This is a genomic window from Pseudomonas sp. SCA2728.1_7, assembly GCF_018138145.1.
GTDB classification, from domain to species: domain Bacteria; phylum Pseudomonadota; class Gammaproteobacteria; order Pseudomonadales; family Pseudomonadaceae; genus Aquipseudomonas; species Aquipseudomonas koreensis_A.
This window is the reverse complement of record NZ_CP073104.1, coordinates 6,710,654-6,767,495: the sequence shown is the minus strand read 5'-3', so window position 1 is coordinate 6,767,495 and position 56,842 is coordinate 6,710,654. Positions and strand designations below refer to the sequence as shown.

The window sequence follows — 56,842 nt, the reverse complement described above, 5'->3', positions numbered from 1 at the left end:
TATATCAGGCCGCCTTCGCGAGCAGGCTCGCTCCCACACTTGAAATGCATTCCCCTGTGGGAGCGAGCTTGCTCGCGAAGAGGCCCGAACAATCGATACAAATCCTGGTTGATCGACCAAAGCAATCACCACATCAGAACAAGCGATTGGACGCACTTTTAACGCCCCCGTAGCCTGAACACTCTTCAGCGCCTCGGGACTTTCAAGATGCTCTGCCAAGTCGAAACCATCACAGAATCCACCAGCGAACCCAACGCCCCCGCCCCACAACCAGCGCAGGTGGCGTTTCGCGAATACCTGCCCGACACCGCCATCTCCCACGCCGCACTAGCATCGGAAATCGCTCTCGCCATTAGCTACAACGGCCTGAGCCAGGCAGTGATGATGGTCTCGCCCGGCAACCTCGAAGACTTCATTCGTGGCTTCAGTTTGAGCAACGCGATCATCGACAGCGTCGACGAGATCTACGACATCCGCCTCACGCATTTCGATCAGGCCTGTCAGGCCGAGGTGCAGATTTCCAGCCGGGCGTTCTGGGCCTTGAAAGATCATCGTCGGCAAATGACCGGCACCAGTGGCTGCGGCATCTGTGGCGTCGAAGCGCTGGAGCAGGCACTGCCGCAACTGCAGATCCTGCAACCTTCAGCACTGCCGCCGGCCGAGCATTTCGACGGCATTCGCCAACGTATCGAAGCCGCTCAACAACTGGCGCGCAGCAGCGGTGCTCTGCACGCCGCACTGTACTTCGACGTCGACGGTGAAGCGCTGCTGTGCCGCGAAGACATCGGCCGCCACAACGCCCTCGACAAGCTGATCGGCGCGATGCAACTCGATGCCATCGACGCCGCTGCAGGCTTCGTCGTGGTCACCAGCCGTTGCAGCCTCGAACTGATCCACAAAGCCGTGCGCGCCCGCCTCGGCACCCTCGTCAGCCTGTCCGCGCCGACCGCTTTGACTGTGCGGTGGGCACTCAAGCATCGACTCAATCTGATCCATGTGCCGCACCGCAACGCCCCGCGAATTTACAGCCCGATCCAGGAGTATTCCGCATGAGCCACACCCTCACCCACCTCGACGATCAGGGCCGCGCCAACATGGTCGACGTCAGCGATAAAGCCGCGACCCGCCGCGAAGCCAGCGCGCAAGCCTGGGTGCAGATGCGCCCGCAAACCCTGCAGATGATTCAGGCCAACGGTCATCCGAAAGGCGATGTCTTCGCGGTGGCGCGGATCGCCGGAATTCAAGCGGCCAAGCGCACTCATGAACTGATCCCGCTGTGCCATGCGCTGTTGCTCAGTTCGATTCACGTCGAACTCAAGGCCTGCGAACCGGATCGCGTGCAGATCACCAGCACCTGCCGCCTGACCGGCCAGACCGGTGTCGAACTCGAAGCGTTGACCGCCGCCAGCGTCGCCGCGCTGACCATTTACGACATGTGCAAAGCGGTGGATCGGGCAATGGTGATTGGCGACATCCGCCTGCTGAGCAAACAGGGTGGGCGCTCGGGGCACTTTCAATGGGAGGATGCGCAATGATCCTGATCAACTACTTCGCCAGCTACCGTGACCGGCTCAATCTGGGTGGTGAAAAAATCCCGCTGACTGAGGCTTTGGGCTGTGTTGAAGATGTGCGGCAGATGCTGATGCAGCGCGATGCTCTGTGGCGCGAAGTGCTCGGTGCCGGGAATCTGATGTGCGCCGTGAATCAGGAGTTGTGTCAGCCGAGTCAGGTGATTGAGGATTTCGATGAAATCGCGTTTTTCCCGCCGGTCACCGGGGGTTGATGATGACGATTCGAGTCCAGCACAAAAGCTTCGATGTCGGCCAGTTGACTGCTGATCTGCACGCGCGCAATCCACGGGTGGGCGCGGTGGTGAATTTCATTGGTTATGTGCGTGATCTGAATATTGGCCAGAGCGTGAATGAACTGTATCTTGAGCACTATCCGGGGATGACCGAAAAAGCCCTCAAGCAGATCGCCGAAGAAGCCCGTGAGCGCTGGCCGCTGTTGGGGGTGGAGATTGTGCATCGGGTCGGCGCGTTATCGGTGTGCGAGCCGATCGTGTTTGTCGGGGTCAGCAGCAAGCACCGGCATATGGCGTTCGAGGCCTGCGCGTTCATCATGGACGTGCTCAAGACCCGTGCGCCGTTCTGGAAGCGTGAGAGTACGCCTGAGGGTTCTCACTGGGTCGAGGGCCGTGAGAGTGATCGGGATGCGGCGTTGCGCTGGAGTCTGGCGCACGCCTGAAAAGCAAAAGCCCCTCACCCTAGCCCTCTCCCGGAGGGAGAGGGGACTGATTGGGGGATATTGCAGAAGTACGCCGACGTGAAGGAGTTGTGGTGAATCCATAATCGATGGGATCTTTCAGGTCGATGGATAACACAAGACACCTCGGTCGGCCCCTTCGGGTGACCATCAAATCCATAATCGACTCGATCTTTCAGGTCGATGGATAACGCAAGACACCTCGGTCGGCCCCCTCTCCCTCTGGGAGAGGGCTGGGGTGAGGGTTGAAAGTCTGATTAGATAGCCACTCCGCCAGGACCCAACTCCGGAGTCTCGCTTGAGCACAGCGCCGAACAACCTGCCCCGCCCCGATCCCGTCACCCTGCGCCAGGCCTGGCGCTTTTGGCTGAAACTCGGCTGCATCGGTTTCGGCGGGCCGGCCGGGCAGATCGCGATCATGCATCAGGAACTGGTCGAGCGCCGGCGCTGGATTTCCGAAAAGCGTTTCCTGCACGCACTCAACTACTGCATGTTGCTGCCCGGCCCCGAGGCTCAGCAATTAGCGACGTACATCGGCTGGCTGCTGCATCGCACCTGGGGCGGAGTCATCGCCGGTGCGCTGTTTGTGTTGCCGTCGTTGTTCATTCTGATTGGATTGTCGTGGCTGTACATCGCCTTCGGTGACGTGCCGACGGTGGCCGGGGTGTTTTACGGGATCAAACCGGCGATCACCGCGATTGTGTTACACGCCGCGCATCGCATCGGCGCGCGTGCATTGAAGAATGCCTGGCTGTGGGCGATTGCCGGGGCATCGTTCGTGGCGATTTTCGCCTTCAATGTGCCCTTCCCCTTGATCGTCCTCGGGGCTGCATTGATCGGCTATCTGGGCGGGCGATTCGCCCCTCAGCGGTTCAGCAACGCGGGTGCGCGCAACAGCGAGAAATCCTTCGGCGCGGCGTTGATCGACGACGATACGCCGGCGCCCGAACATGCCCGTTTCAGCCTGCCGAAGCTGCTGCGCCTGGGGTTGATCGGCGCAGTGCTCTGGTGTTTGCCGATGGCGTTATTGACAGCATTGTTCGGCTGGGACGGCACCTTCACGCAAATGGCCTGGTTCTTCACCAAAGCCGCGCTGCTTACCTTTGGTGGCGCTTACGCGGTGCTGCCTTACGTCTATCAGGGCGCCGTCGGGCATTACGGCTGGTTGACGCCAACGCAGATGATCGACGGCCTCGCCCTCGGTGAAACCACCCCCGGCCCGCTGATCATGGTGGTGGCGTTCGTCGGTTTCGTCGGCGCCTACGTGCAACCGGCGTTCGGCCCCGAACATGCCTTTGCCACCGGGGCGCTGGCGGCAACGTTGGTGACCTGGTTCACCTTCCTGCCCTCGTTTCTGTTCATCCTCGCCGGTGGGCCGTTGGTGGAATCGACGCACAACGAACTGAAGTTCACCGCACCGCTGACGGCGATCACCGCTGCTGTGGTCGGGGTGATCCTGAACCTGGCGTGTTTTTTCGCTTATCACGTGTTCTGGCCGAACGGTTTTGCCGGGGCGCTGGATCTGTTTTCGCTGATGCTGGCGGTTGCGGCGGCGTTGGCGCTGTTCGTTTTCAAGCGCGGCGTGATCAGTGTGTTGATCGTTTGCGCCCTCGCCGGGCTGGGCTTTCACCTGATGCGTTGAACCCTGGCCTGCGAATCTCCCGTTTACACGCCCGCGAATTCCCCCTTACTATCCGGGCACACCGGTCGGCGGCTCAGCCCGCCACCGACGTTTTCCGCCAACGGAAACACGCGTTATGAGTACGTCACCACAACAACGAAAATCGTTGAACGTCTCTACCCTGCGCGCCCTCTCTCACAGGGGCGGCGTATGAATCGTATCGTCAATCTCCCCATGGCCCTGCGCCGTTCCAAGCTGCGTCACTCCGCGCGCCCGCCGGATATCGCCCGGTCTGTCTGATCGCGTCCGTTAAAGAACCGCGACAGTCCCCTGCTTCTTGATATCCCTGCCAGGACCGCCACGCCTATTGCCGCGTCGTGTCCGGCCCGAATCTGCGCGCCCGTGCGGCGCCATCGTGAGTGATTGATTATGAAATTCGCAGCCATCGAAGACGCACGCCTGTTCCTTGAACAGAACCCCGATATCGACATGATCGAACTGTTCATCCTCGACGCCAACGGCGTGCCGCGCGGCAAGCTGTTGCACCGTGAAGAACTGCTCGCTGTGTACGAAAGCGGCCGGCCGCTACCGAGCACTATTCTCGGTCTGACCGTGCAGGGTGAAGACGTCGAAAACTCCGGTCTGGTCTGGGACGTCGGCGATATCGACTGCCGCGCCTACCCGCTGGAAGGCAGCCTGGTGCGCCTGCCGTGGCGGCAGATTCCGACCGCCGCCGTGCAGGTCAGCATGCACCCGACCGAGGGCATGCCAGCCAGCATCGCTGACCCACGCCACCTGCTGATCAAGGTCATCGACGGCCTCAAATCCGAGGGTTATTACCCGGTGATGGCGTGTGAACTGGAGTTCTATCTGCTCGACGCCAAACGCGATCACAACGGCCGCCCGCAACCGGCACTGGACGCTGACGGTGGTCGACCGCGACACACCCAGGTTTACGGTTTGCGTGAGCTGGAACAGATCGAACCGTTCCTCGCCGACCTCTACAGCGCCTGCAAACTGCACGGCATTCCGGCGCGCACGGCGATCTCCGAGTACGCGCCGGGCCAGGTGGAAATCACCCTCGAACATGGCGACGCGCTGGAGGCGATGGACCAGGCTGTGCGCTACAAACGTCTGGTCAAAGCCATCGCCCACAAGCACGGCATGCAGGCAACGTTCATGGCCAAGCCGTTCGATGATCTGGCGGGCACTGGCATGCACATGCACGTGAGTCTGGCCGATGGCGAGGGACGTAACCTCTTTGCCTCGGAAGACCCGGCCGGCACGCCGCTGCTGCGCACAGCGATTGGCGGCATGCTCGCCTCCTTGCTGGATTCATTGCTGCTGTTCTGTCCGAACGCCAACTCGTACCGGCGCTTTCAGGCCAACAGCTACGCGCCGCTCGCGCCGACCTGGGGCGTCGACAACCGCACCGTAAGCCTGCGCGTTCCGGGCGGCCCGGCCAACACTCGGCACATCGAACACCGCATCTGCGGCGCCGACGCCAACCCCTATCTGGCAGCGGCGGCGATCCTTGCCGGGATTCATCGTGGTATTCGTGAAGACCTTGATCCGGGTGCGCCGGTTGAAGGCAATGGTTATGCGCAGGCGAAGGAATTGCTGCCGACTGATTGGCTGACCTCGCTGCAAGCGCTGGAGAATTCGGTATGGGCGCGGGATGCCTTGGGGCAGGAATTTCTCGGGGTGTATCTGGCGGTGAAGCGTGCCGAGTATCGGCAGTTCATGGCCGAGGTGGGTGAGCAGGATTGGCGCTGGTATCTCACCGAGGCCTGAAGACTCACCCCTACCCCCTGTAGGAGTGAGCCTGCTCGCGATGAGGCCATGTCAGTCAAACCATCTGTGAATAACACACCGCTATCGCGAGCAGGCTCACTCCTACAAGGGACCGCGTACAACCTAAGAATTCGTGTGGACACTGACATGACCGAACGCTGCAATTCCTACTACACCGCCACCCTCAACCAGGACACCGACTACCCGACCCTGCAAGGCCGGCACAAGGTCGACGTGGTGATCATCGGCGGCGGCTTCACCGGCGTCGCCACCGCCGTCGAACTCGCTGAAAAAGGCCTGAAAGTCGCCATCGTCGAAAGCCAGAAGATCGGCTGGGGCGCCACCGGCCGCAATGGCGGCCAAGTCACCGGCAGCCTTTCCGGCGACGGCGCAATGCGCAAACAGATGCGTCCGAAACTCGGCGACGAGGTCGATGATTTCATCTGGCACCTGCGCTGGCGCGGACACGAAATCATCCAGCAACGCGTCGAGAAATACGCCATTCAGTGCGACCTCAAACATGGCCATTTACACGCGGCGTACAAGCCCAGTCACATGACTGACTTGCGCAAGGATTACGAAGAAGCAGTGCGCCGTGGACTGGGCGATGAGGTCAGTCTGCTCGACCGCAGCCAAGTGCGTGACCTGCTGCAAAGCGATCTCTACCACGGCGCAATCAAGAACACCCGCAACATGCATCTGCACCCGCTCAACCTGTGCATCGGTGAAGCGCGGGCGGCGGATAGTCTGGGGGCGCTGATCTTCGAAAACAGCGAAGTGCTGGAGATTATTCACGGCGCTACGCCGGGCGTACGCACGGCTCACGGCCAGATCGATGCCAATCAGGTGATGCTCGCCGGCGACGTCTATCACAAGCTCGAACCGGGGCAGCTCAAGGGCAAGATTTTCCCGGCCATGGGCGGCATTGTCACCACCGCGCCGCTCGGCGATCTGGCCAAGCAGATCAACCCGGAAGATCTGGCGGTGTACGATTGCCGCTTCGTCCTCGACTACTACCGCCTCACTGCCGACGGCCGCTTGCTGTTCGGTGGCGGCGCCAACTACAGCGGCAAGGATTCACGGGACATCGCCGCCGAACTGCGCCCGTGCATCGAGCAGACCTTCCCGGCGCTCAAAGGCGTGCAGATCGATTACCAGTGGAGCTGCGCGATGGGCATCGTCATCAACCGCATCCCGCAACTGGGCAAGCTCTCGGACAACGTCTGGTATTGCCAGGGCTACTCGGGGCACGGCATCGCAACGACGCACATCATGGGCGAAATCATGAGCCGGGCGATCACCGGGCAAATGGAGCAGTTCGATACGTTTGCCGCGTGTCAGCACATTCGTGTGCCGATGGGGGATTTGCTCGGCAATCCGTTACTGGCTGCCGGGATGTGGTACTACCAGATGCTCGAAAAGTTGCGGTGATTGCATTGGCCCTATCGCGAGCAGGCTCACTCCTACATTTTGGAATGCGATCCCCTGTAGGAGTGAGCCTGCTCGCGAAGAGGCCCTCAAATCCAGCAAAAATTCAATCCGGGAGTTGCTCCACCACAATCCCCAACCGCCGATAATCCTCGACACTCCCCGACGCCACGTGCCGCTCGGTAATCAGCGTATGCAGGCGCGTACACGGCGCCACCACAAACGGCTCCACCGCTCCCAACTTGTCCGCCGAAGTCACCGCAATCACCCGCGTTGCGCCCTCCAGCATCGCCTGCTTAACCGGCACTTCATCAAAATGCAGCGAAGTAATCCCCACTTCCGGATGAATCGCACACACCCCGGTAATCGCCAGATCCGCCCTGATCCCGGCCAGCAACCGCAGCGCCTCATGCCCACCCGCCGCCATCGTTCGCGGGTTCAACTGGCCGCCAGCGAGAATCACTTTCACACCCTTGAATTCAGACAAGGCAATCGCCGTCATCGGTGAAGCGGTCACCGCCGTGATGCTGATACCTGCACGCAACGAGCGCGCGACCTGCAACGTGGTTGAGCCGGAATCGAACAGCACAATCTGCCCGTCATCAATCTCCTGCGCCGCCCGCTGCGCCAGGCGAATTTTCACCTCATCCGTCTCGTCCAGCCGCGTGAAGTAATCCTTGCCGGAGTCCTTCGGACGCGGCAGCGCGCCGCCGTGCACGCGTTGCACCAACCCGGCAGCGTCCAGTTCGGCGAGGTCGCGGCGAATGGTGTCTTCGGACACTGCGAAGTGCTGGCTCAACTCGGACGCCATGACTTTGCCGTCGCGTTCGAGGAGCAAAAGGATTTTCTGTCGACGCAGGGATGGCAGTTCTGCCGCTGAGTGATCGTGCATGGTCATGCCTGTTTATGCTTGTAATTGCAGGTTTTTGCGAGAGTAGCGAAAGCCTTGAACAAACACAAACTGGCGAGGTATCAATTGTTTCGATCATTGGAATCAACAAGGCGAATTTTTTCTTTGCTTTCAACCTGTTCAGAATGGCCGCACTTCTAAAAGGCTCAGGATGAACACCTCATGAATCTCAATTTTGCGTTCGCGTGCATGATCGTTGTGTCGTTCGCGATTGCCCTCGGCCACGCCTGACAGCGCCTCAGACCGACGCCAGCAATTGCTCGCGCAGCCATTTGTGCGCCGGATCACGATGCGAACGTTCGCCCCAGAACATCGCCATCTCGTAACCCGGCACTTCCAGCGGCGCGTCGACCACTTGCAACGCCGGGTTGCCGCGCACCAGGCGTGACGGCAGCATCGCCACCAGATCGGTGCTGGCCAACACCGACATCGCCATCAGAAAGTGCGGCACCGACAACACCACTTTGCGCATCAGCCCAACATCGGCCAACGCCCGGTCGGTCACCCCGAAAAAGCCCCCGCCCTCGCGCGACACCATCACGTGCTCCAGCGCGCAGAACTGTTTGCGCGTGGGCGCAGACTTCAGCCCCGGATGGCCGACTCGACCGGCCAGCACATAACGTTCGGTAAACAGCGGACGTCGATGCAGCTCCGGCGGCGCATCTTCGCTGATGTGCAGCGCCAGATCGAACACGCCCTGCTCGGCCTGCTTGACCAGATGCGCCGGCGTCAGATCGATCACCGCCAGACGCGTGCCCGGCGCCTGTTCGCGCAAACTGCTCAGCGCCGGCAACACCACCGTCGACTCGCCGTAATCGGTCGCGGCGATCTTCCAGGTGTGGGTCGCCAGCGCCGGGTCGAACGCACTGGCTGGCGCCACCGCCCTTTCCAACGCCTCCAACGCTTCGCGCAATGGCTCGCGCAATTCATCGGCGCGTGCCGTCGGGCGCATGCCACGCGGCCCGGGCAACAGCAGCGGATCACCAAAGATGTCGCGCAACTTGGCCAGATGCACACTCACCGAAGGCTGCGACAGGTTCAGGCGCTGCGCCGCGCGGGTGACGTTGTGCTCCGACAGCAACACATCGAGGGTCAGCAGCAGATTGATATCCAGTCGTCTCAAATTATTCATGGCTATACCAGACATATCAGACATTCATTTCCAATATACCGGTTGAACGCCGATCCTGCAGTCACTCAGCTAACGGAGCTTCAACATGAAAGTTTTACTGGTTTACGCCCACCCTGAACCGACGTCCCTCAATGGCTCGCTGCGCGACTTCAGCGTCCAGCGCCTGCAAGCCGCCGGCCACACTGTGCAGGTCTCCGACCTCTACGCAATGAACTGGAAAGCCAGCCTCGACGCCGACGACGCCCCTGAGCGCGATGCGACGAAACCGTTCCACGCCTCGCTCGACTCGAAAGTCGCGTACGCCGAAGGCACTCAGGCTGCCGACATCGCCCGTGAGCAGGAGAAACTGCTGTGGGCTGACGCGCTGATTCTGCAGTTTCCGCTGTGGTGGTTCACCATGCCGGCGATTCTCAAAGGCTGGGTTGATCGTGTGTATGCCTATGGCTTTGCCTACGGCGTCGGCGAACACTCCGACAGCCGTTGGGGCGAGCGTTATGGCGAAGGGAAAATGAAAGGCAAACGGGCGATGTTGATGGTCACCACTGGTGGCTGGGAATCGCACTATGCGCCGCGTGGGATTAATGGGCCGATGGATGATTTGCTGTTCCCGATTCAGCACGGGATTTTGTATTACCCCGGTTTTGAAGTGGTGCCACCGTTTGTGGTGTATCGGACCAGTCGGATGGATGCGGCGCGGTATGCGGAGACTTGTGATGAGTTGGGGCGGCGGCTGGATGAGTTGTGGAGTGCGCGGCCGATCGGGTTTCGGCAGCAGAATGCGGGGGAATATGAGATCCCTGCTTTGACGTTGAAGAGCGATATCGCGCCGGATAGCGAAGGCTTCGACGCACACATCCGCTAGCGCCGCATCGACCACGTAGAGCAAAAGCCCTCACCCTAACCCTCTCCCAGAGGGAGAGGGGACTGACCGAGTTGTTTTTTCGAGCTACACCGACCTGGTATATCGAGCCGAACTCAAGTTTTGAACAGCCCACAATCGGCTCCCTTCCCCCTCGCCCCCTTGGGGGAGAGGGCTGGGGTGAGGGGGACGGATCTAACTGACACACCGCAACATGCAGGCATCAGTGGCTCCGGTCAGGCCTCTTCGCGCGCCCGCCGCACCTGAACCAACAACGCCGGCGCAAAATGCAGCAACACCATCCGGCTCAAATGATGCGTCAGGATAAACACCACATTCAGCCCCCCACCAAACGCGACAATCGCAATCGTCTCAATCGCCCCCGGCATGTACGCCAGCCATAACGAAAGCGGATCACTGCCCAACCAGCGCGCCGCGACTTCAGCAAATACTGCGGCAACCACAATCATCAAACCGACCGAGACCAACGCCGTGCGCCCGTGCCGTCCCAGCTCCGCGACGCCAAGCCCCTGAAACCTTGAGCCGATCCGCACGCCGAGAATCAGCGCCGCCAGATTCAAACTCCAATCCGGCATATGAAAACCGTGCAGCCATCCCGCTTTCACAAACACCGCCGTGATGATGATCGCCGTAAGCATGAACGGCGCCGGTACGCCAATTACCAACAGCAAGCGCCCAAGCAGCACGCTCAGCGCGATCACCGAACACGCGGTCAGCGCCATGCCCGTCGTCAAAGGATCGCCATCGGCAACCGCGATGGCCGCTTGGCCGGGGATCAGGAAACTCACCAGCACGGTGATCAACAGCAACCGCATCAGGTGCACGATGATGACCTTGCTCGACGCCTTTTCCGACTCCAGCAAATCGAACACCGCTGCCAGTGCGCCGGGATAAACCGCCAACAGCGCATCGGTGCGATTCCAGCCTGCGCCGCGCGTCAGCCACCATCCGGCCAACGCGATCTGCACTGCCAGACAAATCAGCAACACACCGAGGCTCGGCAACATCGTCGAAGCCGTCTCGCTGTCCCACGCTTCGAACATCAGCCCGGTGGCGATGCCCAGCGTGATCTGGATGTAGCCCAGTCCATAAGGAGTTGCCGGGGCGATACCGGTTTTACTGGCAAACAATGCGGTGACGACAATCGAGCCCAACAGTAAACCGTGGGGCACACCTTCGAACTGCAACAGCGCACCGAAACCGGCAGCAATCAACAAACACAGAATAGATTTCATCAATCCTCCATCGACTTGAAAGTGTGACTTACGTCGTCTGAACCAATGAGTCAGGATGTACTTTCATGGCGCGTGATCGATGGTTTCTTCGGTGTTTGCGCAACTAGTATTCTGGGGGTGTGCTGTTCCTGTGACTGAACCAGCTTCTCGCCCTTGATAATCTTCAGGCATTCAAGCAACGAGCTGACACCAAAGAAACCCGCGACCGGCACGGTGATACCCATCCAAAAGGCGAATTTCGGTTCAAGCCCCATTGGCTGGATCAACAGGAGTGGAGACATCGCAATAGCGGACCACACGATATACAGGGTGAAACTCCAGGCTTTTCTCCAGATCCTGGAAAAACGCTTTCTATACTTCGGGCAGAAATCAATCCTGTGGCGCTCGACATCAAGCTCAACGTACTTTCTGGAAAGCACATAGTCCCTGAGGTTTCTGGCCGGATTAACGAGGGAAATCAGATACGCGACATCGGCGGGATTGATCGTCGAAGTACCCGCGATAGCCAGGTAGCCGCGCTCCCTGACCAAAAGAGGTAAATCAGGGTTTTGCTCAATATCCTTCAACACCTCTTTCGCGACCCGGTACTCCTCCGCAAGCCGGCTTTTGCCCATAAACGATAATTCGCGAATCACCTTTGTCGCAGCAGCGACGACTCCGATTACCGTCAGTAGCTGAACGATCGTTGCAAACTCCATCCTTGGTTCCTCCCTCTGTGCCTTGCATGGCAGTAAATCGATCGGGAAATGACCTGAGCGGGCAATCCCCTGTTAACCGCGCAACCGTCCAATTGCCCGGCGGTATTTTTCGACCCGTTCCAGATCCTCCCAACTCGGCGAAGCAATCCGCGACAGGTCGCTGTTCTCTTCCAGATCCGCCAGCTTCACCACCCGACCGATCGGGTTCTGTGCCGCGCGGTCGACGAAGTCTTCATAGGATTCGCCCTGCACTTTGGTCACCGACTCAATCGCCGTCAGCACTTCTTCGCTGAAACCTTCATTACGCAAGTCATCGAGGCTGACACCGCAATCCTCAACCACGTCATGCAGCACGGCGACAATGCGTTCTTCCAGCGTGCTCACGCGTAACATGACTTTCAGCGGATGCAGAATGTACGGCGCACCGCCCTTGTCGACCTGCCCGGCATGAGCCGTGGCGGCGATGGCGATAGCGCGTTCGAGGGTCTGGGTCATGGGAGTCTCCGTGGGTTAAACGCCGTAGCGGCCGCCGACGTGGATGTTGCGTTTGAGCCAGTTGCCGATCGCTTTAAGCCGCCCGGTTGGCTTCGCTGGCCCGGAATGACGCTGAAGAATCAGCGTCACCAATGTGGCCTGATCGGCTTTTGGATGGGCATCGATCAACTCGGCAACCCACGCGCAATCAGCCTTTTTCAGATGCTCACGCCACTCACCGGGCCAGGCGTCCAGCTCATCCAGCGCCAACCACCGGGCACCGCCATGCTCCATATGCCCGCCGGACATCGACTGCTCGAAGCAGAAAGGCGTGGATGGCTTTTCAGGGTCAATGTGAAACAGGTAGATGTCGTGAAATGGATGCTGCGAGGGGGGCGCATTGTTGCGGCTGCCGATTTCGATCATGGGCAATATTCCATTCCTTGGGCGCTGATGTTTCCGATTGTTTCGCAGTGTACGCCACGGGAGCAAATCAAAAACCCGATGGAACCTCCCTCCTCCACGCCATCTCGAAACTATAAAGCGCCAACATCATCGATCAGACACGGCGCCCTTGAAGAGGAAATCCCGATGAACATTCGCTTCCTGCTTCTGCTCGCCACCTTCGCCGTCATCCCCACCTGCGTCATGGCCGAAGGCTGCGACGTGCAGACCCAATCCTCCAGCGCCTCGGTGCCAGCGGTGGAAACCCACAGTTGCTATGAATACGAAGGCATGCCGGTCAACTCCATCGACTGGTCGTGCAGCAATGAAAGCAAAGACATGCTCAACAGCACGAAAACCAAGGTTGAACATTGCGCCGATCACTATCAGGCCACATGCATCGCCACGATTACCCAGGAATCTCTGGCCAACCCCCACTCCACCAGCAAAGACAAAAACGCCAAAGCGCTGAACATCCCCGACAACGCGCAAGTGACCACGTATTACTACGACGTGGAGCATTTGGCGCAGGCGCGGATTGATTGTGAGAATGGCGGCGGGCATTGGAAAACCAAGTAAACGTTTGATATCCGCGCTTGCGACAGACAAAGAAAAGCCCGGCATAAAAAACCGGGCTTCTTAGGGCGCGATATCCATTAACCACCGCCATTACCACCACTGCTGCTACCGGACGGTTGACCCGCAGGGCTGGGCTTGGAGGCAGAAGGCACCGGCCCATTGTCGGTCTTGCCACCATCACCACCCTTGGGCAGCGAATTGGCATCCGGGTCAGCATTGGTGGCCGGAGACGCCGGTTCACGCGCCTGGCTATTGCCGTCGTTCGCCGTCGGGGTCGGCGTTTCGCCGGCCGCGATCGCGTATAGCGAACTGCCGGACAGCAACGCCGCGAGGGTTAACACCGCGATTTTATGGTTCAGCATGTTGGCTCTTCCTTTGTGTGGGGAGTTACAGCATTGGAAGAAGGTAGGCGGCGAACGTGCGGTGCAGCGGACCAATGGTTATCGCCCAAAAGGCTCGCGCAATTTCGACGTCTGAAAACTTCGTAGGAAAACACCCCATGTGGCGAGAGAGCTTGCTCCCGCTGGGTTGCGAAGCAGTCCCAAAACCGGATAGTCCATTTCTCCCAGACATACCGCACGCCCCGAATTACGACGGATGTGTCGCCGAGCGGGAGCAAGCGCGCTTGCCACGGGTACGGATTTCACGTCCTACAGGTCGGTTGTGGCTGGTGAAATTGATGCCTAGAGTGAGTCCGTCGCTGACCACAGTCAGCGATGGGTTTCGCAGCCCTCAGAAGTGACACACACCGCCAAATGACAACTGTGGCAAAATCCGCCACCGCTTCATTTTATGGCGGCTGTGTGTGGGAGACCTTCGGGTCTGCCGGTTTGACTCTTCTCCGGTCTGCGAACCCGCATACAGCTGCCACCCATTTGTTTCGCAGCAGAAGGTGGCACTTCCTGACACATTGAAGAGTGCAACCTATGACGATCAAAACACCGCTCCACCACTACGCCCACATGTCCCACCCCGCCACCGACCACCCCGTCCTCATCATCGACACCAACGCCCCACTACGCGATCTCCACGCCTGCGCTGCCGAACGCCTCAATGCCGTCCTCAATACCTCGACCTCATGGCCTGCACGCGCCTCCAGGACCACTCGGAACACGACATCAACACCGTTACCAATATCGCCAGAATTATGGTGCAGGATGTGAGTGACGTGTTTCGGATAATTGAACTGCGAGGATTCGAGTCGAGCACTTGAAATAACGGACATTATAAAATAAACGAAAAACCGCAGAAAAGCGGTTTTTCTCGAAAACCCTAAGACCCGAAATTTAAAAAAATACTACAACTTAAAACAAGCTTATGCACCATGGCATCTCTTGAATTTCTTTCCACTTTGACAGGGGCATGACTCATTTCTATCAATCGATCCAAATCTCTTCACAAACTCCTCCATCTTACTCTTCCGATCAAACAATCTTATCTTTTCATCGATTGTAGTTTTCAGCACATCATCTAAAAACAACGAAGGCCGCCACCCTCCAACTAGCTTATCAACCAAATAACTATCGAGCACAGAAGCCCCAAGCCCGACAAAAGGATTTAAAACACCAATTACATTTGGATAAATCAATCGAATAAATCTAGATGCTGCGCTTTGCTTGACAGGAGTTAACAAAGCAGACATAAGCAACTGTCCATCAAATTCCGCATTCGAATACCACTTCCTAAAAACACTCCCATTGAAAGACTCTCTACAGACCAATATGTCATCCAAGGAAACGACACCCTTTGAATACAAATAATAAATATCAGGTATTCCCTTGGCGCCGATTACTTTTTCAAATCCCTCAATTGGATCGGAACCGACGACATTCCGGAACGCCCCAAGCTTAGCGTTAGCATAATCTTTAACGTATGCATCCTGACATATAGAATCAATACTTAGTTTGTTCTGAATAATTAAAGACTGAGCACATTCTGAAACCCTTAAAATTCTGTACCCATCATGAGGATCAACTTGAGTCACCCTAGATGTCTTAAAATCAAGTTGACTCCTAAAATCCTGCCGACTAAAATCACCATTCAACTCGGATAATGCAACTTCAGTAAATCCATCAGCTCTTACCGAAGAGTTATCAACATATTGAACAATCCTAGAGCGAAGTGTAGGATGCAAACGTTCCGGCAAACGTTCCTCAAAACCTTCGAGCTCCGCCCAGTCAAACTTCATAAAAGACAACTCTAACGCAGCCTTACCACTTTTCACAACAAAGTCATCGACTCCAAATACTACTTTTACTATTTTTCTATCGAGTAATTTTAGTGTATTTTCAGCCCCAAGCGTCGACAACACTACACCAAGATCACCAGGCTTTAGATATATGTCATCATGGGTCACCAATGACATAAAAAATGCAGAAACAAACCCCCGCACTACAGCATCAACTTCCTCCCCCTTATCTAAAAAACCATAAAAAAACTCAACCTCTTCTTCATCACTTAAAGATTTAGCTTTAACTCTACATTTATTCGCAACCTTGTTAGTAATTAAAATACTACTCACGACTCCCCCTTACAAAGATTACGCTAGGTAAATGCCAAAATTAGAACCACCAACACTCAGATTGAAAAAGTGCATTTACCTCACGCTTCGCGAAGCAAACAACCTTTATTTTGCTAATTTTTAAAAATTCGCTGGCGTATTCGCACTAATAATCTCAGCCTCATCCGCCCCTATATTCCGAAACTTATGCGGCAGCGTCGTCGGAAAATAATACCCATCCCCCGCATTCAACACGCTCACCGCCCCATCCACGGTCAACTCCACCGTGCCACGCGTCACCAACCCACACTCCTCGCCCTCAGCATGCACAATCGGCTCTTCCCCGGAACTCGCACCCGGTGCGTATTGCTCGCGCAGCAGGCGCATCTGGCGACTTGGCACGGAGGCGCCGATCAGCAGCAGGCGCAGGCCGTGGCGGCCGAGGTCGGGTTGTTCGTTGGCGCGGAAGACGTATTGGTGTTCGCGCGGGGGTTGGTCGAAGGTGAAGAAGTCGGCCAGGGACATCGGTATGCCTTCGAGCAGCTTTTTCAGTGAGCTGACGGAGGGGCTGACGCGATTCTGTTCGATCAGGGAGATGGTGGCATTGGTCACGCCGCTACGCCGGGCCAGCTCGCGCTGGGAGAGTTTGTAGCTTTCGCGTACTAGTTTGAGTCGAGAACCCGTATCCATGACTGCCTTATGTGAGAACGACTTAAGGGCGATGGGGGTGGGTGGCGGGTGACGCGCCGAGGGCGCGGATCACGTTGCTCCCGTGTCCCGGAACCGTGAAAGGCGGCTATTAAATCACGTTTGCCGGTGTTGCTCAGCAGGTTCGATGGACGGTGCGGCAAAAGTCCTTCTGGCCTTGGTAATGCGGACCTGTAGGAGTGAGCCTGCTCGCGATTCGGTAGCACATCCAACATCAATTTGCCTGGATGACCGCCTTCGCGAGCAGGCTCGCGCCCACAGGGTTTGTGGTGTTTCTGTGGGAGGGATGGTGGCTGGGCTGGCCTCATCGCGAGCAGGCTCACTCCTACAATTTGATCTTTGGTGCTTCAGTCGGATTGATGTTGTTTTTGCTGGCCTCTTCGCTGGCAAGCCAGCTCCCACACCTGGATATCTGCGGTGTGGCGATAAGAAAAACCGGCGGGGTCTTGGGCCGCCGCCGGGGAGGTAACTTAGAGGCCGAAGCGGTCGCGCAGTGAGTAGTAGACGGCGCCAAGGGCGGTCAGTGGGGCCGAGAACGTGCGGCCGCCGAGCATTGGCATGTGCGGCAGCGATGCGAAGGCGTCGAAGCGTTCGGCGTCGCCGCGGATCATTTCCGAGATCAGTTTGCCGGCCAGGTGCGAGCAGGTGACGCCGTGGCCGCTGTAGCCTTGCATGTAGTAGGCGTTCTTTTCGATACGGCCGAATTGCGGCATGCGGGACATGGTCAGCAGGAAGTTGCCGGTCCAGCGGTAGTCGATCTTGACATCTTTGAGCTGCGGGAAGGTCTTGAGGATCTTCGGGCGAATCAGTTGTTCGATGTCGTCCGGTTCCCGCGCGCCGTAGACCACGCCGCCGCCGTAGAGCAAGCGGTTGTCGGCGGTGAGGCGGTAGTAATCCAACAGATAGTTGCAGTCTTCGACACAGTAGTTGTTGGTGATCAGGCTGCGCGCCTGCTTCTCGGTCAGCGGTTCGGTGACGACGATCTGCGAGCCGCACGGCATGCTTTTCGCGGTCACGCGGTTGTCGAGGCCTTGCGGCAGGTAGGCGTTGCCGGCGATCAACAGGTACTTGGCGCGGACCTGGCCTTTGGCAGTGCGCACGACGTTGGGCTCGCCGTATTTGATTTCCACGGCAGCGGACTGCTCGTAGATCTTGCCGCCCAAACGGGTGATCGCAGCCGCCTCACCGAGCGCCAGGTTCAGTGGGTGAACGTGACCGCCCTGCATGTCGAGCAGACCGCCAACGTAAGCATCGGAACCGACTTCGCGACGAATCTCAGCCGCGTCGAGCATCTTCAGATTGCGGTTGCCGTAACGTTCCCAACCGCGCTTCTGCTCGGCCAGACCGTTGAGTTGCTTTTTGTTCATCGCTGCGAAGATGCCGCCCGGGCGGTAGTCGCATTGGATGTCGTATTCCTTGATGCGCGAACGGATGATGTCGGCGCCTTCGAAGATCATGCTGCCGAGGATTTCCGCAGTCTTGTCGCCGTAACGCTCTTCGATCACGTCGACATCGCGGCTGTACGAGTTGACCAGTTGACCGCCGTTGCGACCGCTGGCGCCGTAACCGACTTTCGCCGCTTCCAGCACCGTCACTTTGTAGCCGGCTTCGGTGAGGAACAGCGCCGAGGACAGGCCGGTGTAGCCGGCGCCGATGATGCAGACATCGCACTCGACCGACTCTTCCAGAACCGGGAAGTCGATGACTTCGTTGCGAGTGGCGGCGTAGTAGCTGTTTACGTGTTGTTGCTTCATTTTATTGTTCTCCGAGGGTCGCTCATCAAAAGCGACCACCGTTGTAGAAAATCAGAGCTTGATCCAGGTCGCTTTCAGCTCGGTGTACTTGTCGAACGCGTGCAGCGATTTATCGCGGCCGTTGCCCGACTGCTTGAAGCCACCGAACGGTGCGGTCATGTCGCCGCCGTCGTACTGGTTGACCCAGACGCTGCCGGCACGCAGGCCTCGGGCGAAGGTGTGCGCCTTGCTGAGGTTGCTGGTCCAGACGCCGGCGGCGAGGCCGAAGATGCTGTCGTTGGCGATCTGCAGCGCTTCTTCAGCGGTGTCGAAGGTGATCAGCGACAGCACCGGGCCGAAGATTTCTTCCTGGGCGATGGTCATCGCGTTGGTCACGCCGTCGAACAACGCCGGTTGCACATAGAGGCCACCGGTTTCTTCGAGGGTGCGTTGGCCGCCGGCGATCAGTTCGGCGCCCTGCTCGCGACCGATGCTGATGTAACGCAGCACGTTGTCGAGTTGACGCTGATCGACCACGGCGCCGACGGTGGTGGCTGGATCGAGGGCGTGACCCGGTTTCCACGCTTGCAGCGCTTCCACCAGCAGCGGAATGAACTGCTCGCGAATCGAACGTTCGACCAGCAAACGCGAGCCGGCGGTACACACTTCGCCCTGGTTGAAGGCAATGGCGCCGGCCGCTGCTTGTGCTGCCGCGCGCAAGTCCGGTGCGTCGGCAAACACCACGTTCGGGCTCTTGCCCCCTGCTTCGAGCCAGACGCGTTTCATGTTGCTAAGGCCTGCATAAATCATCAGTTGCTTGGCAATCGCCGTGGAGCCGGTGAAGGCCAGCACGTCGACGTCCATGTGCAACGCCAACGCCTTGCCGACGGTGTGACCGAAGCCAGGCAGCACGTTGAATACGCCTTTCGGAATGCCGGCATCCAGCGCGAGCTGGGCGATGCGGATCGCCGTCAGTGGCGATTTTTCCGAAGGTTTGAGAATGAACGAGTTGCCCGCTGCCAGCGCCGGAGCGAATTTCCAGCTGGCCATGATCAACGGGAAGTTCCACGGCACGATGGCCGCAACCACGCCGGAAGGCTCACGGGTGACGAGGCCGAGTTGGTCGTGCGGTGTGGCAGCGACTTCGTCGTAGATCTTGTCGATGGCTTCGGCGCTCCAGCGGATCGCGTTGGCGGTCGCCGGGATGTCGATGCTCATCGAATCGCTGATCGGTTTACCCATGTCGAGGGTTTCCAGCAGCGCCAGTTCTTCCTGGTTCTGCAGGATCAGATCGGCGAAGCGGATCAGGATGCGCTTGCGCTCGGCCGGGGCTTTTTTTGCCCACACGCCGGACTCGAAGGACTGGCGCGCGACGTCAACGGCAAGGTTGGCATCGGCTTCATCGGTACTGGCCACGGAGGCGAGGAAACGGCCGTCGACGGGGCTCAGGCATTCGAAGGTATCGCCACTGATGGCCGGGCGGTATTCACCGTTGATGAATGCGCGGGCTTCGATGGTCAGGGACTGGAAGCGTTGTTCCCAGTCGTTGCGGGTCGTTGTCATTGTTGTGGCTCGACAAGGGGGGATTGGGGGTGTCGGGGTGTTGTGTCTGGGTTGAGATGGCTGCCCTCACCCTAGCCCTCTCCCAGGGGTAGAGGGGACCGACCGAAGTGTCTCGGGATCTGCACCGACCTGAACGACCGAGTCGAATATGGATTCGGCAAAAATCGTTCAGGTCGGCGGATTGCCCGAGCATCCCCGAATCAGTCCCCTCTCCCTCTGGGAGAGGGTTAGGGTGAGGGGCTTTTGCCTTTTGGGGCCCTCAAACACTCACACCGTATGCAGATACCAGTTGTACTCAAGATCAGAAATCGAGTTCTCAAACTCGGCCAGCTCGCTCTCCTTACACGCGACAAACACGTCGATGTACATCGGGTCGATGTAGCGGGCCATGACTTCGCTGTCGTCCAGCTCACGCAGTGCGTCGCGCAGGTTGTTCGGCAGGCTCTGTTCGTTCTGCTCGTAGCTGTTGCCTTCGACCGGAGCGCCCGGCTCGATCTGATTGGTCAGACCGTGGTGAATACCGGCCAGCACCGAAGCCATCAGCAAGTACGGGTTAGCGTCGGCACCAGCAACGCGATGCTCGATGCGCACGGCGTCGGCCGAACCGGTTGGCACACGGACCGCAACGGTGCGGTTGTCGATGCCCCAGCTCGGTGAGTTCGGTACATAGAACTGCGCGCCGAAGCGGCGGTACGAGTTGACGTTCGGGCAGAGGAACGCCATTTGCGCAGGCAGGGTCTCCAGCACACCGCCGATCGCGTGACGCAGTGCGGCGTTCTGCTCGGGATCCTCGCTGGCGAAGATGTTGTTGCCTTCTTTGTCCAGGATCGAAATGTGTACGTGCAGACCGTTGCCCGCCTGGCCCGGATACGGCTTGGCCATGAAGGTGGTGTCCATCTCGTGGTCGTAGGCGATGTTCTTCACCAGACGCTTGAGCAGGACGGCGTAGTCGCACGCCTTGATCGGGTCGGAGACGTGATGCAGGTTGACTTCGAACTGCGCCGGGGCGCTTTCCTTGACGATCGCGTCAGCCGGGATGCCCTGCTCTTTCGCGCCTTCGAGGATGTCTTGCAGGCAATCGACGTACTCGTCGAGGTCGTCGATCAGGTACACCTGAGTCGACACCGGACGCTTGCCGGACACCGGCGAACGTGGCGACTGCGGACGACCGTTCACGTTGTCCTGGTCGATCAGGTAGAACTCGAGTTCGAACGCGGCGCAGATGGTCAGACCGAGGTCGTCGAATTTGCGTACGACGTTGGCCAGCACTTCACGCGGGTCAGCGAAGAACGGCTGGCCTTCGATCTCGTGCATGGTCATCAAGAGTTGTGCGGTTGGGCGCTTCTGCCACGGCTCGATGCTCAGGGTGCCGGGGATCGGGTAGCAGATGCGGTCAGCGTCGCCGATGTCCAGACCCAGGCCGGTGCTTTCCACCGTGGAGCCGTTGATGTCGAGCGCAAAAAGCGAGGCCGGCAGGTTGATGCCTTTCTCGTAAACCTTATGAAGACTGGTGCGTTCGATGCGCTTGCCGCGCACCACACCGTTCATATCCGCAATCAGAAGGTCGACGTACAAAACCTCAGGATATTTCTTAAGGAATGCGTTTGCTTCGTTGAGTTGAACGGTACGCAGAGGGACCGACATGATGCACCTATTTAGCTGTTAATTATTATGTTCACTGCTGTTTCGCCGAGCCAGTCAACCCGAACGGCAAAGTGAAGTCAATAGCGAACAGATGGCCGCTCAGGGTTTATTTTTCGGGCTTTTTTTAACACTTGCGTGCCAATACAGGCGTCACAGCCCCGGGAATCATGAAGATTTGATGAACGGCGTTTAGAATTTTTTACATGGCAGTTGTTAATTAAAATCAACGAGACTAAGCTCCGGAAAAGCTCGTTCAAGTGTCAAACTTCGAGGTGAATAAAAATGGCATTCAAGCCATTGATCGGCGTTACTGCGTGCGTCAAACAGATTGGCCTGCACCCCTATCACATCAGCGGCGACAAGTACGTACGTGCTGTCAGCGTTGGCGCTAACGGGCTGCCAGTGGTCATTCCTTCCCTTGGCAACCTGACTGAAATCGAAGACCTGCTCGGTCAACTCGACGGTCTGCTGCTGACCGGCTCGCCCTCGAATGTGGAGCCCTTCCACTATCAAGGCCCGGCCAGCGCCCCCGGCACGGATCACGATCCGGCGCGGGATGCCACCACCCTTCCTTTATTGCGTGCAGCCATCGCGGCGGGCGTTCCGGTGCTCGGCATTTGCCGTGGCTTCCAGGAAATGAACGTGGCGTTCGGCGGCAGCCTGCATCAGAAGGTGCATGAGCTGCCGGGCATGCTCGATCACCGTGAAGCCGACAGCCCTGATGTGGCCGTGCAATACGCACCGGCCCATGCGGTGACCGTGCTTGGTGGCGGTGTATTCGAAGCGCTGGAGTTGCCGGGCGAGTTCCAGGTCAACTCGATTCACAGCCAGGGCATCGATCGCCTCGCCCCCGGCCTGCGTGCCGAAGCGGTGGCGCCGGACGGTTTGATCGAGGCGGTCTCGGTCGAACACAGCCCGACCTTCGCCCTCGGCGTGCAATGGCACCCGGAATGGCAAGTGCTCGACAACCCGAACTACCTGAAGATTTTCCAGGCATTCGGCGCGGCTTGCCGGCAACGGGCGGCGCGGCGCAACCAGCGCTGATCCAACCCAGGAATACGTAACGATTTACTGCCCCCACGGACGTCGGGTGTGCCTGCGCACATCCGTCATTCGTGAACAGCAACACCCGTAATAACAACAAGTACGACCCAGGCAGCCAGGACGGCGGCGCCGACCAAGCCCTCGGCAGTGCAAGGTCAGTCAGGCATGCGCAATTCCCCTGTAGGAGTGAGCCTGCTCGCGATAGCAATAGACCAGTCAACAGAGATGTCGACTGACATGGCCTCATCGCGAGCAGGCTCACTCCTACAGGGGATGTGTAATGACTGAGATTGCGCTTACAGGCTTGCAATCCACTTAAGCCCGGCCACATTGGCCCGGCGAACGAAACCTGTTGGGAGTTTCACATGGCAAACGCCTCCAGCACTTACAGGAAGGCACTTGAAGGTCATCAGCAACCGAAAAAGGTGCTGGTGAAAGTCGATCGTGTCACCAAGAAGTTCGACGAAACCGTGGCCGTGGACGATGTGTCCCTGGAGATCCATCAGGGCGAAATCTTCGCCCTGCTCGGTGGCTCTGGTTCGGGCAAATCGACCCTGCTACGCATGCTCGCCGGTTTCGAGCGCCCGACTGAAGGGCGGATTCTGCTCGACGGCGTGGACATCACCGACATGCCGCCGTACGAGCGGCCGATCAACATGATGTTCCAGTCCTACGCGCTGTTCCCACACATGACCGTTGCGCAGAACATCGCCTTCGGCCTCAAGCAAGACCGTTTGCCCGCCAGCGAAATCGACGCCCGTGTCGATGAAATGCTGCGCCTTGTACACATGACCCAATACGCCAAACGCCGTCCGCACCAGTTGTCCGGCGGCCAGCGTCAGCGCGTCGCCCTCGCCCGCTCACTGGCCAAGCGTCCGAAGCTGTTGCTGCTCGACGAACCGATGGGTGCACTGGATAAAAAGCTGCGTTCACAGATGCAACTGGAACTGGTGCAGATCATCGAACGCGTCGGCGTGACCTGCGTGATGGTCACCCACGACCAGGAAGAGGCCATGACCATGGCCGAGCGCATCGCGATCATGCACCTCGGCTGGATCGCGCAGATCGGCAGCCCTGTCGACATTTATGAAGCACCGGTCAGCCGCATGGTCTGCGAGTTCATCGGTAACGTGAACGCCTTCGACGGCACCGTGGTGGAAGACCTTGAAGGTCACGCGATCATCCACAGCCCGGACCTGGAACAGAAGATCTACGTCGGTCACGGTGTCAGCACTTCGGTGCAGGACAAGTCGGTCACCTACGCGATCCGTCCGGAAAAAATGCTCGTCAGCACGACCAAGCCGGAATTCCGCTACAACTGGTCCGAAGGCAAGGTGCATGACATCGCCTACCTCGGCGGTCACTCGGTGTTCTACGTCGAATTGCCCGGCGGCAAAATCGTCCAGTCGTTCATGGCCAACGCCGAACGCCGTGGCGCGCGTCCGACCTGGGACGACAAGGTCTACGTCTGGTGGGAAGACGACAGCGGCGTGGTACTGCGCTCATGAGAACCTTCAATCAGCAATTCCTGCGCCTGGTGCCCAGCGGGCGAAAACTGGTGATCGGCATTCCGTTCATCTGGCTGTTTCTGTTCTTCATGCTGCCGTTCTTTCTGGTGATGAAGATCAGTTTCTCGGAAGCCGCGTTGTCGATCCCGCCGTACTCGGAGATCTACACCTACGCCGAACAGAAATTCCAGCTGCTGCTGAACATCGGCAACTACACCATGCTCGGCGAAGACGAGCTGTACCTGTCGGCCTACCTCGGTTCGCTGAAGGTCGCGGCGCTGAGCACGATGATGTGTTTGCTGATCGGTTTTCCGATGGCCTACGCGATCACCAAGACCGGCAAGGAAACGCAAAACGTCCTGCTGCTGTTGATCATGATGCCGACCTGGACCGCGATCCTGATCCGCGTTTATGCGTGGATGGGCATCCTCAGCAACAACGGTTTGCTCAACGCATTTCTGATGTGGACGGGGCTGACCGATCACCCGATCGAGATCCTCAACACCAACACCGCCGTCTATATAGGGGTCGTGTACGCGTATTTGCCGTTCATGGTGTTGCCGCTCTATGCCAACCTCGTCAAGCACGACGGCAGCTTGCTGGAAGCCGCGCAGGATCTGGGTTCGAGCAACTTCAACAACTTCTGGAAAATCACCGTGCCGCTGGCCAAGAACGGGATTATTGCCGGCTGCATGCTGGTGTTCATTCCGGTGGTCGGTGAGTTCGTGATTCCGGAACTGCTCGGTGGTCCGGAGACGCTGATGATCGGTCGTGTGCTGTGGCAAGAGTTCTTCAATAACCGCGACTGGCCGGTGGCGTCTGCGCTGGCGGTGGTGATGCTGTTGATCCTGATTGTGCCGATTCTGCTGTTCAACCGCAGCCAGGCCAAAGAGATGGAGGCACGGGGATGAAACGCTTCGGTTTTTCCAAGTTCATGTTGATCTTCGGCCTGATGTTCATTTATCTGCCGATGCTGATTCTGGTGATCTACTCGTTCAACGCCTCGAAACTGGTGACGGTGTGGGGCGGCTGGTCGGTGAAGTGGTACGTCGGTTTGCTCGACAACACGCAACTGATGGGCTCGGTGGTGCGCTCGCTGGAAATCGCCTGCTACACCGCGATTGCTGCGGTCGCGTTGGGCACCCTCGCCGCTTTCGTGCTGACGCGTGTGACACGCTTCAAGGGTCGCACGCTGTTCGGTGGTCTGGTCACCGCGCCGTTGGTGATGCCTGAGGTGATCACTGGTCTGTCGCTGTTGCTGCTGTTTGTGGCGATGGCGCAACTGATCGGCTGGCCGCAGGAGCGTGGCATCGTCACGATCTGGATCGCCCACACCACGTTTTGTGCCGCTTATGTGGCGGTGGTAGTCTCCGCCCGCCTCCGCGAGCTCGATCTGTCGATCGAAGAAGCAGCGATGGATCTCGGTGCGAAGCCGTTCAAGGTGTTTTTCCTGATCACCATTCCGATGATCGCGCCATCGCTGGCGGCGGGCGGGATGATGTCGTTTGCCTTGTCGCTGGATGACCTGGTGTTGGCGAGCTTCGTCTCCGGACCGGGTTCGACCACCCTGCCGATGGAAGTGTTCTCGGCGGTGCGTCTGGGTGTGAAGCCTGAGATCAACGCCGTGGCCAGCCTGATTCTGCTGGCGGTGTCGCTGGTGACCTTCCTGGTCTGGTACTTCGGCCGCAAGGCAGAAGCCAACCGCAAAAAAGCGATTCAGGAAGCGATGGATCAGACCGCGAACGAGTCGTGGCAGCAACCGCAACAAGCCGCCACCGCTTGACCCTGTAGGAGCTGCGGCACGCTGCGATCTTTTGATCTTGATGTGAAAGATCAAAAGATCGCAGCCTCGTTTCACTCGACAGCTCCTACACAAATGTAGTCAGCCCCTCGGTCAGTCCCCTCTCCCTCGGGAGAGGATCAGGGTGAGGGGGCTTTGCGTAATGTGAATAAAAAGAATGGAGTTGTACCGATGAAAATGTTTGGCAGGACTCTGCTGACACTGTCCTTAATGGGCGCAATGGTCATGGGCGCCCAGGCCAACGACAAGGTGCTGCGTGTTTACAACTGGTCCGATTACATCGCCCCGGACACGGTCAAGAAGTTCGAAGACGAGACCGGCATCCGCGTGACCTACGACGTCTTCGACAGCAACGAGACCCTTGAGGCGCGCTTGCTGGCGGGCAAATCCGGTTACGACCTGGTCGTGCCGTCGAACAGTTTCCTGGCCAAGCAGATCAAGGCCGGTGTCTATCAGACGCTGGACAAATCGAAGCTGCCGAACTGGAAGAATCTCAACCCGGTGCTGCTGAAAAACGCCGCCGCCAGTGATCCGGACAACGCCCACGCGTTCCCGTACATGTGGGGCTCGATTGGCATCGGCTTCAACCCGGCCAAGGTCAAGGAAGTGCTCGGCGCCAACGCCCCGACCAATTCCTGGGACTTGCTGTTCAAGCCGGAGAACGCTGAAAAACTCAAAGCCTGCGGCATCAGTTTCCTCGACTCGCCGACCGAAATGATCCCGGCCGCCCTGCACTATCTGGGTTACCCGGTGAACGACAGGGACACCGTACACATCAAGGAAGCCGAGGCGCTGTTCATGAAGATCCGCCCGAACGTGGCGTACTTCCATTCCTCGAAATACATCTCCGATCTGGCCAACGGCAACATCTGCGTGGCAGTCGGTTACTCCGGTGACGTGCTGCAGGCCAAGGCCCGCGCGGTGGAATCCGGCAACAACGTGGTGATCGACTACAGCATTCCCAAGGAAGGCGCCGGCAGCTTCTACGACATGGTCGCCATCCCGCGCGATGCCGCCAACGTCGAGAACGCGTACCTGTTCATGGACTTCCTGATGCGTCCGGACATCATCGCCGAGATCACCAACAGCAACGGCTACAGCAACGCCAACGCGGCGGCCACGCCATTGGTGGATGAAGCGATCCGCAACGACCCGGGTTCGTACCCGTCGCAAGCGGTGATGGCGACGTTGTATGCGGTGCCGGATCAGCCGATTGCCACACAGCGGATCATGACCCGAGGCTGGACGCGGGTGAAACTCGGTAAGTAATCCCGACGAAAATCCAAATGTAGGAGTGAGCCTGCTCGCGATAGCGGTGTGTCAGGCAGTAGTGATGCTGAATTTGCCGGCCTCATCGCGAGCAGGCTCACTCCTACAGTGGTTTGGTGTTGTGACAGAAAAATTTATGATTTCCCGTTCACGCAGCGCCTTACCACCGCTGCACCCTGCTATGAACGGCCTCACCTGGCTCCCTCGGCTCAGGTGAATTCTCAGGCGCCCTCGGGCGCCTTTTTTTGTGCGCTCAAATCAGCGGCCAATCCTGCAGGATGCGATAACGCCCCTTGTGCGATTCGAACAGGGCAAAGCGTTCGGCGCGCAGGAAGAACTCCGGCGGCGTGGCCGATTCCGGCTCCGGCGCGCGATAGTCACGGGCCAGGGTCAGGTGCGGACGAAACTCGCGCGGTGTCTCTTCAAAGCCGAACGGCAACATCGCCTGCTCCAATGCGTAGACCAGCCGCAGCAGCGCTTGTGGCGCCTGCTCCGGCGCCAGCGACAACACCCCGGCGCGATGCCAGACCTGCAAGCGATCCAGCGAAATCTTCAATGGCTCACCCGGCGTGCGCACTTGCCCGGCCGCTTCACAGACTTCATTGATCTGCGCCAATGGCACCGCGCCAAGGAACAGCAGCGTCAGATGAAAGTTATCCGCCGGCACCGGCTTACCGGTTCGCAACCCCAACTCCCCGCGCCACTGAGCAATCGCCTTGCGTTGCGCCGGCGGGCAATCGAGGGCGAAAAACAGTCGCTTCGCTTCATCGGTCATGGCCCCGCTCCCCTGTTCATCGTGATCCGCCGGATTCTACACAGCCTGAACTGACGACTCGTGACAGGCAGCTATAGTTCAAGGATTGCTATCAACCGGAGGCCGCCATGCGCGAGATCCTCAGCAAAGAACCGTGGTGGGCCCGGCCACCGCATCCCGGGCAGGATGAAAACGAACTGGAATGGGGCTGGCTGGTGCATTACAGCGAGGGTGAGCCGCGCTTCGAGTTCGTCCGTGAACGGCCGACGGACGAGCAGATCCGCAACCGTAAAAGCTGCAGAATCACCCCCTCTGCCGAGTGAACACCGTACCTGTAGGAGTGAGCCTGCTCGCGATGGCGTCTGCACATTCAATGCTTCATTGACAGACCCACCGCTATCGCGAGCAGGCTCACTCCTACAATAGATTTGCGCTGGCTTCAGGATTTAAGGATGTTCTTGAAGCCACCAAAAATCATGCGTTGGCCGTCGAACCCCATCGGGTTGACGTCCGGTTGCATGCGCGGATCCTCCATCATTTTGCCCATGCCCGTATCACGGGTGGCTTTGTCCGGCCAGATCAACCAGCCGGCCGAAACCGTCTCGCCTTCCTTGAGTTTGACCGCCATCGGGAATGACGTGACCTTGCCCTCCGGCACGTCATCGCCCCAGCACTGCATCACATCCTGTGCACCGTATTCCTTGAACAGTTTCGCCGCGATTTCACAGTGCTTTTTGTACTGCTCAAGGTTGGCAGTCGGCACCGGCGCTACAAAAATATCGATGTAAGCCATGATCACTCTCCTTGCTCGTTGGGTTCGATCTGCTGATTGGTCGATTGCGGCGGCTGCCATTCAACACGATTCACACCCAACCCGACCGACGGCTCCTCGCCCCCACCCAGATTGCGTTCGACCTGCCCGGCCATGTGCAGTGTGCCGGCCATGACACCGGTAGTCGGGTTTTGCACCAGCTTCAGCCAGGCTTTGTCGAAGGTGCTGCCCAGACTGCTGCGGATCAGTGCTTCACTGTCGGGCCGGTCATTGGCCTGGATGATCGCGCGGATACCCGCGACACCGACCGAGATCAGACCACCGGCCAGTTTCCCCGCAGCAGCGGCCACCGCACTGGCAGCGCCGCGCGGGGCCATTTCCGCTTCCATTCGCTGACTGGCACGCTTGGCCACCGGGGCCATGCCGGCATCCGTCGAGGCAATGCCCTTGGCGCCGCCCTCGGTATGAATCTTGTCGATCAGCGCGGCGTAGGCCGGTAGCGTGTTCAGCGGCTCGGTGCTGATGACCTTATACAACGAAGCATCCCGTGCCGGTGGCGGGCCGAGGGCGATGGCCGGAATCTTCTGCAACCGTCCATTAAGCTGCGCAACGGGCACGCCATGACGCTGGGCGATGAGCGGCATCTGCTGCGCCATCAGCTGCGCATAGAACGCCGTGGCCTGGCCGAGGATCGCATCCGGATCGACCTCCACCGCTACTGGCGCCAGCACCCTTTCCTGATATTGCTCAAGCAGATACGCCGCCAAGCGCTTGGCCGAGGCGTCCTGCTCGCCGCCGGCATTGATCGTGTACCAACTGACCTTCATCGACAGCCATTCCTGGGTCCAGTAACTGCTGAACCACGGGATGAAATTTTCTTCAGTTTGCTGATAGACCCGAGTGCGCCAATGTTCCATTGAGCCACGGGCAAAGACTTTGACTTGTTCGGTGGATTGCTGCGAAGCGCTGACGATTTCCCGATCGATCTGCTGCCAGGTCTGCGGCGAGACGAACACGGCTTGCGGCGCTGACACCGGGGCCCGCGCCGAAGTGGCGCAGCCGGCCAGCAACAACAGTGCGGCGACGAGCAGCGCACGCGGATTCACGGTGGCGGTTTCCTTTAAGAGGGCGGAAGCAGATTTGAGTATAGGTGTGTGCGCAGGGCCGTTTGTCCGGTTTTGGCTGGTCTGGCGCCTTCGCGAGCAGGCTCGCTCCCACAGGGGAATGCGTTTCAAATGTAGGAGTGAGCCTGCTCGTGATGAGGCCATCAGCAACACCCAAAAAACCCCAACCATCACTGCCATCGATATTCACCATCGCCACGATTGCCTTCCGCCCACCGCCCATCAAAGGCACGATTAGCCCATCCGAAACACAACGAGGAGTTCACAGCATGATTCACACCCACGTCACACTCTCCGTGAGTTTCCCGGTGTTCGGCAGCAACTATTACGACCAGCACGCCGTGTCGCACAAGGCGCAGGCGCTGGTGTTCAACGAAGATTTCGAAGATCTGCTGATGCCCGCCGCGAGCAATCATTTCAGCAATGAAGTGGTCGGCCTCAACGATCAGTTCCGTTTCCTGAGCGACATTCTCGCCACCCATTTGCTGGACATCGAGGCCTCTGTGCCTGCGCGATCCAGCGTCCGGGCGAGCGCTCATTTTTCTTAAGCAACAGCGCTAAACAAAGAGGGCGTCCCATCGCGGGACGCCCTCTTGCGTTCAATCAGTCATCATCCCGATCACGGTAGTAGCGACGCCCGTCGCGGCGATCATCGCGGTCATCCCAGCGCCGGTCATGGTCGTAGTTGCGGCCATGATCGCGGTCGTAATGCCGGCCATGGCGGTGGTCATCATCAAAATCCGCGACACAGCCGCCGAGCAATACGGCGGCGGTCAGGGTCAGCAGCATCGTTGTTGCGCGCTTCATTCAACACTTCCCTAAAACCAAGGTCTTGACGACGGAATCGGCCACGCTGCCCGCGACTTCAAAACGCGGTGCCCGTAGCCGCAGATACGACCGGGCAAATCAGCGTTGATTCAGTGGCCACTAGCGACCGTTTGTCGCCCCGCCCGCGCTGCCCGAACGGCGGCGAAATGCCACCTATACTCCTTGCAACCTAGCCCCACGCAATGGATCTGCGCCCTCAATAACAACAAGCAGAGGTGGACCATGGTCTGGCAGCAAATTTACGACCCGTTCGGTAACCCGGTGATCTCCACGCTCATGGCCGCCGTACCGGTGGTGGTGATGCTCGCGGCGCTGGCGTTCTTCCACGTCAAGGCGCATCTCGCGGCGTTGTTGGCATTGGCTTCCGCCCTGCTTATATCGATTTTTGCCTTCGGCATGCCGGCGAGCATGGCCGGTTCTGCGGCGTTGTTCGGCGCGGCGAATGGCTTGCTGCCGATCGGCTGGATCGTCCTCAACATCATCTTTCTGCATCGCCTGACCACCGAGAACGGCTCGTTCAAAGTGCTGCAGGATTCCCTCGCGCGGATCACCGATGACCGTCGTTTGCAGTTGCTGCTGATCGCCTTCTGCTTCGGTGCGTTTTTCGAAGGTGCGGCCGGGTTCGGCACGCCGGTGGCGGTGACCGGGGCGATTCTGATCGGACTTGGGTTTTCGCCATTGGCCGCGTCGGGTCTGGCGCTGATTGCCAACACCGCGCCGGTGGCATTCGGCGCACTGGGTACGCCGATCATCACACTGGCCAAAGTCACCGGGCTGGATGAAATGGAGGTGTCGATGATGGTCGGTCGACAGTTGCCGTTTTTCTCGGTGCTGGTGCCGTTCTGGTTGATCTGGGCCTTCGCCGGGTGGCGCAAGATGCTCGAGATCTGGCCGGCGATTCTGGTGGCCGGGGTAAGTTTCGCCGTGCCGCAGTTTCTGGTGTCGAACTATCACGGGCCGATGCTGGTGGACGTCATCGCCGCGCTGATTTCCATGGCCTGTCTGACGTTGTTCCTGAAGGTGTGGAAACCGGCGACCATTCACACCTCCGCTGCGCTTTCGGGGCGCGTAGACAACTCGAAGGTCGATGAAGAAAAAATCACTGCCAGCGCTGCGTTCAGCGATCAGGCGCGTCCGGCGGTGATGCGCGCGTGGATGCCGTGGATCATCCTCACCGTGTTCGTGTTTGCCTGGGGCACGCAGGGCTTCAAGAATATGTTCGACACCCGCCCGGCGATTGATCCGGTCACCCAGTCGGCCAAGCTCGATCCCGCCGGCAAACCGCTGCGCGAGGCCAACCCGATTTTCGCCCCGGCCGTGACCTTTACCACGCTGCACCTGCAAATCGAAAAAGTACCGCCGGTGGTCGCGGCACCGAAGGCTGAAGAAGCGGTGTACAAATTCACTTGGTTCACCGCCACTGGTAGCGGGATTTTGCTGGCTGCAATTGTTGGCGGCTTGCTGATGGGCTACTCGATTCCGCAACTGATCAAGCAATACCTGCGCACGTTGTGGGTGGTGCGGTTTTCGTTGATCACGATTGCGGCGATGTTAGCGTTGGGATTTCTCACGCGCTACTCAGGACTCGACGCGACCATGGGCCTGGCGTTTGCGGCGACGGGGATTTTTTATCCGATGTTCGGCACGCTGCTCGGTTGGCTGGGCGTGGCGCTGACCGGTTCGGATACGGCGTCAAACGTGCTGTTTGGCGGTTTGCAGCGGGTGACCTCGGAACAGCTCGGGATCAGTCCGGTGCTGATGGCGGCGGCGAACAGTTCCGGTGGGGTGATGGGCAAAATGGTCGATGCACAATCGATCGTAGTCGCCTCCACCGCGACCCGTTGGTACGGGCATGAGGGCGAGATTCTGCGCTATGTGTTCTTCCACTCGATTGTGCTGGCGATTCTGGTCGGCGGGCTGGTGACGTTGCAGGCGTATGTGGCGCCGTTTACTTCGATGGTGGTGGGCGGGCATTAGTCCGGCCGGACACATATCCAATGTGGGAGCGAGCCTGCTCGCGAAGGCGTCCGGTCTGCCAATGAAGATATTGGCTGTGCCGGCCTCTTCGCGAGCAGGCTCGCTCCCACAATGATTTGTGTTGCTCACACCATTGATGAACTGTGCACATAACTCTATAGCGCAAATCCGACAAAACCTTTTCCTCTTTCCGGCAGTCACTCCTTAATGAGACCGGCGATGACGCTGGCTGCCCGCTTGGGCCATCCACGACCCCTGCTGCCCTGATGAAGAGAGAAAAGGAATCGAACCATGACGATTTCCCGACGCGGATTTCTGATCCTCGGCGCCGTGACCGCTACCGCTTTCGCGATGCCGCCGTTTATCAGCCTCAAGGCCTACGCGGCCACTCTGGAGCAACCGGCCATGAACAAAGTGACGATCAACGTCAACGGCCAGCCGCGTGCGCTGGATGTCGACACCCGCACCACCCTCCTTGATGCCTTGCGCGAACACCTGCAACTGACCGGAACTAAAAAAGGCTGCGACCACGGCCAGTGCGGCGCCTGCACGGTGATCGTCGATGGCCGGCGGATCAATTCCTGCCTGACGTTGGCGGTGATGCACGAAGGCAGCGAAGTCACCACCATTGAAGGCCTCGGCATGCCTGACAAGCTGCACCCGATGCAAGCCGCGTTCATCAAGCATGACGGCTATCAGTGCGGCTATTGCACACCTGGGCAGATCTGCTCGGCAGTCGCGGTGATCAAGGAAATCCGCGACGGCATCCCCAGCCACGTCAGTGAAAGCCTCACCGAGCAACCGCAACTGATCGCCAGTGAGTTTCAGGAGCGCATGAGCGGCAATATCTGCCGCTGCGGTGCCTACTCGAACATCATCGAAGCGATCACTGAAGTCGCGGAGGTACCGGCATGAGACCGTTCAATTACAGCCGTGCCGACTCCCCCGCCGCAGCCGCCGCACAAGCTGCGCAAGTCGAAGGTGCGCGATTCATTGCCGGCGGCACCAACCTGCTCGACCTGATGAAACTCGACATCGAAACCCCGCTGCATTTGATCGACGTCAACCATCTCGGCCTGGATCAGATCGAAGCCACACCCGAAGGCGGCTTGCGCATCGGCGCGCTGGTGCGCAACACCGATCTGGCCGCCGATGCGCGCGTTCGCAAAGACTACGCGCTGCTCTCCCGCGCCCTGCTCGCCGGGGCTTCCGGGCAGTTGCGCAACATGGCCACAACCGCCGGCAACCTGCTGCAACGCACGCGCTGCCCGTACTTCTACGACACCAATCAGGCCTGTAACAAACGCAATCCCGGCAGCGGTTGCGCGGCGATTGGCGGGGTCAGTCGGCAACTGGGCATCATCGGCGTCAGCGACGCGTGCATCGCCACGCACCCGAGTGACATGGCGATTGCCATGCGTGCCCTCGATGCGCAGATTGAAACGGTGAAACCCGACGGCACGACTCGCCGCATCGCCATGGCCGATTTTCATCAATTGCCCGGCACCACGCCGAACATTGAAACCAGCCTGACGCCCGGCGAGTTCATCACCTCGGTGACATTGCCTGCGCCAATCGGCGGCACTCATGTTTATCACAAGGTGCGTGATCGCTCGTCCTATGCGTTCGCCCTGGTATCGGTCGGTCTGATTCTGCAAAAGGACGGCAGCGGCCGCATCGCCGTCGGCGGTATCGCGCCGAAACCATGGCGGGTTGAAGCCGCCGAAGCGTTGCTGCCCCAAGGCGCCAAAGCCGTCAGCGCACGCCTGCTCGACGGCGCCACGCCGACCCACGACAACCAATTCAAACTGACCCTGGTCGAGCGCACGCTCGGTTCGGTGTTGGCGCAAGCGAGGGATGAAGCATGAAATTCGACACGCCCGCCACCACCAACCCGATCGACCAGTTGAAGGTCATCGGCCAACCCACCGACCGCATCGAAGGCCCGCTGAAAACCAGCGGGCAGGCGCCTTACGCCTATGAACAGCATGAGGCGGTGGCCAATCAGGCTTACGGCTTTATGGTCGGTTCCGCTATCGCCAAAGGCCGGATCAATAACATCGATCTCGCAGAGGCGAAAGCCGCGCCCGGTGTGTTGGCCATCGTCACCGCTGCCAACGCCGGCAAACTCGGCAAGGGCAAATACAACGCCGCGCATTTATTGGCCGGGCCGGAGATTCAGCACTACCACCAGGCTGTTGCGCTGGTGGTTGCCGAGACCTTTGAACAGGCTCGTGCGGCTGCGCAAATGGTTAAGGTCGACTACGTCGCGGCCAAAGGCGAATTCGATCTGGCCAGCGTGCGCGATCAAGGCGTCGAGCCGAAAGACGAATTGCCCGACGTCAGCCACGGTGATTTCGCCAAGGCGTTCGCCGCCGCGCCGGTGCAGTTCGATCAGACCTACACCACCCCGGATCAGTCCCACGCGATGATGGAACCGCACGCCACGCTGGCCGCGTGGAAAGGCGATCAACTGACCTTGTGGACATCGAATCAGATGATTGCCTGGAGCGTCGGCGACATCGCCGCCACCCTCGGTCTGCCCAAGGAAAAAGTCCGGCTGATTTCGCCGTACATTGGCGGCGGTTTCGGCGGCAAGTTATTCATTCGCGCCGATGCAATTCTTGCCGCCCTCGGTGCGCGCATGGCTGGCAGGCCGGTGAAGGTCGCCCTCGCCCGCCCGCAGATCGCCAACAACACCACCCACCGTCCGGCGACGATTCAGCGCATTCGCATGGGCGCGACGGCGGACGGCAAACTCACGGCGATCGCCCACGAAGGCTGGTCGGGCAATCTGGCGGAAGGCAAAGTCGAGGTCGCGGCGCAGCCGAGTCAGTTGCTGTACGCGGCTGAAAATCGCTTGGTCAGCATGCGCCTCGCACCGTTGGATCTGCCCGAAGGCAACGCCATGCGCGCGCCCGGCGAAACCCCTGGGCTGATGGTCCTGGAAATTGCCATGGACGAGATGGCCGAGCAGCTCAAGCTTGATCCGGTCCAGTTCCGCATTCTCAACGACACACAGGTCGATCCGGTGAAAACCGAGCGACCGTTCTCGCAGCGGCGCCTGATCGAATGCCTGCAAACCGGCGCGGAGAAATTCGGCTGGGACAAACGCAATGCGCAACCGGGTGCACGGCGTGAGGGTCGCTGGCTGATCGGCATGGGTGTCGCGGCGGCAATCCGCAACAACCTGCTGGTCAAGTCGGGCGCGCGGGTGCGGCTGGAGCGCGATGGCAAGATCACGGTGGAAACCGACATGACCGATATCGGCACCGGCAGTTACACGATCATCGCGCAGACGGCGGCCGAAATGATGGGTGTCGGCTTGAAGGATGTCAGCGTGCATCTGGGCGATTCGAGCTTCCCGGTGTCGGCAGGCTCCGGTGGGCAATTCGGCGCCAACTGCTCGACCGCCGGGGTGTACGCCGCGTGCATGAAACTGCGTGAGGCGGTGGCTGGCAAGTTGGGCATGGCGGCGGATCAGGCGGAGTTTGTCGACGGTCAGGTGCGGCTCGGCGACAAGAGCGTGCCGTTGCGCAACGCTGCGCAGGACGGCGTTGTGGTGGCCGAGGACAGCATCGAATTTGCCGACCTTGCCGAGCAGTATCAGCAGTCGACGTTTGGTGCGCATTTCGTTGAGGTGGCGGTGGATGCGGCGACCGGTGAAGTGCGTGTGCGCCGCATGTTGGCGGTGTGCGCGGCTGGGCGGATTCTCAACCCGAAAGCGGCGCGCAGTCAGGTGATCGGCGCGATGACCATGGGCGTCGGAGCGGCGTTGATGGAAGAGTTGGCGGTGGACAAGACGCTGGGGTTTTTCGTCAATCATGATCTGGCCGGGTATGAAGTGCCGGTGCATGCCGATATTCCGCATCAGGAGGTGATTTTCCTTGATGAGACTGATCCGGTGTCTTCGCCGATGAAGGCCAAGGGTGTTGGTGAGTTGGGGATTTGCGGGGTCAGTGCGGCGGTGGCGAATGCGATTTACAACGCCACGGGGGCGCGGGTGCGGGAGTATCCGGTTACCCTCGATAAAATCTTGTCGTCGTTGCCGGAGATGATGTGATGACCCGTTAAAAGCCCCTCACCCTAGCCCTCTCCCAGAGGGAGAGGGGACCGATTGGGGGATATTCTAGGGCTGCACCGACGTGAACGACTTGCTGTGAATCCATAATCGACACAGCACTTTCAGGTCGAAGTGCTGTGAACCCATAATCGACGCGATCTCTCAGGTCGATGTACGACGCCAGACACCTCGGTCGGCCCCCTCTCCCTCCGGGAGAGGGCTGGGGTGAGGGAAATTGGATAATCTCACCGACCTGAACGCTCAGCTGTGAATCCATAATCGACGCGATCTCTCAGGTCGATGTACGACGCCAGACACCTCGGTCGGCCCCCTCTCCCTCCGGGAGAGGGCTGGGGTGAGGGAAATTGGATAGTCTCACCGACCTGAAGGATCGGCTGTGAATCCATAATCAACTCGGTCTCTCAGGTCGATGTACGACGCCAGACACCTCGGTCGGCCCCCTCTCCCTCCGGGAGAGGGCTGGGGTGAGGGAAATTGGATAGTCTCACCGACCTGAAGGATCAGCTGTGAATCCATAATCGACTCGGTCTCTCAGGTCGATGTATGACGCAAGGCACTGCGGTCGGCCCCCTCTCCCTCCGGGAGAGGGCTGGGGTGAGGGAAATTGGATAGTCTCACCGACCTGAAGGATCGGCTGTGACTCCATAATCGACTCGGTCTCTCAAGTCGATGTACGACGCCAGACACCTCGGTCGGCCCCCTCTCCCTCCGGGAGAGGGCTGGGGTGAGGGAAATTGGATAGTCTCACCGACCTGAAGGATCGGCTGTGACTCCATAATCGACTCGGTCTCTCAGGTCGATGTATGACGCAAGACACTGCGGTCGGCCCCCTCTCCCTCCGGGAGAGGGCTGGGGTGAGGGAAATTGGATAGTCTCACCGACCTGAAGGATCGGCTGTGACTCCATAATCGACTCGGTCTCTCAGGTCGATGTATGACGCAAGACACTGCGGTCGGCCCCCTCTCCCTCCGGGAGAGGGCTGGGGTGAGGGAAATTGGATAGTCTCACCGACCTGAAGGATCGGCTGTGAATCCATAATCGACTCGGTCTCTCAGGTCGATGTATGACGCAAGGCACTGCGGTCGGCCCCCTCTCCCTCCGGGAGAGGGCTGGGGTGAGGGAAATTGGATAGTCTCACCGACCTGAAGGATCAGCTGTGAATCCATAATCAACTCGGTCTCTCAGGTCGATGTATGACGCAAGACACCTCGGTCGGCCCCCTCTCCCTCCGGGAGAGGGCTGGGGTGAGGGAAGCGCTTCACTCGGATCGCGGATACTGCTCAGCACTCACCTGCTCCATCCAATCCACAACTTTGCCATCCAGCACTTCGGCAATTGCAATATGCGTCATTGCAGTGGTGGGCGCTGCCCCATGCCAATGCTTGGCCCCCGGCGCAATCCACACCGTATCCCCTGGACGAATCTCACGCACCGGCTGCCCCCACTCCTGCACAAACCCGGAACCGGCCGTGACGATCAATGTCTGTCCCAACGGATGCGTATGCCAAGCGGTACGCGCGCCCGGCTCAAACGTCACCGTCGCACCACTGACCCGCGCCGCTTCAGTACCTTTGAACGGCGCATCAACCCGCACAGTGCCAGTGAACCAATCCGCCGGGCCTCTGGCCGAAGGTTGCGAACCATTGGGTGTCACGGTCACGCGGTGATTGTCATTGGCCTGCACCTCACCCGCCAACAGGGAAAGGCTCAACGCAGAAGCGGCAATCGGGTTCATGGCAATTCCTCCAGATAATCAATACCACCACTCTACCGACACCAACTCTTCCGATAATCGACTAGAATTCGAAAAAACTTATGCAGGACACTCATCAATGCTGCGTGAAAATGCCACCGACCTGCTCGCCTTCCTCGCCGTCGCACGCGAGCGCAGCTTCACCAAAGCCGCAGCCAAACTCGGCGTCTCACAATCGGCACTGAGCCATACCATCCGCGCCCTCGAAGCGCGCTTGGGCCTGCGCCTGTTAACCCGCACCACCCGCAGCGTCTCGCCCACCGAGGCCGGCGAACACCTGTTGCAAACCATCGGCCCGCGCTTCGAAGAAATCGAACTGGAACTGGCGGCCCTGAGCAACCTGCGCGACACCCCGGCCGGCAAGATCCGCCTCAACGCCACCGACCATTCGCTGGACTGGCTGCTGCGCCCGGTGCTCAAGGACTTTCTGCCGAAGTACCCGGACATCAGCGTCGAGGTGAGCTGCGACTATGGTTTCGTCGACATCGCCGGCCAGGGTTTCGACGCGGGCGTGCGCTTGGGCGAAGACGTCGCGCAAGGCATGATCGCCACCCGCATCGGCCCCGACATGCGCATGGCGGTGGTGGGCTCACCCGCCTATTTCGCCAAACGCACCGCGCCGCAAACGCCACGGGATCTGACCGAGCACGCCTGCAACAATCTGCGCCTGCCCACTAATGGCGGGTTGTACAGCTGGGAATTCGAGAAGGATGGCGAGAGCCTGAAAGTGCGGGTGTCCGGGCAGATCACCCTGAACGGCGTCTACCCGCTGCTCGACGCGGCGCTGGACGGTTTCGGCCTGAGTTACATCCCGGAAAACATCGTTGCACCCTATCTGGCCGACGGCCGTTTGCAGCAAGTGCTGGAAGACTGGTGCCCGACATTTGCCGGTTATCACCTGTATTACCCGAGCCGGCGCCAAGCGGCGCCGGCGTTTGCGTTGTTGCTGGAGGCGTTGCGCTATCGCGGTTGATTGCGACCTGCGCCTTCTCTCTGTGGGAGCGGAGTTTGCTCCCACAGGAGATCAGCGTCAGTTCTGGACGGCGCGCTTGAGGCTCGGGACCAGCGGTGCGGTGTGACTGGTGGGTTTTTCAGACTGCGAGACGTGCACGTCAGGCTCTTGCACTTCGCCATTCAACGCCTTGTGCATCTTCTCGGTATCCAGCGCGCCCACCCACTTGGCGATGGCCATGGTGCCGACGCCGTTGCCGATAGTGTTGGTGATCGCCCGCGCCTCTGACATGAATCGGTCAACACCCAACAACAGCACCATGCCCGCCACCGGAATCGTGCCGAGTGAGGCCAGCGTCGCCGCAAGAATGATGAACCCGGAACCGGTCACCCCCGCCGACCCCTTGGAGGTGAACATCAGCACCGCCAACACGATCAGTTGATCGGCCAAGGTCAACGGCGTGTTGGTGGCCTGGGCAATAAAGATCGCGGCGATGGTGTAGTAGATCGCCTGGCCATCCGGGTTGAAGGTCAAGCCCGACGGAATGATCATCCCGGCCACCGGCTTCGAGACGCCGGCCTTTTCCATCTTCGAGATCATTTGCGGCAGTACCGACTCGGATGAGCTGGTGCCGAGCACGGTGAACAACTCTTCCTTGATGAACTTGAGGAACTTCCACAGGCTGAAACCGCTGTAACGGCAGATCGGCCCAAGCACGAAGACCACGAACACCGCGCAGGTCAGATAGACGCAAGCCATCAGTTTGCCGAGCGAGAACAGCGAGCCGAAACCGTACTTGCCAATGGTGAATGCAATGGCACCAAAGGCACCGATGGGCGCCAGACGCATAACCATGTTGACGATGCGGAACATGCCTTGCATCAAGCTCTCCAGCGTATCGACGAACACTTTGCCACGCGGTCCGACATGTGCCAGCGCAATACCCAGCAGGATCGAGAACAGCAGGATTTGCAGGACGTTGCCCTTGGCGAATGCATCGACAATCGTGTCGGGAATGATGCCCATCACAAAATCCATGAACGAGGCATGTTTGGCCGCCGTGGTGTACGTCGCCAGGCTGCTGGTATCGAGGCTGGCAACATCGACGTTCATCCCGGCACCGGGCTTGAACACGTCCACCACGATCAGACCGATCACCAGGGCCAGGGTCGAGACCACTTCGAAGTAGATCAAGGCGCGAAACCCGACGCGGCCCAGCTCCTTCATGTTTTCCATGCGCGCAATGCCGGTAACCACCGTCAGGAAAATCACCGGTGCCAGTAGCATTTTGATCAGTTTGATAAAGGCATCGCCCAAGGGTTTGAGCGCGGTGCCGGTCTCGGGCACCAGCACGCCGATAAGTGCGCCGAGGATCACGGCGACGAGGACTTGCACGTACAGCTTGCCGAATATTCTTTTCATGACAGGGCCCTGATTTTTTATTGTTGTCAGGAAGAGCCAAGGGGCCGCAGAACCCCTTGGCGTTGTGCCGCAGCTTGAATCGGGATGAATCAGCGATTGATCAGCGCAATCACCGCGTCGGTGACTTGCCGCGTGGTGGCCGTGCCGCCCAGATCGGGCGTGTGCAGGCCGCTTTCGGTGACCGCTTCGATGGCCGACATCAATTGCTTGGCAGCGGCTTTTTCGCCGAGGTGCTCAAGCATCATTGCGGCGGTCCAGAAGGTCGCAATCGGGTTGGCTACGCCTTTGCCAGTGATGTCGAAGGCCGAACCGTGGATCGGTTCGAACATCGATGGAAAGTTGCGCGACGGGTTGAGGTTGGCGGTCGGCGCAATGCCGAGGCTGCCCGACAGCGCGGCGGCCAGGTCGGAAAGGATGTCCGCGTGCAGGTTGGTCGCGACGATCACGTCCAGCGTCGAAGGTTTGAGCACCATGCGCGTGGTCACCGCGTCGACCAATTCTTTGTCGATTTTGACGTCGGGGAAGTCCTTGGCGACTTCGTAGAAAATCTCGTCCCACAGCACCATGCCGTGGCGCTGGGCGTTGGACTTGGTGACCATGGTCAGGTGTTTGCGCGGACGGCTTTGCGCCAACTGGAAGGCGAAGCGATGGATGCGCTCGACGCCAGCGCGGGTGAACACCGAGACCTCGGTGGCGACCTCTTCCGGCAGGCCTCGATGCACACGGCCACCGTTGCCCGAATATTCGCCTTCGGAGTTTTCCCGCACCACCACCCAGTCGATCTGCTCGCCGTTGTGCAACGGACTTTTCACCCCCGGCAACACCCGCGCCGGACGCACATTGGCGTACTGGTCGAAGCCTTGGCAGATCGGCAAACGCAAGCCCCACAGGGAAATGTGATCCGGCACGTTGAGCGCACCGACCGCGCCGAAGAAGATCGCGTCAAAGGTCTTCAATTCTTCAAGACCTCCTTCAGGAATGTAGTGACCGTTTTTCAGGTAGTTGTCTGAGTTCCAGTCAAAGTGTTTGAACTTCAGTTCAAAGCCGGATCTCTTCGACAGGGCCTGCAGTACTTCAACGCCAGCGGCGATGACTTCCACGCCAATACCGTCGCCGGGTACCGCTGCAATGTTGTATGCGCTCATGGTCCACTCCACTCTTTTTCACGTTTTTGTTTTGCCTGCCGCACAAGGCTGTCCGGCGGGGTGTGATCGGAGTATATGTAGTGACCTGAAAGCTGTGAGTTACCGTAAATCACTACATCCATAACTTTGAGTTACGAATGAGCCAGACCCTCGATTTGTCGTTTTTCCACTTGCTGGCCAATAAAGGCAGCCTCGCCGCCACCGCCCGCGAACTGGGCGTGACGCCGCCGGCGGTGAGCAAACGCCTGACAGCACTGGAGGCGCGGCTGGGCGTGCGTCTGGTCAATCGCACCACGCGCTCGATGAGTCTGACTGCCGAGGGCGAGCTGTACTTCTCCCACGCGGCGCGAATCCTCACGCAGATCGATGAGGTCGAACAATTGATCGGCGCCAGCCGTGCAACGCCCAAGGGACTGATTCGGGTCAATGCATCATTGGGCTTTGGTCGGCGCTACATCGGCCCGGCACTGGCGGCGTTCTTTGCGCAATACCCGGAGGTGGAAATCCAGCTGGAAATCAGCGACCACCCACTGGATCTGGCCACCCATGGTTTTGATCTGGGCATCCGTTTCGGCACCCTGCCCGACGCGGCTTTTCATGCGCGCAAGATCGCCTCAAACCGTCGCTTGCTCTGCGCCTCGCCGCTGTACCTGGAAAAGCACGGCACGCCGCAAAAACTCGCAGATCTGCAGCAGCACAACTGCATCTTCCTGCGCCAGAACGAAACGCCTTACGGGGTGTGGAGTTTCACTAACGGCGGGCGCACGCAGAACGTGAAGGTGCGCGGGGCGCTGGGCTGCAACGACGGCGAGGTGGCGTTGAACTGGGCACTGGAGGGATTTGGCATTCTGTTACGCGCCGAGTGGGACATCGCCCGTTATGTGCGCAGCGGCCGCTTGCGTCTGGTGCTGGAAGATCAAACGCCGACCCGCGCCGACGTCTACGCGGTCTACCCGCAGCAATTACACCTGTCCGCACGGGTGCGCAGCCTGATCGACTTTCTGGTCGAGCGCTTCAAGCACATCGACAATCTGGATATTCCCGGCGACTAGCCCAGCAACGCAATCAACTGATGCCGCTGCGCATCGGTGAGCATCGGCCCGAAACCGGCCTTGGCGTTGTCGGCCATGTAACGCGGATTGCCCGTGCCGGGTATCACGCACGTCACCGCCGAATGCGACAGCAGAAACTTCAATGCCAGTTGCGGCCAACTGTTGACCTGTACATCCGACACCCAGCCAGGCAGCGGCTTACCCTTTAGCCGGGCGAACAAATCGCCGCCGCCGAATGGCCGATTACAGATCACCGCCACCCCGCGTTCTCGGCACAACGGCAGGATGCGTTTCTCCACCCCTCGATCATCAAGGGCGTAATTGATTTGCAGAAAATCCAGGGGCTCGGCCTTCAGCACCGCTTCGACTTCCTCATAGGCCGAGGGCGTGTAATGGGTGATGCCGATGTAACGGATGCGTCCCTGCGCTTTCCATTCACGCAAGATCGGCAGATGGGTTTGCCAGTCGAGCAGGTTATGGATCTGCATCAGGTCGATGCGTTCGGTGCGCAGCAGGCTGAACGATTGCTCCATCTGCGCGATGCCCTCCTCGCGCCCGCGCGTCCACACTTTGGTCGCCAAAAACGCCGGCGAACGCGGTTCGTGGATCGACAGCAGTTCACCGGCAGTCTGTTCGGCGCGGCCGTACATCGGTGAACTGTCGATCAGCGTTCCGCCCTTGGTGAACAGCTCATCGAGCACTGCCGGTAGTTGCCGATAGGCCGGATCACCGGGGGCGACATCGAAACCGCGATAGGTGCCCAAGCCCACGATGGGTAGCAATTCGGAGCTGGACGGGATGGCGCGGGTCTGCATGGCGTGGCCTCCGGTGGTCGCGGGCGTCGTCGCGGTGGCCAACGCCCGATCAAAGGTGAAGACCGCCGAAACCCCGGCAGCCAGCGTGAGCAATCGGCGACGGGAGTAACCCTCAGTGTGGCTCATGCTGGTTCCCCTGCTGCGTGGATCTGTTGCCGGTTATGTGCATGAGCGGCCGATTGCAGGGCTGGACTACACTGCGACAGCGATCCTTCACACACCGTTAAAAGTAGCCGAATGTCCCGAACCCTGATGTCACTCGTCGCATTGATCGTTGCCGTGTACCTGGTGCTGTGCGCGGCGCTGTTCTTTTTTCAGCGCTCGCTGATCTATTTTCCGCAGCCCAATGCCGTCACCAGCGCCGATTCACAACTGACCCTGTCGATGCCGGATGCGCAGGTTTCAGTGATCACCCGCGAGCGGGTCGGGCCGCGGGCGCTGATCTATTTCGGTGGCAATGCCGAGGACGTGTCGCGCAATCTGCCGGAGTTTGCCGAGGCGTTTCCTGAATACGCGGTGTATCTGCTCAACTATCGCGGCTTTGGTGGCAGCAGTGGTTCACCGTCCGAAGCGGCGATTGCCGAGGATGCCTTGGCGCTGTTCGATCAGGTCTATGCCAGTCATCCGCAGGTTTCGCTAATTGGCCGCAGCTTGGGATCGGGCGTCGCCGTGCGTCTGGCCAGCCAGCGACCGGTGCAACAGCTGATTCTGGTGACGCCTTACAACAGCCTTGAAGAAATCGCGGCGCGGCAGTATCCGTGGGTACCGGTGAAGTGGTTACTCAAGGATCGCTTCGAGTCAGGCAAGTACGCCGCACATATCCGCGTGCCGACGTTGCTGCTGGCGGCCAGTGACGACGAGGTGATCCCGCGCGCCAGCACGCAGCGTTTGCTGGAGAACTTCCCGCAAGGCGTGGCGGTGCTCCGGGTGGTGCCGGATTCGGGGCATAACTCGATCTCGGATCGTGCGCAGTATTTGCAGTGGATGAAGGATGCGTTGAATCGGTGATAGTGGTCTGCCTGTGTCTTTTGTATTGTTTTCAGTGACGCCATCGCGAGCAGGCTCACTCCTACAGGGGAACGCATTCCAAATGTAGGAGTGAGCCTGCTCGCGATGGCGTCATACAGCGCAACATAGCACTCTGCTTGATCACGCTCTTCGTCACGCCGCGAAAATACCCCTCCCCGCCCCTTGAACCAAGTCGAAAAAGCCCAGTCCTACTCGCGCCGCTTTCTGCGGTTCACTCAACTTTTGCGCTGTCCCCCTTCAGAGCTGCCCGTCTCATGCGCCACGCCGTTCGTTCGTCTCGCTTGGTTTCGCTGTGCCTGCTGATCCTTTCGCCGCTAATCGCCGAAACCGCCCATGCCGGTGCGGAGCGGCAACTGGTGGCCGCCATCAACGACTATCGTGCCCATCCGCAACGCTGCGATCGGCGCCCGGCGCAACGCCTGGCACCGTTGGCGCTGAAGTCGAACCTGGCCTTGCCGATCGGTTATCGCTACGCCGGCGGCATGCGTGAAGCGTTGAAGTCGTCCGGTTATTCCGCCGTGGCGGTGCGCAGTATTCGCGTGATCGGCGCCGAGGACGCCGAAGAGGCTTTCGACCTGCTGCAAGACGAGCACTGCGCCGCGCTGCTGGACGCGAGCTACGCCGACATCGGTGTCAGTCGTTCGCGCAATGAGTGGCAAGTGGTGTTGGCGCAACCGGTGCTCGACAGCCGCGTTGGCGATAACCGCAGCGTCGGCAAGGCCTTGCTCGCTGAGGTCAATGCTGCGCGCGCCCGGCCACGGATGTGCGGACGCCAGCGCTTCGCCGCCGCCCGGCCGTTGAGCTGGAACGCCGCGCTGGGCGCCGCCGCACAGGGGCACAGCAAAGCCATGGCTTACGGCAACTACTTCGCCCACCGCGATCCGGACGGCGACATGCCCGCCGATCGCGCCCGCGCGGCCGGCTATCGCGGGCGGCAAGTCGGTGAAAACATCGCCGCCGGACAGAGTTCACCGGGCAAGGCCATGGCCGGATGGCTGGCCAGCCCCGGACACTGCGCCAACTTGATGAACCCGATGTTCACCCAGGTCGGCGCCGGGTTTGCCAGTGAGGCGCGCAGTGATGAAGGGGTTTACTGGACGATGGTATTTGGTGCGCAGTAACTGCCAGCGTCCAGTGCCAATTTCAACAGTTCCTTGCGCAGCATTGACGGCGCCCGCACGGCCAATCCGGCCTGCCAGTCCAGTGGCAACAAGCGATTGAGCTTTTGCTGGCTGACCTCGGTTGGCGCCAGAAAGCAGCTTTTGCGGTCGCGGATACTGATCACATTCAGCAGCCAGTCATCGCCCTGCTCTGCCATCCAGCGTTTGATCATCGGCCGGTGTTTTTGCAGCAAGGTGTCGGCATCCCACACCGTCATTTGTGCGAAGAAGCCTGGCAGGTTGCTTTCGGGTTTCATCCGTTTCGAGTCGGCCGCCAATGCAGCGGCCAGGTTCGATTCGATGGTGGTCTGGCATTCGAGAAAATATTGCCGGGGCCAGTCTGCCGGCAGTTTTGCCCGTGAAGCGAGGTCGGCGTAGGCCTCGATGTCCGCTGGCGTGGTCATCTGCCCGGTGAAATTCAGCGTGTTGTCGAGAATCGCGGTGGCCAGCAAAGCAGCACTTTGCAAGCTGATCTGCGGCAGCACTCCGGCCGTCTGCCAGCGCTGAAAAACCTGAGTCGCTGCGGCGCCGATCGGACGAATATCGGCGGCAGACCCAAGCTTCTGCGCCCAGTAATGCTCAAACCCGGGATGGTGATCGATGATTTCTACCACCCGCTCGAGCACCACCAACGGGTCGAAATGCTGATAGTCCGAGACATCGACCAGGACAAACTCATCGTCCGGCGTCGGCTGGTAATCGTCAAAAGCAGCCGCCCAGCCGAGCACGCTTTGCGAAACGCTGGCGTTGGGCTTCGCGCTACTGACGGCGCGGGCGGGAATACCTTGCAGGTTGAGCAATTCTGCGTAGGCGATGCAGCAGGCGAAGGCGTCGATGTCCAGATAGGACGCGCCGGAGGTGATGATTTTCATGGGCCGGCAAATTCGCACATTTTCATGACGCTGTGGTGACAGCGAAAAGATCGCAGCCTCCGGCAGCTCCTGCTCAGGATTTATGGTTTCCCTGTAGGAGTTGCCGAAGGCTGCGATCTTTTGATCTTCAAGCCGCCCGCTGTCCTCCCGCGACCATCGCCGAAGCCGCCAGCATCGCCCGCAGCAACACCGCACACCCGGCCGCCAGATCGTCCGGCGCGGCGTTCTCGATTTCGTTGTGGCTGATGCCGCCTTCGCACGGCACAAAGATCATCCCGGCCGGGCCGAGTTCGGCGAGGAAAATCGCGTCATGCCCGGCGCCGCTGACGATGTCCATATTCGACAAACCCAGCCCTTTCGCCGCGCCGCGAACGGCTTCCACACAACCTTTTTCAAAGTACAGCGGCGGGAAGTCGGCGGTCGGGGTCAGCTCGTAGGTCAGGCCGTGTACTTCGCAGGTGGCGTCGATGACTTGCTTCACCTCAGCGATCATCGAATCCAGCCGCGCCGGTTCCAGGTGACGGAAGTCGAGGGTCATGCGCACTTCGCCGGGGATGACGTTACGCGAGCCGGGATAGGCTTGCAGGCAGCCGACGGTGCCACAGGCATGGGGTTGATGGCCGAGGGCGGCGCGGTTGACCGCACCGACGATTACCGAGGCGCCGACCAAGGCATCTTTACGCAGGTGCATCGGCGTCGGGCCGGCATGCGCTTCGACGCCGCGCAGCTTGAGGTCGAACCACTTCTGACCAAGCGCGCCGAGCACCACACCGATGGTTTTCTGTTCGTCTTCGAGGATCGGGCCTTGTTCGATGTGTGCTTCGAAATAGGCGCCAACTTTGTGCCCGCTGACTTTGCGCGGACCGGCGTAGCCGATGGCGTTAAGCGCTTCACCGACGGTGACGCCTTCGGCATCGACTTTGGCGAGGGTTTCTTCGAGGGTGAATTTCTCCGCGAACACGCCCGAGCCCATCATGCACGGGGCGAAGCGCGAGCCTTCTTCGTTGGTCCAGACCACCACTTCCAGCGGCGCTTCGGTTTCCACTTTGAGGTCGTTGAGCGTGCGCAGCACTTCGACACCGGCCAGTACGCCGAAGCAGCCGTCGAACTTGCCGCCGGTGGGTTGGGTGTCGATGTGGCTGCCGGTCATTACCGGTGGCAGGTTGGGATTGCGCCCGGGGCGACGGGCGAAAATGTTGCCGACGGCATCGACCGTGACGCTGCATCCGGCGTCCTTGCACCATTGCACGAAGAGGTCGCGGGCCTGGCGGTCGAGGTCAGTGAGGGCCAGGCGACAGACCCCGCCCTTGACCGTCGCGCCGAGCTTGGCCAGTTCCATGAGCGAGGCCCACAGGCGGTCGCGGTTGATGTGCTGATGGCTCGATTGCAGAACGTCTACGGCTGCGTTCATGGGGATCTCCTCAGGCTGCTTTTCTTATGGATATTTCTCTGGTGTCGGGTAGATCGCCTTCGCGAGCAGGCTCGCTCCCACAGGGGAAATGCATTCCAAATGTGGGAGCGAGCCTGCTCGCGAAGAGGCCATCCGCTACACCGCCGACTTAACTGCAGAAGGTTGCGCACGCATCACGCACAACCCGTAATAAATAATCCCGCCCAGCGCCGAACCGGTGAACCAGCCATAGCTATAAAACCAACTGAACGCATCGCTGCCCAGCGACAACAAGGTCAACACCACCGGCACCCCGAACGCGAGAAACCCGGCCCAGTTCCACGCCGGATACACGTCGTCGCGGTACAACCCGGCCAGGTCCAGTTGCTGTTTCTTGATCAGGAAATAGTCCACCACCATGATCCCGGCAATCGGCCCGAGCAGGCTCGAATAACCGAGCAGCCAATTGGAATACACGGTTTCCAGGCTGACATCGGAAACGATCAGACCGAGTTTTTTCAGCAGCTCATGGCCCATCAGCGCCAGCCCGACAATGCCGGTCAGCAACACCGCTTTAGTGCGATTGATGACCTTGGGCGCGATGTTCTGGAAGTCATTGGTCGGCGAGACGATGTTCGCGGCGGTGTTGGTCGACAGCGTGGCGATGATGATCAACGCCATCGCCACCGCGACCCACACCGGACTCTGGATATGACCGATCAGAGTGACCGGATCGGAGACGGTCACACCGACGAGTTTCACCGACGCGGCCGTCATGATCACGCCGAGGGACGCGAACAGAAACATGGTCAGCGGCAGGCCGAAAATCTGCCCGAGGATCTGATCTTTCTGGCTCTTGGCGTAACGGCTGAAGTCGGGAATGTTCAGCGACAACGTCGCCCAGAAACCGACCATCGCGGTCAACCCGGCGGCAAAGTAACTCACCACACTGGCGCCCTCCGGACGTTTCGGCGGGATCGCCAGCAGTTCAGTCATCGACACATTGGGCATCGCCCACACCAGCAGCCCGATGCCGACCGCCACCAACAGCGGCGCCGACAAGGTTTCCAGCCACTTGATCGACTCGGCGCCACGAATCACCACCCACAGGTTCAGCGCCCAGAAGATCATGAAACCGATCACCTCCCCGGTGCCGCCAAGGGATTTCCAGCCATCGAAAATCGAGCCGAGAAACAGGTGAATCGCCAATCCGCCAAACATCGTCTGGATGCCGAACCAGCCACACGCCACCAGCGCGCGGATCAGGCACGGCACGTTGGAGCCGAGGATGCCGAACGATGAGCGCAGCAACACCGGAAACGGAATGCCGTACTTGGTGCCGGGAAACGCATTCAGCGTGAGCGGAATCAGCACGATGACGTTGGCAAACAGAATCGCCAGCAGCGCTTCGCCGACGGTCAAGCCAAAGTAGGCGGTGAGTACGCCGCCGAGGGTGTAGGTCGGCACGCAGATCGACATGCCGACCCACAGCGCGGTGATGTGCCATTTGTTCCAGGTTCGTTCGCGCACCTTGGTCGGTGCCATATCGTGGTTGTAACGGGGACTGTCGAGGACGTCGCTGCCGGCTTCGAGTTCATACAAGCCGTCGCGCTCGGTCACTTGCGATCTGTTCTGTTGCATGGCCGCTCCACTGTTCTTCTGATTATTTTTTTGCTCATCAGGCGGCTGCACCCGAGGGTACGAACCGGACGATGGCCGGAGGAACTGACAACTTTCGTGCACCGGCCACGGTGTCAGCGGCGGCATCAATAAACGTGCCGGGTGCCCCGCTTGCGCATCGGGCCGAGCGTTAAACGCTTTGCAACTTTCTGATATTCATCAGTTTTAATTATTCACCGATGAGTTCGCGGAAACTTGTCTGGGTGCTCAGGCTAAACACTTGGCAAGTTGTCCGAACAGACAGGACTCAATCTGGTGCACTGCATTTATTTTCATCGTGAGCGAGCAACCGCAGCTCAACTTCAAGCGGCTGATTTCACATAGGAAATCTTGCTCATATTTCCATCCTGTCAAGTGCGTCAAAATGGTGAACAGCCTCACCATTTTAGTGATTTACGATTTTTATCGTTATTTTTCAATCACTTAAAACAGTCATAAGCTTATAAAAAATAATCTTGATCTATTGCAAATCTGCGACTAGCTTCTATTCCTGACAGCGCTGACAGGAATACACCCTGCAACGCTGTACATCAATAAAACATCTAGAACCGGCACAAGTCGGTCAATGCCTGCGAGGAACTCGGAATGTCTCTGTTGATCCGTGGCGCCACCGTTGTTACCCATGATGAAAGTTATCGCGCCGACGTCTATTGCGCCGACGGCGTGATCAAAGCCATCGGTGAAAACCTTGATGTTCCCGCCGGCGCCGAAGTCCTCGACGGCAGCGGCCAATACCTGATGCCCGGCGGCATCGATCCGCACACCCACATGCAACTGCCGTTCATGGGCACCGTGGCCAGTGAAGATTTCTACAGTGGCACGGCCGCCGGTCTGGCTGGCGGCACCACATCAATCATCGATTTTGTGATTCCCAATCCGCAGCAATCGCTGATGGAAGCGTTTCATCAGTGGCGCGGCTGGGCCGAGAAATCGGCGTCGGATTATGGCTTCCACGTCGCGATCACCTGGTGGAGCGAGCAGGTGCGTGAGGAAATGGCCGAGCTGGTCAGCCATCACGGCATCAACAGCTTCAAGCATTTCATGGCCTACAAGAACGCGATCATGGCCGCCGATGACACGCTGGTGGCGAGTTTCGAGCGGTGTCTGGAACTCGGCGCGGTGCCGACCGTGCACGCGGAAAATGGCGAGCTGGTCTATCACCTGCAACGCAAATTGATGGCCCAGGGCATCACCGGGCCGGAGGCGCATCCGCTGTCGCGGCCGTCGCAGGTTGAAGGTGAAGCGGCGAGCCGGGCGATTCGTATCGCTGAAACCATCGGCACACCGTTGTATCTGGTGCACGTTTCGACCAAGGAAGCCCTCGACGAAATCACCTATGCGCGCAGCAAAGGCCAACCGGTGTATGGCGAAGTCCTCGCCGGGCATTTGCTGCTCGACGACAGCGTCTATCAACACCCGGACTGGCAGACCGCTGCCGGTTATGTGATGAGCCCACCGTTCCGTCCGCGTGGTCATCAAGAGGCGCTGTGGCACGGACTGCAAAACGGCAATCTGCATACCACCGCGACTGACCACTGCTGCTTCTGCGCCGAGCAAAAAGCCGCCGGGCGCGATGACTTCAGCAAGATTCCCAACGGTACGGCTGGCATCGAAGATCGAATGGCGGTGTTGTGGGATGAAGGCGTCAACAGCGGTCGTTTGTCGATGCAGGATTTCGTCGCCCTCACCTCCACCAACACTGCGAAAATCTTCAATCTCTATCCGCGCAAAGGTGCGATTCGCGTCGGTGCCGACGCCGATCTGGTGCTGTGGGATCCGCAAGGCACCCGGACCATTTCCGCCAAGACCCATCATCAGCAGGTGGACTTCAACATCTTCGAAGGCAAAACCGTACGCGGTGTGCCGAGCCATACCGTCAGCCAGGGCCGGGTGGTCTGGGCCGATGGCGACCTGCGCGCCGAGCGTGGGGCCGGGCGGTACATCGAACGGCCGGCGTATCCGGCGGTGTTTGATTTGCTGAGCAAGCGGGCTGAGCAACATCGCCCGACTGCCGTGAAGCGCTAAAGCGAGGCCTTCGGCCTCATCGCGAGCAGGCTCACTCCTACATTTGGAATGCGTACACCTGTAGGAGTGAGCCTGCTCGCGATGGCGTCAGTTCAAACAACACAAAAACCACTGCCCGACAGAGGCAGAGAACCTCAATAACCGTGAGGCACAAAACCGTGATCGAGACCCTGAACCATCTCCCCCACCCGCACGAAAGCGCGGCCGCCCTCGCCGGGCATTTCACCGATCTGGCGCCGCCGCTCAATGACCGGCAGGCGCATCTGGAAGCCTCGCGCTGCCTGTATTGCTACGACGCACCGTGCGTGAACGCGTGCCCGAGCGAGATCGATATCCCCTCGTTCATCCGCAACATCCATCAGGAAAACATCCCCGGCGCTGCGCAGAAAATCCTTTCGGCGAATATCCTCGGCGGCAGTTGCGCCCGAGTCTGTCCGACAGAAATCCTTTGCCAGCAAGCCTGCGTGCGCAACAACGCCCACGAATGCGCGCCGGTGCTGATCGGCCTGCTGCAACGCTACGCCGTCGACAACGCACACTTCAGCGAACATCCGTTCCAGCGCGCCGCCACCACCGGCAAAAGGATTGCCGTGGTCGGTGCCGGGCCGGCCGGTTTGTCCTGTGCGCATCGCAGCGCCATGCACGGTCACGACGTGGTGATTTTCGAAGCACGGGAGAAGGCTGGCGGTCTCAACGAATACGGGATCGCCAAGTACAAACTGGTCGACGACTATGCACAGAAGGAACTGGATTTCCTCTTGCAGATCGGCGGCATCGAGATTCGTCATGGGCAAAAACTCGGCGAGAATCTGACGCTGAGCGAACTGCATCAACAGTTCGACGCGGTGTTCCTCGGCCTCGGCCTCAATGCCAGCAAACAGCTCGGCCTGGCCTACGAAGATGCCCCGGGCCTGCTCGCTGCCACCGATTACATCCGCGAACTGCGCCAGGCCGATGACCTCACGCAACTGCCGCTGGCCGAACGCTGCATCGTCCTCGGCGCCGGCAACACCGCGATCGACATGGCCGTGCAAATGGCTCGCCTCGGTGCTCGCGACGTCAATCTGGTGTATCGCCGTGGCGCCGCCGACATGGGCGCCACCGGTCATGAACAAGACATTGCCAAAGCCAATCAGGTGCGCCTGCTGACCTGGGCGCAACCGGAAGAGGTGCTGCTCGACGATCAGGGCCACGTGCGCGGCATGCGTTTCGCCCGCACCGATCTGGTCGACGGTCGCCTGCAAACCACCGGCGAAACTTTCGAACTGGCCGCTGATGCGATCTTCAAAGCCATCGGCCAGGCGTTCGATGGCAGCGCCCTCGCCGACCCGCTAGCCCGCGAACTCAAGCGCCAGGGCGAGCGCATTCAGGTCGACGAAAACCTGCGCACCAGCATCCCCGGCGTGTATGCCGGCGGTGACTGCACCAGCCTCGATCAAGACCTCACCGTGCAAGCCGTGCAGCACGGCAAACGCGCCGCCGAGGCGATCAACGCTGAACTGATGCTCAACGTGGAGGCTGCGTAAATGGCCGATCTGTCGATAGTCTTCGCTGGCATCAAGGCGCCGAATCCGTTCTGGCTGGCCTCCGCGCCACCTACTGACAAAGCCTACAACGTCGTCCGCGCTTTTGAAGCGGGCTGGGGCGGCGTGGTCTGGAAAACCCTCGGAGAGGACCCGGCGGCGGTCAACGTGTCGTCGCGTTACTCGGCGCATTACGGCAATAACCGTGAAGTGCTCGGCATCAACAATATCGAGCTGATCACCGACCGTTCGCTGGAGATCAACCTGCGTGAGATCACTCAGGTGAAGAAGGACTGGCCGGATCGCGCCTTGATCGTTTCGCTGATGGTGCCGTGCGTCGAGGAGTCGTGGAAACACATCCTGCCGCTGGTTGAAGCTACTGGCGCTGATGGTATCGAGCTGAACTTCGGTTGCCCGCACGGCATGCCCGAACGCGGTATGGGCGCGGCGGTCGGTCAGGTGCCGGAGTACGTCGAGCAGGTCACGCACTGGTGCAAGACCTATTGCTCGCTGCCGGTGATCGTCAAACTGACGCCGAATATCACCGACATCCGCGTCGCTGCCCGCGCGGCCTATCGCGGTGGCGCCGATGCGGTGTCGCTGATCAATACGATCAACTCGATCACCAGCGTCGATCTGGAGCACATGGTCGCCCTGCCCACCGTCGGCAGCAAAAGCACCCATGGCGGTTATTGCGGTTCGGCGGTGAAGCCGATTGCGCTGAACATGGTCGCGGAAATTGCCCGCGATCCAGAGACGCAGGGCCTGCCGATCTGCGGGATTGGCGGCATCGGCAGTTGGCGCGATGCGGCGGAATTCATGGCGCTGGGCAGCGGCGCAGTGCAGGTGTGCACGGCGGCGATGCTGCATGGTTTCCGCATTGTCGAGGAGATGAAGGACGGGCTGTCGCGGTGGATGGACAGTCAGGGTTACGCCAACATTGCCGAGTTTTCCGGGCGTGCGGTGGGCAATACCACGGACTGGAAGTACCTCGATATCAACTATCAGGTGATCGCGAAGATTGATCAGGACGCGTGCATTGGTTGCGGGCGTTGCCATATTGCTTGTGAGGACACATCACACCAGGCGATTGGCAGTCTCAAGCAGGCGGACGGCACGCATAAATATGAAGTGATTGATGACGAGTGTGTGGGTTGTAACTTGTGCCAGATCACTTGTCCGGTGGCGGATTGCATCGAGATGGTGCCGATGGAGACTGGCAAGCCGTTTCTGGACTGGAATCATGATCCGCGCAATCCGTATCACGTTGCGGTCTAGATTGCCGACTGATCCAACAGCCCCCTCACCCTAACCCTCTCCCAAAGGGAGAGGGGACTGATTGGGGGATGCTGCAAAACTCCGCCGACCTGAAAGCGCTGTTGTGAATCCATAATCGACAAGACTCACAGGCAAGCACTGCCTTGAATCCATAATCAATACATGAACAGGCAAGGACTGCCTTGAATCCATAATCGACTGGATTTTTCAGGTCGATGTAACCCGCAAGACACCTCGGTCGGCCCCCTCTCCCTCCGGGAGAGGGCTGGGGTGAGGGTCAGCTTTTGCTTTCAGGGCTCCAGCCCGATCCCACGCAATATCACACTCGTCACTGTCTGCACCGCCCGCTCAAACTGCATGTCCGACAACGGCTGATGTTCATTCAGAATATTCACCTGATGATCAAAGTCAGCATAGTGCTGCGTCGACGCCCAGATCATGTACAGCAAACTCGACGGCTCCACCGGCAGAATCCGCTTGTCCTCGACCCACTGGCGAATCTTCGCTTCCTTCATTTTCGCCCAGTCATACAGGCTGACATCCAGCGCCTCGCCCAACGTCGGCGCGCCGTGGATGATTTCGTTGGCCCAGACTTTCGAACCATACGGACGACTGCGCGAGTGGTTCATCTTGGCGCGGATATAACTGCTGAGCACCACGCGCGGGTCGTCGAACATCTCGAAGCACAACGCGTCCTGCTTCCACACTTCCAGCAGGTCGAACAGCACCGCGCTGTACAGCTCGCTCTTGGTTGAGAAGTAGTAATGCAGATTGGAACGCGGCAGTTGCACTTCAGCCGCGATGTCGGCCATGGCGGTGCCGCCAAAGCCTTTTTCGGCGAAGACTTTTTCCGCCGCCAAGAGGATTTTCTCGACGTTATTGCGACGGATCTCGATCTTGTGATTGCCCATGAGGGCTCCCTGACAACAGCGTTGCCCAAGACTAGCATCCGCTCTGGTGCGCGGGCGACCACCGCAAACAAAACTTCGTACTGGCGTCAGCGGATGGCTAAACTGACGCTTCTTCGATCCTGCCTCAGAGGTATCCGCGATGCTGTTCAAGAACGTCCTGACCACCACTGCCCTGCTCGCTTCGCTGTTCGCCGCATCTTCCGTATTCGCCCACGCGCACCTGAAAAGCCAGACTCCGGCCGCCGACAGCACCGTCGCCGCCCCGGCCGATTTGCGCCTGACTTTTTCCGAAGGCGTCGAAGCCAGTTTCACCAAAGTCACCGTGACCAAGGATGGCGCACCGGTCGTCGTCAAAGCGCTGACCACTGAAAACGACAAGAAAACCCTGATCGTCACCCCGGCTGCTCCGCTGACGGCTGGCGAGTACAAAGTCGAATGGCACGCGGTGTCGGTCGACACGCACAAAAGCGAAGGTGCCTACCAGTTCAAGATTGGCCAGTAACTCATGAGTGAAGCGCTGGTGCTGTGCCGCTTTGTGCATTTCATCGTGGTGTTGATGCTGTTCGGGGCCTGGCTGTTCAGGCCGTTGCTGCTCAAGGATGAAGCGCTGCAAGTGGATCGGCACCTGGCGCGACTGACGCGTTGGCTGGCCGCTGTGGCACTGGTCAGCGGGATTGCCTGGGCGCTGTTGATCACCGCGAGCATGGCCGGCTCGGCAGCGGCAGCGTTTGATCCGGACACAGTTGCGCTGGTGCTGGGCCATACGTTTTTTGGTCAGGTGTGGCGTTGGCATTTGCTGATCAATGCCGCGCTGTTCGCGCTGTTGTTCACGCCTTGGCGCTCAAGCATGCCGATGCGACTGGGCTTAAGCGCATTGTTGCTCGCGACCCTGGCCCCGGTCGGACACGGCGCCATGCTCGATGGTTTGAGCGGGCAATTGCTGATTCTCAACCAGATCGTGCATCTGACCTGCGTGGCGGCGTGGCTCGGCGGGTTGTTGTTGCTGGTGATGATTTTGCGTCAGCCGACGGAGCCGATGCGTGAAGTTTTGCGGCGCTTCAGCGGC

Annotated in this window: 53 protein-coding genes and 1 pseudogene (1 of these 54 only partly in view); 30 read left to right on the top strand and 24 right to left on the bottom strand. The window is 59.5% G+C overall.

Features of this window, described 5'->3' with window-relative positions:
- The first annotated feature begins 207 nt into the window (after positions 1-207).
- The 7 genes from fdhD (at position 208) to KBP52_RS30290 (ending at position 7,111) form a co-directional block, all read left to right on the top strand.
- Entirely contained in the window at positions 208-1,053 is an 846-nt protein-coding gene (gene fdhD, locus KBP52_RS30320; protein WP_212621652.1) for a formate dehydrogenase accessory sulfurtransferase FdhD, read from the top strand.
- A complete protein-coding gene (gene moaC / locus KBP52_RS30315; protein ID WP_127928660.1) occupies positions 1,050-1,535 on the top strand; it encodes a cyclic pyranopterin monophosphate synthase MoaC in 486 nt (161 codons plus the stop codon). Before fdhD ends, moaC begins: the two co-directional genes overlap by 4 nt.
- Positions 1,532-1,783, top strand: coding sequence for a MoaD/ThiS family protein (locus tag KBP52_RS30310; RefSeq protein ID WP_212621651.1), 252 nt, complete (start codon positions 1,532-1,534; stop codon positions 1,781-1,783). Before moaC ends, KBP52_RS30310 begins: the two co-directional genes overlap by 4 nt.
- Positions 1,784-1,785: 2 nt before the next feature.
- Entirely contained in the window at positions 1,786-2,247 is a 462-nt protein-coding gene (gene moaE, locus KBP52_RS30305) for a molybdopterin synthase catalytic subunit MoaE (protein ID WP_212621650.1), read from the top strand.
- Positions 2,248-2,563: 316 nt separating this feature from the next.
- Positions 2,564-3,907 (top strand): chromate efflux transporter, encoded by a 1,344-nt coding sequence (chrA, locus tag KBP52_RS30300; protein WP_212621649.1) that lies wholly within the window; start codon positions 2,564-2,566, stop codon positions 3,905-3,907.
- Positions 3,908-4,315: 408 nt separating this feature from the next.
- Positions 4,316-5,680 carry a glutamine synthetase family protein gene (locus tag KBP52_RS30295; RefSeq protein WP_212621648.1) on the top strand — a complete coding sequence of 455 codons (1,365 nt, stop codon included), beginning with the start codon at positions 4,316-4,318 and terminating at the stop codon, positions 5,678-5,680.
- A 147-nt stretch (positions 5,681-5,827) separates the two neighbouring features.
- Positions 5,828-7,111, top strand: coding sequence for an FAD-binding oxidoreductase (locus tag KBP52_RS30290; protein WP_212621647.1), 1,284 nt, complete (start codon positions 5,828-5,830; stop codon positions 7,109-7,111).
- 103 nt (positions 7,112-7,214) lie between these two features.
- Here the strand turns inward: KBP52_RS30290 and KBP52_RS30285 are convergent, their stop codons facing one another.
- Both KBP52_RS30285 and KBP52_RS30280 read right to left on the bottom strand, forming a co-directional pair.
- On the bottom strand, positions 7,215-8,000 hold the full coding sequence (locus tag KBP52_RS30285; RefSeq protein ID WP_212623179.1) for a DeoR/GlpR family DNA-binding transcription regulator: 786 nt from the start codon (positions 7,998-8,000) through the stop codon (positions 7,215-7,217).
- 256 nt (positions 8,001-8,256) lie between these two features.
- Positions 8,257-9,150, bottom strand: coding sequence for a LysR family transcriptional regulator (locus KBP52_RS30280; protein ID WP_176091717.1), 894 nt, complete (start codon positions 9,148-9,150; stop codon positions 8,257-8,259).
- A gap of 85 nt (positions 9,151-9,235) precedes the next feature.
- On the opposite strand from KBP52_RS30280, the gene KBP52_RS30275 reads away from it, so the two are divergent.
- Positions 9,236-10,012, top strand: a complete 777-nt coding sequence (locus tag KBP52_RS30275; protein WP_116029579.1) for an NAD(P)H-dependent oxidoreductase — start codon at positions 9,236-9,238, stop codon at positions 10,010-10,012.
- A gap of 233 nt (positions 10,013-10,245) precedes the next feature.
- Here KBP52_RS30275 and KBP52_RS30270 read toward each other — a convergent pair whose 3' ends face one another.
- From KBP52_RS30270 to KBP52_RS30255, 4 genes are all read right to left on the bottom strand, one after another.
- Positions 10,246-11,265 (bottom strand): AbrB family transcriptional regulator, encoded by a 1,020-nt coding sequence (locus KBP52_RS30270; protein WP_212621646.1) that lies wholly within the window; start codon positions 11,263-11,265, stop codon positions 10,246-10,248.
- A gap of 50 nt (positions 11,266-11,315) precedes the next feature.
- Positions 11,316-11,963 carry a hypothetical protein gene (locus KBP52_RS30265; RefSeq protein WP_212621645.1) on the bottom strand — a complete coding sequence of 216 codons (648 nt, stop codon included), beginning with the start codon at positions 11,961-11,963 and terminating at the stop codon, positions 11,316-11,318.
- A 72-nt stretch (positions 11,964-12,035) separates the two neighbouring features.
- Positions 12,036-12,458, bottom strand: a complete 423-nt coding sequence (locus tag KBP52_RS30260; protein WP_212621644.1) for an HD domain-containing protein — start codon at positions 12,456-12,458, stop codon at positions 12,036-12,038.
- Between the two features lie 15 nt (positions 12,459-12,473).
- The gene (locus tag KBP52_RS30255) at positions 12,474-12,863 is read right to left on the bottom strand and encodes a hypothetical protein (protein ID WP_212621643.1); all 390 of its coding nucleotides are present in this window, start codon (positions 12,861-12,863) and stop codon (positions 12,474-12,476) included.
- Positions 12,864-13,028: 165 nt separating this feature from the next.
- Between KBP52_RS30255 and KBP52_RS30250 the strand changes: the two genes are divergently transcribed.
- Positions 13,029-13,460, top strand: a complete 432-nt coding sequence (locus tag KBP52_RS30250) for a hypothetical protein (RefSeq protein WP_212621642.1) — start codon at positions 13,029-13,031, stop codon at positions 13,458-13,460.
- Between the two features lie 77 nt (positions 13,461-13,537).
- Here KBP52_RS30250 and KBP52_RS30245 read toward each other — a convergent pair whose 3' ends face one another.
- A complete protein-coding gene (locus KBP52_RS30245) occupies positions 13,538-13,822 on the bottom strand; it encodes a hypothetical protein (protein WP_212621641.1) in 285 nt (94 codons plus the stop codon).
- A 564-nt stretch (positions 13,823-14,386) separates the two neighbouring features.
- Between KBP52_RS30245 and KBP52_RS30635 the strand changes: the two are divergent.
- A pseudogene (locus KBP52_RS30635) lies at positions 14,387-14,673 on the top strand (fructose-bisphosphate aldolase).
- 102 nt (positions 14,674-14,775) lie between these two features.
- Here the strand turns inward: KBP52_RS30635 and KBP52_RS30240 are convergent.
- The 5 genes from KBP52_RS30240 to KBP52_RS30220 form a co-directional block, all read right to left on the bottom strand.
- Positions 14,776-15,981: an SEC-C metal-binding domain-containing protein gene (locus KBP52_RS30240; protein ID WP_212621640.1), complete on the bottom strand. Its 1,206-nt coding sequence runs from the start codon at positions 15,979-15,981 to the stop codon at positions 14,776-14,778.
- Between the two features lie 120 nt (positions 15,982-16,101).
- Positions 16,102-16,650, bottom strand: a complete 549-nt coding sequence (locus KBP52_RS30235) for a cupin domain-containing protein (RefSeq protein WP_064120844.1) — start codon at positions 16,648-16,650, stop codon at positions 16,102-16,104.
- A gap of 488 nt (positions 16,651-17,138) precedes the next feature.
- Positions 17,139-18,422: an FAD-binding oxidoreductase gene (locus tag KBP52_RS30230; RefSeq protein ID WP_116029571.1), complete on the bottom strand. Its 1,284-nt coding sequence runs from the start codon at positions 18,420-18,422 to the stop codon at positions 17,139-17,141.
- 51 nt (positions 18,423-18,473) lie between these two features.
- Positions 18,474-19,964 (bottom strand): aldehyde dehydrogenase, encoded by a 1,491-nt coding sequence (locus tag KBP52_RS30225; protein ID WP_212621639.1) that lies wholly within the window; start codon positions 19,962-19,964, stop codon positions 18,474-18,476.
- 267 nt (positions 19,965-20,231) lie between these two features.
- A complete protein-coding gene (locus tag KBP52_RS30220; RefSeq protein ID WP_007918694.1) occupies positions 20,232-21,608 on the bottom strand; it encodes a glutamine synthetase family protein in 1,377 nt (458 codons plus the stop codon).
- A 282-nt stretch (positions 21,609-21,890) separates the two neighbouring features.
- Between KBP52_RS30220 and KBP52_RS30215 the strand changes: the two genes are divergently transcribed.
- The 5 genes from KBP52_RS30215 (at position 21,891) to KBP52_RS30195 (ending at position 27,230) form a co-directional block, all read left to right on the top strand.
- Positions 21,891-22,652 (top strand): gamma-glutamyl-gamma-aminobutyrate hydrolase family protein, encoded by a 762-nt coding sequence (locus KBP52_RS30215; RefSeq protein ID WP_150793725.1) that lies wholly within the window; start codon positions 21,891-21,893, stop codon positions 22,650-22,652.
- Between the two features lie 365 nt (positions 22,653-23,017).
- Positions 23,018-24,160 carry a polyamine ABC transporter ATP-binding protein gene (gene potA / locus KBP52_RS30210; protein ID WP_064120849.1) on the top strand — a complete coding sequence of 381 codons (1,143 nt, stop codon included), beginning with the start codon at positions 23,018-23,020 and terminating at the stop codon, positions 24,158-24,160.
- A complete protein-coding gene (locus KBP52_RS30205; RefSeq protein WP_007919250.1) occupies positions 24,157-25,071 on the top strand; it encodes an ABC transporter permease subunit in 915 nt (304 codons plus the stop codon). Before potA ends, KBP52_RS30205 begins: the two co-directional genes overlap by 4 nt.
- Positions 25,068-25,943 (top strand): ABC transporter permease subunit, encoded by an 876-nt coding sequence (locus tag KBP52_RS30200; protein ID WP_122598593.1) that lies wholly within the window; start codon positions 25,068-25,070, stop codon positions 25,941-25,943. The genes KBP52_RS30205 and KBP52_RS30200 overlap by 4 nt, the downstream gene beginning before the upstream one ends.
- A 189-nt stretch (positions 25,944-26,132) precedes the next feature.
- Positions 26,133-27,230, top strand: a complete 1,098-nt coding sequence (locus KBP52_RS30195) for a polyamine ABC transporter substrate-binding protein (RefSeq protein WP_212621638.1) — start codon at positions 26,133-26,135, stop codon at positions 27,228-27,230.
- Between the two features lie 253 nt (positions 27,231-27,483).
- Here KBP52_RS30195 and thpR read toward each other — a convergent pair whose 3' ends face one another.
- Positions 27,484-28,005, bottom strand: a complete 522-nt coding sequence (gene thpR / locus KBP52_RS30190; RefSeq protein ID WP_137216473.1) for an RNA 2',3'-cyclic phosphodiesterase — start codon at positions 28,003-28,005, stop codon at positions 27,484-27,486.
- Positions 28,006-28,112: 107 nt separating this feature from the next.
- On the opposite strand from thpR, the gene KBP52_RS30185 reads away from it, so the two are divergent.
- On the top strand, positions 28,113-28,307 hold the full coding sequence (locus KBP52_RS30185) for a hypothetical protein (RefSeq protein ID WP_212621637.1): 195 nt from the start codon (positions 28,113-28,115) through the stop codon (positions 28,305-28,307).
- Between the two features lie 116 nt (positions 28,308-28,423).
- On the opposite strand, the gene KBP52_RS30180 is transcribed toward KBP52_RS30185, so the two are convergent.
- Together KBP52_RS30180 and KBP52_RS30175 are read right to left on the bottom strand one after the other, a co-directional pair.
- Positions 28,424-28,777, bottom strand: a complete 354-nt coding sequence (locus KBP52_RS30180) for a DUF1428 domain-containing protein (RefSeq protein ID WP_212621636.1) — start codon at positions 28,775-28,777, stop codon at positions 28,424-28,426.
- 2 nt (positions 28,778-28,779) lie between these two features.
- The gene (locus KBP52_RS30175; RefSeq protein WP_212621635.1) at positions 28,780-29,862 is read right to left on the bottom strand and encodes a hypothetical protein; all 1,083 of its coding nucleotides are present in this window, start codon (positions 29,860-29,862) and stop codon (positions 28,780-28,782) included.
- Positions 29,863-30,149: 287 nt separating this feature from the next.
- On the opposite strand from KBP52_RS30175, the gene KBP52_RS30170 reads away from it, so the two are divergent.
- On the top strand, positions 30,150-30,428 hold the full coding sequence (locus tag KBP52_RS30170) for a hypothetical protein (protein ID WP_212621634.1): 279 nt from the start codon (positions 30,150-30,152) through the stop codon (positions 30,426-30,428).
- 55 nt (positions 30,429-30,483) lie between these two features.
- On the opposite strand, the gene KBP52_RS30165 is transcribed toward KBP52_RS30170, so the two are convergent.
- Entirely contained in the window at positions 30,484-30,687 is a 204-nt protein-coding gene (locus KBP52_RS30165) for a hypothetical protein (RefSeq protein WP_212621633.1), read from the bottom strand.
- A 243-nt stretch (positions 30,688-30,930) separates the two neighbouring features.
- On the opposite strand from KBP52_RS30165, the gene KBP52_RS30160 reads away from it, so the two are divergent.
- The 4 genes from KBP52_RS30160 (at position 30,931) to paoC (ending at position 36,748) form a co-directional block, all read left to right on the top strand.
- Positions 30,931-32,685 (top strand): L-lactate permease, encoded by a 1,755-nt coding sequence (locus KBP52_RS30160; RefSeq protein ID WP_212621632.1) that lies wholly within the window; start codon positions 30,931-30,933, stop codon positions 32,683-32,685.
- Positions 32,686-32,976: 291 nt separating this feature from the next.
- Positions 32,977-33,600, top strand: coding sequence for an aldehyde dehydrogenase iron-sulfur subunit PaoA (gene paoA / locus KBP52_RS30155; RefSeq protein WP_077572263.1), 624 nt, complete (start codon positions 32,977-32,979; stop codon positions 33,598-33,600).
- Positions 33,597-34,553 (top strand): xanthine dehydrogenase family protein subunit M, encoded by a 957-nt coding sequence (locus KBP52_RS30150; protein WP_212621631.1) that lies wholly within the window; start codon positions 33,597-33,599, stop codon positions 34,551-34,553. The genes paoA and KBP52_RS30150 overlap by 4 nt, the downstream gene beginning before the upstream one ends.
- Positions 34,550-36,748 (top strand): aldehyde oxidoreductase molybdenum-binding subunit PaoC, encoded by a 2,199-nt coding sequence (paoC, locus tag KBP52_RS30145; protein WP_212621630.1) that lies wholly within the window; start codon positions 34,550-34,552, stop codon positions 36,746-36,748. Before KBP52_RS30150 ends, paoC begins: the two co-directional genes overlap by 4 nt.
- Before the next feature lie 1,279 nt (positions 36,749-38,027).
- On the opposite strand, the gene KBP52_RS30140 is transcribed toward paoC, so the two are convergent.
- Complete coding sequence (locus tag KBP52_RS30140) at positions 38,028-38,504, bottom strand: cupin domain-containing protein (protein WP_212621629.1); 477 nt, start codon at positions 38,502-38,504, stop codon at positions 38,028-38,030.
- A gap of 97 nt (positions 38,505-38,601) precedes the next feature.
- On the opposite strand from KBP52_RS30140, the gene KBP52_RS30135 reads away from it, so the two are divergent.
- Positions 38,602-39,495, top strand: a complete 894-nt coding sequence (locus tag KBP52_RS30135; protein WP_212621628.1) for a LysR family transcriptional regulator — start codon at positions 38,602-38,604, stop codon at positions 39,493-39,495.
- Between the two features lie 57 nt (positions 39,496-39,552).
- On the opposite strand, the gene KBP52_RS30130 is transcribed toward KBP52_RS30135, so the two are convergent.
- Positions 39,553-40,896 carry a dicarboxylate/amino acid:cation symporter gene (locus tag KBP52_RS30130; protein WP_016987672.1) on the bottom strand — a complete coding sequence of 448 codons (1,344 nt, stop codon included), beginning with the start codon at positions 40,894-40,896 and terminating at the stop codon, positions 39,553-39,555.
- Between the two features lie 89 nt (positions 40,897-40,985).
- A complete protein-coding gene (locus KBP52_RS30125; protein ID WP_016987671.1) occupies positions 40,986-42,041 on the bottom strand; it encodes a tartrate dehydrogenase in 1,056 nt (351 codons plus the stop codon).
- Positions 42,042-42,178: 137 nt separating this feature from the next.
- Here KBP52_RS30125 and KBP52_RS30120 point away from each other — a divergent pair, with 137 nt between their 5' ends.
- Positions 42,179-43,093, top strand: coding sequence for a LysR family transcriptional regulator (locus tag KBP52_RS30120; RefSeq protein ID WP_077573430.1), 915 nt, complete (start codon positions 42,179-42,181; stop codon positions 43,091-43,093).
- Here KBP52_RS30120 and KBP52_RS30115 read toward each other — a convergent pair.
- Positions 43,090-44,034 carry an aldo/keto reductase gene (locus KBP52_RS30115; RefSeq protein WP_212621627.1) on the bottom strand — a complete coding sequence of 315 codons (945 nt, stop codon included), beginning with the start codon at positions 44,032-44,034 and terminating at the stop codon, positions 43,090-43,092. The two genes, KBP52_RS30120 and KBP52_RS30115, sit on opposite strands and share 4 nt — an antisense overlap.
- A gap of 111 nt (positions 44,035-44,145) precedes the next feature.
- Between KBP52_RS30115 and KBP52_RS30110 the strand changes: the two genes are divergently transcribed.
- Positions 44,146-44,916: an alpha/beta fold hydrolase gene (locus KBP52_RS30110; RefSeq protein WP_212621626.1), complete on the top strand. Its 771-nt coding sequence runs from the start codon at positions 44,146-44,148 to the stop codon at positions 44,914-44,916.
- 275 nt (positions 44,917-45,191) lie between these two features.
- Complete coding sequence (locus tag KBP52_RS30105) at positions 45,192-46,058, top strand: CAP domain-containing protein (protein ID WP_212621625.1); 867 nt, start codon at positions 45,192-45,194, stop codon at positions 46,056-46,058.
- Here the strand turns inward: KBP52_RS30105 and KBP52_RS30100 are convergent.
- From KBP52_RS30100 to KBP52_RS30090, 3 genes are all read right to left on the bottom strand, one after another.
- Positions 46,028-46,969, bottom strand: coding sequence for a DHH family protein (locus KBP52_RS30100; protein ID WP_212621624.1), 942 nt, complete (start codon positions 46,967-46,969; stop codon positions 46,028-46,030). The two genes, KBP52_RS30105 and KBP52_RS30100, sit on opposite strands and share 31 nt — an antisense overlap.
- 127 nt (positions 46,970-47,096) lie before the next feature.
- Positions 47,097-48,380 carry a Zn-dependent hydrolase gene (locus tag KBP52_RS30095; protein ID WP_212621623.1) on the bottom strand — a complete coding sequence of 428 codons (1,284 nt, stop codon included), beginning with the start codon at positions 48,378-48,380 and terminating at the stop codon, positions 47,097-47,099.
- A 135-nt stretch (positions 48,381-48,515) separates the two neighbouring features.
- Positions 48,516-50,000: an NCS1 family nucleobase:cation symporter-1 gene (locus KBP52_RS30090; protein ID WP_212621622.1), complete on the bottom strand. Its 1,485-nt coding sequence runs from the start codon at positions 49,998-50,000 to the stop codon at positions 48,516-48,518.
- Between the two features lie 624 nt (positions 50,001-50,624).
- Here KBP52_RS30090 and hydA point away from each other — a divergent pair.
- The 3 genes from hydA (at position 50,625) to preA (ending at position 54,865) form a co-directional block, all read left to right on the top strand.
- Positions 50,625-52,064 carry a dihydropyrimidinase gene (hydA, locus tag KBP52_RS30085; RefSeq protein WP_123594268.1) on the top strand — a complete coding sequence of 480 codons (1,440 nt, stop codon included), beginning with the start codon at positions 50,625-50,627 and terminating at the stop codon, positions 52,062-52,064.
- A 158-nt stretch (positions 52,065-52,222) separates the two neighbouring features.
- Complete coding sequence (locus tag KBP52_RS30080; protein WP_212621621.1) at positions 52,223-53,590, top strand: NAD(P)-dependent oxidoreductase; 1,368 nt, start codon at positions 52,223-52,225, stop codon at positions 53,588-53,590.
- Positions 53,591-54,865, top strand: coding sequence for an NAD-dependent dihydropyrimidine dehydrogenase subunit PreA (preA, locus tag KBP52_RS30075; RefSeq protein WP_212621620.1), 1,275 nt, complete (start codon positions 53,591-53,593; stop codon positions 54,863-54,865).
- 290 nt (positions 54,866-55,155) lie between these two features.
- Here preA and KBP52_RS30070 read toward each other — a convergent pair whose 3' ends face one another.
- Positions 55,156-55,776, bottom strand: coding sequence for a TetR/AcrR family transcriptional regulator (locus KBP52_RS30070; RefSeq protein WP_007919317.1), 621 nt, complete (start codon positions 55,774-55,776; stop codon positions 55,156-55,158).
- Positions 55,777-55,915: 139 nt separating this feature from the next.
- Here KBP52_RS30070 and copC point away from each other — a divergent pair, with 139 nt between their 5' ends.
- Both copC and copD read left to right on the top strand, forming a co-directional pair.
- The gene (gene copC, locus KBP52_RS30065; RefSeq protein WP_212621619.1) at positions 55,916-56,278 is read left to right on the top strand and encodes a copper homeostasis periplasmic binding protein CopC; all 363 of its coding nucleotides are present in this window, start codon (positions 55,916-55,918) and stop codon (positions 56,276-56,278) included.
- Positions 56,279-56,281: 3 nt separating this feature from the next.
- On the top strand, positions 56,282-56,842 hold the 5' portion of the coding sequence (copD, locus tag KBP52_RS30060) for a copper homeostasis membrane protein CopD (protein WP_212621618.1). Its footprint extends 297 nt past the window's final position; the window shows 561 of its 858 coding nt (coding positions 1-561); the start codon lies at positions 56,282-56,284; its stop codon lies beyond the right edge, outside the window.

Excerpts from the sequence above, each read along its gene's own strand:
- fdhD (WP_212621652.1), top strand. The coding sequence starts at position 208 with ATGCTCTGCCAAGTCGAAACCATCACAGAATCCACCAGCGAACCCAAC.
- moaC (WP_127928660.1), top strand. The coding sequence starts at position 1,050 with ATGAGCCACACCCTCACCCACCTCGACGATCAGGGCCGCGCCAACATG.
- KBP52_RS30310 (WP_212621651.1), top strand. The coding sequence starts at position 1,532 with ATGATCCTGATCAACTACTTCGCCAGCTACCGTGACCGGCTCAATCTG.
- moaE (WP_212621650.1), top strand. The coding sequence starts at position 1,786 with ATGACGATTCGAGTCCAGCACAAAAGCTTCGATGTCGGCCAGTTGACT.
- KBP52_RS30295 (WP_212621648.1), top strand. The coding sequence starts at position 4,316 with ATGAAATTCGCAGCCATCGAAGACGCACGCCTGTTCCTTGAACAGAAC.
- KBP52_RS30290 (WP_212621647.1), top strand. The coding sequence starts at position 5,828 with ATGACCGAACGCTGCAATTCCTACTACACCGCCACCCTCAACCAGGAC.
- KBP52_RS30285 (WP_212623179.1), bottom strand. The coding sequence starts at position 8,000 with ATGCACGATCACTCAGCGGCAGAACTGCCATCCCTGCGTCGACAGAAA.
- KBP52_RS30280 (WP_176091717.1), bottom strand. The coding sequence starts at position 9,150 with ATGAATAATTTGAGACGACTGGATATCAATCTGCTGCTGACCCTCGAT.
- KBP52_RS30275 (WP_116029579.1), top strand. The coding sequence starts at position 9,236 with ATGAAAGTTTTACTGGTTTACGCCCACCCTGAACCGACGTCCCTCAAT.
- KBP52_RS30270 (WP_212621646.1), bottom strand. The coding sequence starts at position 11,265 with ATGAAATCTATTCTGTGTTTGTTGATTGCTGCCGGTTTCGGTGCGCTG.
- KBP52_RS30265 (WP_212621645.1), bottom strand. The coding sequence starts at position 11,963 with ATGGAGTTTGCAACGATCGTTCAGCTACTGACGGTAATCGGAGTCGTC.
- KBP52_RS30260 (WP_212621644.1), bottom strand. The coding sequence starts at position 12,458 with ATGACCCAGACCCTCGAACGCGCTATCGCCATCGCCGCCACGGCTCAT.
- KBP52_RS30255 (WP_212621643.1), bottom strand. The coding sequence starts at position 12,863 with ATGATCGAAATCGGCAGCCGCAACAATGCGCCCCCCTCGCAGCATCCA.
- KBP52_RS30250 (WP_212621642.1), top strand. The coding sequence starts at position 13,029 with ATGAACATTCGCTTCCTGCTTCTGCTCGCCACCTTCGCCGTCATCCCC.
- KBP52_RS30245 (WP_212621641.1), bottom strand. The coding sequence starts at position 13,822 with ATGCTGAACCATAAAATCGCGGTGTTAACCCTCGCGGCGTTGCTGTCC.
- KBP52_RS30235 (WP_064120844.1), bottom strand. The coding sequence starts at position 16,650 with ATGGATACGGGTTCTCGACTCAAACTAGTACGCGAAAGCTACAAACTC.
- KBP52_RS30230 (WP_116029571.1), bottom strand. The coding sequence starts at position 18,422 with ATGAAGCAACAACACGTAAACAGCTACTACGCCGCCACTCGCAACGAA.
- KBP52_RS30225 (WP_212621639.1), bottom strand. The coding sequence starts at position 19,964 with ATGACAACGACCCGCAACGACTGGGAACAACGCTTCCAGTCCCTGACC.
- KBP52_RS30220 (WP_007918694.1), bottom strand. The coding sequence starts at position 21,608 with ATGTCGGTCCCTCTGCGTACCGTTCAACTCAACGAAGCAAACGCATTC.
- KBP52_RS30215 (WP_150793725.1), top strand. The coding sequence starts at position 21,891 with ATGGCATTCAAGCCATTGATCGGCGTTACTGCGTGCGTCAAACAGATT.
- potA (WP_064120849.1), top strand. The coding sequence starts at position 23,018 with ATGGCAAACGCCTCCAGCACTTACAGGAAGGCACTTGAAGGTCATCAG.
- KBP52_RS30205 (WP_007919250.1), top strand. The coding sequence starts at position 24,157 with ATGAGAACCTTCAATCAGCAATTCCTGCGCCTGGTGCCCAGCGGGCGA.
- KBP52_RS30200 (WP_122598593.1), top strand. The coding sequence starts at position 25,068 with ATGAAACGCTTCGGTTTTTCCAAGTTCATGTTGATCTTCGGCCTGATG.
- KBP52_RS30195 (WP_212621638.1), top strand. The coding sequence starts at position 26,133 with ATGAAAATGTTTGGCAGGACTCTGCTGACACTGTCCTTAATGGGCGCA.
- thpR (WP_137216473.1), bottom strand. The coding sequence starts at position 28,005 with ATGACCGATGAAGCGAAGCGACTGTTTTTCGCCCTCGATTGCCCGCCG.
- KBP52_RS30185 (WP_212621637.1), top strand. The coding sequence starts at position 28,113 with ATGCGCGAGATCCTCAGCAAAGAACCGTGGTGGGCCCGGCCACCGCAT.
- KBP52_RS30180 (WP_212621636.1), bottom strand. The coding sequence starts at position 28,777 with ATGGCTTACATCGATATTTTTGTAGCGCCGGTGCCGACTGCCAACCTT.
- KBP52_RS30170 (WP_212621634.1), top strand. The coding sequence starts at position 30,150 with ATGATTCACACCCACGTCACACTCTCCGTGAGTTTCCCGGTGTTCGGC.
- KBP52_RS30165 (WP_212621633.1), bottom strand. The coding sequence starts at position 30,687 with ATGAAGCGCGCAACAACGATGCTGCTGACCCTGACCGCCGCCGTATTG.
- KBP52_RS30160 (WP_212621632.1), top strand. The coding sequence starts at position 30,931 with ATGGTCTGGCAGCAAATTTACGACCCGTTCGGTAACCCGGTGATCTCC.
- paoA (WP_077572263.1), top strand. The coding sequence starts at position 32,977 with ATGACGATTTCCCGACGCGGATTTCTGATCCTCGGCGCCGTGACCGCT.
- KBP52_RS30150 (WP_212621631.1), top strand. The coding sequence starts at position 33,597 with ATGAGACCGTTCAATTACAGCCGTGCCGACTCCCCCGCCGCAGCCGCC.
- paoC (WP_212621630.1), top strand. The coding sequence starts at position 34,550 with ATGAAATTCGACACGCCCGCCACCACCAACCCGATCGACCAGTTGAAG.
- KBP52_RS30140 (WP_212621629.1), bottom strand. The coding sequence starts at position 38,504 with ATGAACCCGATTGCCGCTTCTGCGTTGAGCCTTTCCCTGTTGGCGGGT.
- KBP52_RS30135 (WP_212621628.1), top strand. The coding sequence starts at position 38,602 with ATGCTGCGTGAAAATGCCACCGACCTGCTCGCCTTCCTCGCCGTCGCA.
- KBP52_RS30130 (WP_016987672.1), bottom strand. The coding sequence starts at position 40,896 with ATGAAAAGAATATTCGGCAAGCTGTACGTGCAAGTCCTCGTCGCCGTG.
- KBP52_RS30125 (WP_016987671.1), bottom strand. The coding sequence starts at position 42,041 with ATGAGCGCATACAACATTGCAGCGGTACCCGGCGACGGTATTGGCGTG.
- KBP52_RS30120 (WP_077573430.1), top strand. The coding sequence starts at position 42,179 with ATGAGCCAGACCCTCGATTTGTCGTTTTTCCACTTGCTGGCCAATAAA.
- KBP52_RS30115 (WP_212621627.1), bottom strand. The coding sequence starts at position 44,034 with ATGAGCCACACTGAGGGTTACTCCCGTCGCCGATTGCTCACGCTGGCT.
- KBP52_RS30110 (WP_212621626.1), top strand. The coding sequence starts at position 44,146 with ATGTCCCGAACCCTGATGTCACTCGTCGCATTGATCGTTGCCGTGTAC.
- KBP52_RS30105 (WP_212621625.1), top strand. The coding sequence starts at position 45,192 with ATGCGCCACGCCGTTCGTTCGTCTCGCTTGGTTTCGCTGTGCCTGCTG.
- KBP52_RS30100 (WP_212621624.1), bottom strand. The coding sequence starts at position 46,969 with ATGAAAATCATCACCTCCGGCGCGTCCTATCTGGACATCGACGCCTTC.
- KBP52_RS30095 (WP_212621623.1), bottom strand. The coding sequence starts at position 48,380 with ATGAACGCAGCCGTAGACGTTCTGCAATCGAGCCATCAGCACATCAAC.
- KBP52_RS30090 (WP_212621622.1), bottom strand. The coding sequence starts at position 50,000 with ATGCAACAGAACAGATCGCAAGTGACCGAGCGCGACGGCTTGTATGAA.
- hydA (WP_123594268.1), top strand. The coding sequence starts at position 50,625 with ATGTCTCTGTTGATCCGTGGCGCCACCGTTGTTACCCATGATGAAAGT.
- preA (WP_212621620.1), top strand. The coding sequence starts at position 53,591 with ATGGCCGATCTGTCGATAGTCTTCGCTGGCATCAAGGCGCCGAATCCG.
- KBP52_RS30070 (WP_007919317.1), bottom strand. The coding sequence starts at position 55,776 with ATGGGCAATCACAAGATCGAGATCCGTCGCAATAACGTCGAGAAAATC.
- copC (WP_212621619.1), top strand. The coding sequence starts at position 55,916 with ATGCTGTTCAAGAACGTCCTGACCACCACTGCCCTGCTCGCTTCGCTG.